The organism is Paenibacillus sp. FSL L8-0663, from assembly GCF_038008125.1.
GTDB lineage: Bacteria > Bacillota > Bacilli > Paenibacillales > Paenibacillaceae > Paenibacillus > Paenibacillus polymyxa_D.
In genome coordinates this window covers 3,645,285-3,702,955 of record NZ_JBBOYM010000001.1, presented here as the reverse complement: position 1 = coordinate 3,702,955, position 57,671 = coordinate 3,645,285, and the positions used below count along the sequence as shown (strand labels likewise).

Sequence of the window (57,671 nt, the reverse complement as noted above, 5' to 3'; positions counted from 1 at the left end):
TGAAGGTCTTGTTCGCATGGGCCCTGATGGTAAAGAAATTCCTGGCGTAGCTGAATCTTGGAAAATTTCCGATGACGGCAAAACCTATACGTTTAAGCTTCGCGATACTGCAAAATGGAGTAATGGCGACCCAGTCAAAGCAAGCGACTTCGTATTTGCTTGGCAACGGGTATTGGATCCTTCCACGGCTCCTGCACCTCCATATGCTTACCAATTGTACTATATCAAAAATGCTGAGGGTTACAACCTGAGCACTTCCAAATCTTTTAAAGGTACTAAAGTTACGGACTTCAAAGATGTAGGTGTCAAAGCAGTTGACGACCATACATTACAGGTAGAACTGGAACATGCAACACCTTACTTCCTGGGATTGACTTCTTTCTACACCTATTATCCGGTGCATCCGTCTGTTAAAGGTAATGATAAATGGGCGACTAAAAAAGAAAGCATGATCACTAACGGGCCTTTCACATTGTCGACTTGGGAGACAGGTCAAAAGATTGAGGTTTCCAAAAGCGAGAATTATTGGGGTAAGGACGAAATTAAACTGAAGAAAATTACAATGTCCCTTGTAAACAGCGGTGCAACAGAACTCGCTTCTTACAGAAGTGGACAACTTGATTATGCAGGTAAACCTAATGGTGAAATTCCTGCAGACCAAATGATGGCTGTGAAAAATGAAATGCCTAATGAATTCCAGGCTAAAGGTATAGCAAGCACCTATTACTATTTGTTTAACGTCACCGAAAAACCGTTCAATAATCTTAAAATTCGTAAAGCATTTGCAATGTCGATTCAACGTCAGCCGATTGTTGATAGAGTAACGATGGGTGGAGAGATTCCTGCTTACGGCTTTGTACCTCCGGGTATTAAAGGTTTATCTCAGGAATACCGTAATGAGCATAAAGATGATTATTTCAAAGAAGATGTAGCTGAAGCGAAGAAATTGCTTCAAGAAGGTATGAAGGAAGAAGGAGTAACTTCACTCCCTCCAATCACTCTACTCTACAATTCTACTGAAGGACACCAAAAAATTGCTTTGGCAGTTGCAGATATGTGGAAGAAAAGCCTGGGAATCGATGTGAAAACGCAAAACCAGGAGTGGGGCGTATTTATCCAAACACGTAACAAGTTGAATTTCCAAATTGCTCGTGGTGGATGGTCTGCTGACTTTAATGATCCGATGACATTCTTGGATATCTGGACAACTGGTAATGGCAACAATAATTCTGGATATTCTAATCCTGAATATGATGGTTTGATTAAAGCGGCTAAAACAGAAACTGATCCAGGAAAACGCATGGAAATATTTGCGAAAGCAGAGAAGCTTCTTGTTCAGGATGATATGGTTTTACTGCCGATTTATTACTACTCTAATACTTCTTTGACGAAACCAAATGTAAAAGGCGTTGCCTTGGATTTTAGTGGTGCAATTGATTTTACAAGAGCTTATATAACACAGTAAGTAGCTGATACTTGATTCTGAAGTTGAAGAGTTACTTCGGGATATATATGTGGGTACTGCCATATATATCCCGTTTTTTTTGTGTGTGAGGGTTCTTCTTAATATGATTAAATTAACCATGCATATAAGTAGATTGGACAACCCAACTCTATTTCTATAGAATCGAATGGTGTCGAAAAAATATGGGGGGTGTAAACGGGCGATGGCGCGTTATTTGATCAGTAAATTTATATTTATGCTTATTTCTTTGCTCATTCTGATCTCTGCGACGTTCTTTCTGATGAAGGCAATTCCAGGTAACCCTTTTATGAGCGAAAGAGCGACGTCTCCTGAGATTCAAGCCCGATTAATGGAACAGTATGGGTTGGATAAGCCTGTATATGTACAATATTTTAAATACTTAGGTGATATTGTTACGGGTGATTTTGGTATTTCTATGAAAAAATTGAATCAAGATGTGAGCGACATTATTGGACAGACCTTTATGGTATCATTAAAATTAGGTCTCGTAGCAATTATTGTCTCCATTATTGTCGGTATTTTACTAGGCATGCTGGCGGCTTTGTACCATCGTAGACTCATTGATACCGTAGCGATGATATTGGCAATTCTAGGTATTGCGGTTCCCAGCTTCGTTTTGGCATCATTAATCCAGTTCTTTTTTGCCCAAAAGTTGGAATTGTTTAATGTTATGGGTTTTGAGGGCCCAATGGACTACGTTCTGCCTGTTGCGGCTTTGTCCGCTCAACCAATTGCGTTTATTGCACGATTGACGCGTTCCAGTATGATAGAAGTACTGCATGCAGATTATATCAAAACGGCCAAAGCTAAAGGCTTGAAATCCATTACGATCATGTTCAAGCACGTTGTGCGGAATGCTATTTTGCCAGTTGTTACCTACGTAGGTCCAATGACAGCGAATATTATTACCGGATCTGTGGTTATTGAACGGATTTTCGGGATTGGCGGTATTGGTAAAGTGTTTGTGGAAAGTATCACAAGCCGTGATTACACTATGATTATGGGGATAACGATTTTTTACGGTGTTTTGCTTATGTTAGCGCGTTTTATTACAGATGTCGCGTATGGGTTTATTGATCCTCGGATTAAGCTGTCCGGCGGGAAGGAGGGGTAACTTTATGTCTGTGAAAGACAATGCTGTGAATTTGGATAAACTTCAGGTGAAACCGGAAGATTTCCAAAAAATAGGTGTCGATGAAAAGCAGTCTGAAGTTATTCAGCGAGAAAGCTTATCTGCTTGGCGCGATGCCTGGGAACGACTTCGTAAAAACAAGGTTGCAATGACTAGCTTGATTGTTTTAGTTCTGATTGTGCTTTTTTCTTTAATCGGCCCGATATTGTCACCCTATAATTATTACTCTAATGATTTACTCAGCACGAATCTGCCACCTTCCGCGGAGCATTGGTTCGGTACGGATGATCTTGGACGTGATATGTTTGTCCGTACATGGATGGGAGCACGGATTTCCTTGACGATAGGTCTGGCTGCAGCTTTGATTGATTTGCTGATTGGTGTTATTTATGGTGGAATTATGGGTTACTTTGGTGGCCGCGTTGATGAAATCATGAATAAATTTTCTGAAATCCTGTACTCCATTCCTTACTTGCTTGTTACGATCCTGTTGCTGGTTGTACTGGAGCCAAGTATCACTACAATCATTATTGCGCTTTGTGTGACCGGGTGGATTAACATGTCGTGGATTGTACGTGGTGAAATGATGCAACTCAAAAACAGAGAGTTTGTACTTGCTTCCCGTTCCATGGGTGCTGGAGCAGGTCGTTTGCTTTTCCGCCACCTCTTGCCTAATGCAGTAGGTCCGATCATCGTTACATTGACGTTGAGCGTTCCGACCGCTATTTTTTCCGAAGCTTTCCTGAGCTTCCTCGGGTTAGGGGTACCGAATCCGGAGGCATCGCTGGGTTCAATGATTGAATCAGCTCTGACCGGGTGGATGTATTACCCGTGGCGGATGCTTTTCCCGGCAGGTTTGATCAGTTTGATTATGCTTGCGTTCAACCTTTTTGGCGACGGCTTGCGTGATGCGCTTGATCCGAAGTTGAAGAAATAGGAGGTGAGATCATGGTGAGTAGCAACAATTTAATTGAGGTTGAAGGTCTTAAAAAGTATTTTAATGTTGGCAAAAACCGTGTGCTCAAAGCGGTGGACAACCTGAATTTCTATATTCGTGAGGGTGAAACGCTGGGTATGGTTGGCGAATCCGGCTGTGGTAAGTCTACAGCGGGTCGTACGATTTTGCGCTTGTATGAACCTACAGCAGGAAGCGTACGTTTTAACGGGACGGATATTTACAAATTATCACCGAGTAAAATGAAAGCCATGCGCCGTGATATGCAGATGATCTTTCAAGATCCGTATGCATCATTGAACCCGCGTTTTACTGTTTCTGATATTATTGGTGAGGCGCTGGATATTCACAATATGGCGGGTAGCCGTGCAGAACGTAAGAAACGGATTGAAGAGTTACTTGATCTGGTTGGTTTGAACCCTGACCATGCAACACGCTATCCGCATGAGTTTTCTGGTGGTCAACGTCAGCGGATCGGTATTGCACGCGCACTAGCGGTTAATCCTAAATTCATCATTTGTGATGAGCCGATTTCGGCTCTTGACGTATCTATCCAGGCTCAGGTTGTCAACCTGCTAAAAGAGCTTCAAGAACGTTTGGGTCTGACATATCTGTTCATTGCGCATGATCTGTCGATGGTTAAGCACATCAGTGATCGGGTAGCTGTAATGTATATGGGTAGAATGGTCGAGCTTGCAGAAAGCGCTGAGTTGTATGCAAATCCGATCCATCCTTATACGAAAATGCTTTTGTCGGCGATCCCACTTCCTGATCCAGAAGTAGAAGCTAACAAAAAACGGATTATTATGCCAGGCGACCAAGCAGGCCCGATTCATGATGCATCTGGCAATAAGACAGGGGCTTATAACCTGGAAAATGCCACGCTCATCGAAGTGTCCAAAGGACATTTTGTAGCTGAGCCTTACGCCTGATCTTGTTTTATGCAACAACCGCCGAGTTATTCGGCGGTTTTTTTTGTAGGAAGCTTTGACGTGGACATGGGCTTTCGGTACAATCAAGCAGTAAGGTTTTGGTGGAGACAGGAGGCAGACCCATGAAAATAATTCCGGAAACGCTTCGCGGAGGGTCGGCTTTGGCAGAAGATTATATACAGGGTACGGGACGCGCAAGCGATTTGTATGAGTATAATGTGCTGCACGCCGATGCTTATGCCCAACGGGCGAAGTGGCTGGATAAGACGGGGCATCTGCGATTAAACCGTAAGGATGTCGTAGCATGTCTTCGTATATACAATGAGAAATACAATTCGCATGAGGCGGTTCGTGCTTCATTGGACCGTCTGGATAGTCCAGATGCCTTAGTAGTAGCTGGCGGACAGCAAAGCGGACTGTTCACAGGTCCGATGCTGGTCATTTACAAAGCCGCTACAATTATTAAGGCAGCGAGAGAAGCTGAGGAACGGCTTGGACGTCCGGTTATCCCCGTCTTCTGGATTGCTGGCGAAGATCATGACTGGGACGAGGTCAATCATACATACGTAATGGCAAATGACCCACAAGTCGTCAAAATCAAGCTGAATAAGCAACCTGAACGCCGTTCTTCGGTTAGTGCGATTAAAGTTGATACTGTTGAGTGGAAGCAAGCGATAGCGGATATAGAGCAAAGCTTGCCAGATTCAGAACATAAGGCTGATATAATGCGCATGATTGAGAACGGATTAACGGACTCATATGGACTGAGTGAAGCCTTTGCCAAGTTGCTGGGCCTTTTGTTCGGCAGCTATGGATTAGTACTTTTGGATTCAGCAGATCCTTCGCTACGCAAGCTGGAAGCATCCGTTTTTAAGCGGCTGGTTCAGTACAATGATGAGTTGGAGCAGGCTTACCGGACGACTGCCACGCGGATCGTAGATTATGGCTATCATTTACAAGCGGATGTGCATGAAAGCGGCGCGAATCTCTTTTATATCCATGAAGATGAACGTTTGCTGCTTTTCAAAAAAGCTGGGCTATTCACAGATCGACACGGTCTGGTAGTGTTTACTGTGGATGAACTGCTTGAAGAGATAGATAGACATCCCGAACGTTTTAGTAATAATGTGCTAACTCGTCCTCTAATGCAGGATTCACTGTTTCCGGTGCTGGCATCTGTGCTGGGTCTAGGAGAGATTGCTTACTGGGCGATTACACGGGATGCTTTCGGGGTGTTGGAGATGCAGATGCCGATACTGCTGCCACGAATGTCTTTTACGTTGGTAGAGTCAGGTGTGGAGAAGCATATGCTTAAGTATGAATTAAGTTTTGGTCAAGTTCGAGACGGACTTGAGGAACGGAAAAAGCAATGGATTGCCACTCAAGATCAGCTTGGAATGCAGGATCAGTTTTCCGGGGCAAAGGAAGCTTTTGTCCGCATGTACGAACCGCTTGTGCAGCAGACAGGTTTGATTGAAAAAGGTTTGCTACGGCTTGGAGAAACCAACCGCGATAAGATTCTGTCACAGATCGCCTATCTGGAGGCAAAAGTTCAGGAAGCGTTGCTTCGACAAAATGAAACAGCACTTCGCCAGTGGGATCGTATTGAATGGTCGCTTTTCCCATTTGGACAGCCGCAGGAGCGGGCGTATACGATCTATCATTTTCTGAATCGTTATGGTCTCAGTCTGATGGATACGATTATGAATGTACCATTGGATTTGACGGGTACGCATCGTGTTATTTATGTATAATTTGTTGTTTTATATAGGATTTATCATGGAATAAAATTAACCAATTTGAAGGAGGAAACAAAGTATGACTTCCCATTCTCTGCAAAATAGCATAGTTCACGATCTTAAATTGGCTCCTGAAGGTCATTTGAAAATTGATTGGGTAGAAGCACATATGCCGGTATTGAACCGTATACGTCAACAATTCGAGCAAGAGCAGCCTTTTGCTGGTTTGAAGGTAACCATCTGTTTACATCTGGAGGCCAAAACGGCTTATTTGGCTAAAGTGGTACAAGCAGGTGGAGCGCAGGTAACTATTACGGGTAGTAATCCATTGTCCACACAAGATGATGTTTGCGCCGCATTAGTTGAAGATGGCGTTACAGTATTAGCTAAATACAATCCGGACCCAGAAGAATTCAAAAATTTGCAAATCAAGGCACTGGAAACAAAGCCGGATCTCATTATAGATGATGGTGGTGACTTGGTTACTCTGTTGCAATCCGAACGGCCTGATCTGATTTCTACGATCCGTGGGGGAGCAGAGGAGACAACTACTGGCATTATTCGTTTGAAGGCATTGGAAAAAGAAGGGCAACTTCACTTTCCGATGGTGGCTGTTAATGATGCTTACTGCAAATATTTGTTTGACAACCGCTATGGTACAGGACAGTCAGCTTTCGACGGCATTATTCGTACGACTAATCTGGTTGTAGCCGGAAGTACAGTGGTTGTGGTAGGTTATGGCTGGTGTGGCAAAGGGGTTGCAATGCGTGCGAAAGGGTTGGGAGCCAACGTTGTTGTAACCGAGGTTGATCCAATCAAGGCTGTAGAAGCCCATATGGATGGTTTCCATGTGTTACCAATGGTAGAGGCTGCCAAACTGGGTGATTTCTTTATTACAGTAACTGGTAACAAGGCTGTAATTACAGGGGAACACTTTGATGTGATGAAGGATGGGGCTGTGCTGTGTAACGCAGGGCATTTTGATGTGGAGGTTAGTAAGCCTGAGCTTGCTAAACGTTCCGAATCCATTCGTACGGTGCGTCGTAATATTGAGGAATATCGCTTTAAAGATGGACGTAAAATGTATTTGCTGGCAGAAGGACGCCTTGTGAATCTAGCTGCCGCCGATGGTCATCCAGCAGAAATTATGGATACGACATTTGCGCTTCAGGCGCTTGGCTTGAAATACGTGAATGATCGTTATAAAGAGCTTGGTAAGGCCGTTATCAATGTACCTTATGAAATTGATGAGCAGGTAGCTCGATTCAAGCTTGATAGTCTGGGAATTCAAATTGACACGTTAACTGAAGACCAAAAGATCTATTTGGACAGCTGGAACGCGTAAGCGGATTTTTCGTCACGATTTTCGCTGCAAAAGTGTTGTGTTTTTAATGCAAGTGTTTGTTTAGGTTGACATAATGGACAGAGAGTAAGCCCTTTATTCCGTGTGGTTTCGAAACCTGATGCATATTGTCGGGTGCCGGCTTCATGGGATAAGGGGCTTTTTTGTATCTTATGACGCAGGGCTACAATAACAGACATAATGCTATGGATCCAACTTCTATCACTTTTTGGTAATGAAAAAGAGGTCTTTGATTTTTTAAAGCGAATCTATTATGCTTAGGTGGTGGAAAGTGGGCCAAAGTGGGAGAATGGGGTAAGGGGTGACGAAACCAATGTTTATGGGGGAGTTCCAACATAGCATTGATGAGAAGGGGCGGCTTACTGTACCGGCCAAGTTTCGTGAACTTCTCGGTGCCTCGTTCGTGGTTACCCGCGGGCTGGACCAATGCCTCTTCGTGTATCCTATGGATGAGTGGGCTGTCATGGAGAAAAAACTTAAAGCACTGCCTCTGATGAAGGCCGATGCGCGGGCGTTTACCCGTTTTTTTTTCTCGGGGGCGACTGAATGCGAATTGGACAAACAGGGCAGGGTAAATTTACCGGGGAATTTGTGCGAATACGCCAAGCTTACTAAAGAGTGCGTCGTATTGGGAGTGTCCACCCGTGTAGAGATTTGGAGCAAGCACACTTGGGAGCAATATTTCAACCAATCAGAGGAAGCATTTAATGACATTGCTGAGAAATTGGTTGATTTCAACTTTGAATTGTAATTTAGGAGGTCAGCCGTTTGTTTCACCACATTACCGTACTCAAAGAAGAAGCAACACAGGCACTAAACATCAGGCAGGACGGGATTTATGTGGACTGCACGTTGGGAGGGGCAGGACACAGTTCCGTCATTGCATCACAGCTTGGCCCTGAGGGAAGGCTTATTGCCTTTGATCAGGACGACTGGGCATTGAACAATGCGCGAGAGAAGCTGTCAGCCTATGAAGGAAAAATTTCATTAGTGAAATCTAACTTCCGCCACTTGCAGGACAAGCTGACTGAATTGGGATTGCCCGAAAAAGACGGCGTCCCGCAGGTCCAGGGTATTTTGTTCGATCTGGGTGTGTCCTCGCCCCAGTTCGATGAGGGGGAACGGGGATTTAGTTACAATCATGATGCGCCGCTTGATATGCGGATGGATCAGAGTAGCTCGCTTACGGCTTACGAAATTGTCAATGAATGGTCGGAAGCAGAGATTGCGCGTATTTTGTTTCATTACGGAGAAGAGAAGTTTTCACGACGGATCGCAAAGATCATGATTGAACGTCGATTGAACAAGCCTATTCACACAACAGGGGAACTTGTCGATATTATCAAAGAAGGAATTCCAGCTGCGGCACGCAGAACCGGGGGACATCCGGCTAAACGCAGTTTCCAGGCTTTGCGGATTGCTGTAAATGATGAGTTGGGTGCACTGGAAGATACTTTGCATCAGGCAATAAGATGTCTGGCTCCAGGAGGCAGAATTTCGGTCATTACATTCCATTCTCTGGAGGATCGGATATGCAAGCATATTTTCAAGGAGTATTTGGCGAAAAGCATCTATCCATCTGATTTGCCTATTTTGGAGGACAAAATGATAGGCGATCTGAAGCTGGTGAACCGTAAGCCGATTGTAGCGTCAGAGCAGGAATTGGAGCTTAATCCACGGTCCCGGTCAGCGAAGCTGAGAGTTGCCGAAAAATTGTAAATTTAATGGAGAAGGAGAGGCGACATGGCTTATACACGCGGTAATTTGGCTGTAAAAGAAAGAGCCCGTCAGGAACAGGTTCAGCAACAACGGTATCGTGAGACCACCAAAGTCGTTACACGCCGCAGAGAGCTGCCGATTCGAGAAAAGCTGCTGTATCTATTGACACTTGTAGCGTGCATTGTCATTGCTGGTATGTTGATTGGCAGGTACGCTCACATTTATCAAATCAATTATTCGATTAATACGGCAAGCAAGGACATTTCCAAATTACAGACCAATATCGCCCAACTGAAGATTCAAAAGGAGCGTCTGGAAAATCAGATCGTGCCGACTGCAAAGGAACAGGGATATATCGAACCAACAAGAGAGCCCATTCGTGTGGAAAAGCAGGCTGCCAAATAGTTAAGGGCATAGCATCAAGCTATGCTCTGACGTACATTTTTTTTGCAGAGAGGTTTGAGCTATGGTCAAAAGAATAAAGCTTCGTACACTGCTGATAGGGGGATGTATTACCCTCTTTTTTCTTGTTCTGCTACTTAAGGTATTTTGGATTCAAGTTGTGAGCGGGGAGTACTGGCATAACCTGGTAGTTACTCAAGTGGAAAAAGATCAGGTGATTCAGCCCAAGCGTGGAACCATTACGGACCGTAAAGGAAACGTATTGGCTACGGATGCACCGGCTTATACGGTAGTTGTCAATCCTACCATCATTCAGGAGTATGATTTGGAGAATGAGGTTGTAGCTAAGCTACACCAATTACTCAAAACACCTGAGGATGAGCTGAGAAGGCATCTTTCTGCAAAGGATAAAGCGGGGAACTACTTAAAAAACCGCGAGATCCGCAATGGAGGCTGGAAGGTAGATCCTGAGGTCAAGGCACAAGTGGATACGTTCAAAGAGTATTTGAAGGATAAGTATCAAGTAATTGGAGCTGTGGACACTGTTCAAGGATCCAAACGCTATTATCCAGAAAATAAGCTGGCTTCCCATGTTCTTGGCTATCAAAGAAAAGATGGCACAGCAGGTATGGGGTTGGAAGCTTATTATAATAAAGAGCTCTCGGGGACGGCTGGAAAGCTTCTCTATCAGCGGGATCGGAAGGGAGTTCCTCTTCAAGGATCGGGAAGTGTCTATGAGCCGGCACAAAATGGTAAAAATTTAAAGCTGACGATTGACGATACGATTCAGTATTATATAGAGGATGCCATGCAGGAAGCTATAGCAAAATACAATCCGAAAACGATGACTGTGGTAGCGGCTGATCCCAAAACGATGGATGTTCTCGGTATGGCGACCTACCCGAATTTTAATCCCAATACATATGGGAGTACACCTTTGGAATATTTCCGTAATAATGCTACTCAGTCCATCTACGAGCCGGGCTCCACGTTTAAGATTGTCACTTTGGCTGCCGCGGTTCAAGAAAAGGTATTCAATCCGAATGAATCCTACCAATCTGGTATGATTCGGGTCGGAGGCTGGGATATTCGTGACGTAAGCCGTAACTGGGGAACGTTAACTTATCTTCAGGGAGTCAAGCGTTCAAGTAACGTCGGCTTTGTCCATCTGGGGCTGGATAAGTTGGGTGGCGAAAGGCTGAAGAAATATATTAATAACTTTGGTTTCGGGGTGAAAACGGGTATTGATCTTCCGAGTGAGTCTACCGGAGCTATCACATTCCATACCCAGTACAAATCCGAGGTCGCAACGGCTTCATATGGACACGGACGTGTCCAGGTGACGCCAATCCAGCAGGTAGCTGCCATCTCGGCAATTGCTAACGGGGGGAAGCTGATGCAGCCTCATCTGGTAAAGGAAATTATAAACCCAGATACAGGCGAAGTGCAGACGATTCAGCCAAAGGAAATCCGCCAAGTGATTACTCAGGAATCTGCAGCTCAGACAAGCAGCTATCTGGAGCAGGTTGTGTCTGACCAGGAAATTGGTACGGGACGCCTTGCTTATATCGACGGATATCGTGTAGCTGGTAAAACAGGTACAGCGACGAAAGTCGTTGGAAAAGTATATGACCATTCGAAGGATGTCGTGTCCTTTATAGGTTTTGCACCGGTAAATGATCCGAAAATGGCTGTTTTGGTTGTTATGGACGAACCTAACAAATCGGTAGGCGGCGGTACAGCAGCAGCGCCTGTATTTAAAAAAATCGTATCCCAATCGTTGCAATATATGGGTGTTCCAAAAACGGGAACTAAAACGAATAAATCAGGTGGTGCTGTTGTAAAAACAGTGAATTTGCCAACGGTACCACAATTAACGGGTCAGGTGAAGAAGGATGCGCAAAACGCATTGCTCAAACAGGGGATTGCCTATGAAACGGTAGGCAAAGGCTCCAAAATTGTTCGCCAGTATCCTGAAGCAGGCGTCAAAATGAAACCCGGACAACGCATTTACTTGCTGACTGAGGATAGTGCTAACATGACTATTCCTGATTTTACAGGTGTTTCGTTGCGTGACACACTTCAAGTCCTAACCCTTATGAGGGTTGGTGTGCAGGTAAGCGGCGAAGGTTATGTCGTCTCTCAAAAGGCGCAAATGGTAAATGGAAAGCGAATCGTCAGTGTGATGCTTCAGCCGGCCAAAGAAACGGTGACCGGAGTGAAACCGGAGGAAACACAGGACTCGACTAATGGAGTTGCAGCTAACCAGATTGGGAGCGCGACAAAAACGGAGGCCGATAATAAAAACGAATCCGGTACTACTGCCGAAGCTGGAACAGACGCGGGAGCTCCTAAGAGAGGAATATCGGCTGTTGCAGATGAGAAAAGTGCTGCTGAGATTAAAGGCGAGGATAACTGATAGCTTGTTCTAATGTTCGTTCTTTTGAATATTCATGAGGTAAGACATGTCATGAGTATTTGAGGAACGGAGGGAGCGCGTTTGAAAAAATCTAACGTGACCATGCGGCGAAGGCTGGTATGGGGGTTAATGGGATTATTTGTACTGTTTGCGGCCTTGTCGATCCGGCTCGCCTATGTTCAATTGGGTAAAGGAGGCGAGTTCTCGGCCAAGGCTGAGGATTCGTGGCGCCGCAATATTCCATTTGCCGCCAAGCGTGGCGAAATTTTGGATCGGCAGGGTACGGCGCTGACCTACAATGTCAGTTCGCCCACAGTCATGGCGATACCAGTACAGATTAAGAAGCCGGAAGAAACGGCACGCAGGCTGGCGCCCTTGCTGGATATGAGTGAGGATAAAGTGCTCAAGCTGATTACCAAACGAACAGCAAGCCAAAAACTTCAGCCCGGCGGACGAAAAATTACGATGGAGAAAGCGCAGCAAATTCGTGATTTGAAGCTGCCGGGTATCGTTGTTGCTGAAGACAACAAACGTTATTATCCTTATGGTGATCTAGCCGCTCATATTCTTGGGTTTACAGGAATTGATAATCAAGGGCTGACAGGCGTAGAGAAGCAGCAAAACAGTAAGCTTCGGGGAATTGACGGAAGTATTGCATATTTATCAGATGCAGGTGGTCGTCTGATGCCAGGTTCTTCCGAAAAATACATTGAACCGAAGGATGGACTGAATTTACAATTAACCATTGATAAGTCTGTGCAGTCCATTATGGAGCGGGAGCTTGACCAAGCCATGGTCAAATTTCAGGCGAAGTCCGCGTTGTCTATAGCTATGAACCCCAAGACGGGTGAAATATTAGGCATGGCTGGACGACCAAGCTATGAGCCAGCGCTATACAAGCAATATGCGCCTGAAATCTACAATCGAAATCTGCCTATCTGGATGACATATGAACCTGGGTCTACTTTTAAAATTATTACATTGGCGGCTGCCTTGGAAGAAAAGAAGGTCAATCTCAAAAATGACCGTTTTTTTGATCCGGGATATATTGAAGTCGGTGGAGCACGCCTGCGTTGCTGGAAGAAAGGCGGACATGGGAGCCAAACTTTCCTTCAAGTGGTGGAGAATTCTTGCAACCCTGGTTTTGTAACATTGGGGCAGCGGTTAGGCAAAGAAACACTGTTCAAGTACATTCGCAATTTCGGCTTCGGCAGCAAAACGGGGATCGACATGATTGGTGAGGGCAATGGCATTTTGTTCAAGCTACCTCAGGTAGGTCCTGTAGAACTGGCGACGACCGCTTTTGGTCAAGGGGTGTCTGTCACCCCGATCCAGCAGGTTACGGCTGTATCAGCGGCAATCAATGGCGGTAATCTTTACAAGCCTCACATTACAAAAGGTTGGGTTCAGCCGGGAACCGGAAAAGTGCTGGAAAAAGTAGAACCAGAACTGGTACGTAGGGTCATTTCAGAGGACACCTCCCGACAGGTAAGGGAAGCGCTGGAAAGTGTCGTTGCTAAAGGTACAGGTCGTCCTGCTTTTATTGAAGGCTACCGGGTGGGAGGTAAAACGGGGACAGCACAAAAGGTGATTAACGGGCGTTATTCTTCCTCGGAGCATATTGTATCCTTTATTGGTTTTGCACCGGCAGATGATCCGCAAATCGTCGTCTATACCGCTGTCGATAACCCGAAGGGCATTCAATTCGGCGGGGTTGTTGCTGCGCCAATCGTGCAAAATATTTTAAAGGACGCGCTGATTGCCTTAAAAATACCACCTCGCACCAATCAAATTGCCAAAGAGTACAAGTATGGAGAAAATCCGATCGAAACGGTACCTGATCTGGTAGGTGCTACTGCAGCTGATTTGTACGAAGATATGAATATGAACTTTATGCTCGTAAAATCCGGGTCAGGCAAGACGGTCGTGAGTCAGGCGCCGAAGCCGGGCTCCAGATTGGAGCGGGGATCAACGATCCGTATTTACATGGGGGATTGATAGGTTCATTTTATACCATACTATGAATAACGAGAGAGCAATGGAGGAATGAAAGATGCAGCTTCAACAATTGGCTTCACTGCTGGCCGTCTCCCGTGTCGTGGGTGACGGTACAGTGGATTGCCGAGGAATCGGGGCGGATTCACGTCGAGTGCAACCGGGAGATTTATTTCTGTGTCTGCCAGGTTTTACAGTGGACGGACATGACTATGCTGAGCAGGCAATTGCGTCCGGAGCGGCAGCTTTGGTCGTTGAACGGGAACTGGATGTACCTGTTCCGCAGCTTGTAGTTAAGGATGCACGACATGCCATGGCGGTTTTGGCGGATTATATGTTTGATTCACCGAGCCGACGCATGCGCATGATCGGCATAACCGGAACCAACGGTAAAACAACGATAACTTATCTGATTGAAAAGATCATGAAGGACGCCGGGGTGAACACCGGACTGATTGGTACGATTCAAATGCGTTACGGTGGTCAGTCTTATCCAATGTCTGGCACTACGCCCGAAGCGGTGGAACTTCAACGTTATCTGGGAAATATGGCAGAGCAGGGGGTTCAATGCTGTGTCATGGAAGTATCCTCACATGCGTTGGAGCAGGGTCGCGTCAAGGGAACTGATTTTCGCACAGCTATATTTACAAACCTGACGCAGGACCACCTGGACTACCACAACACAATGGAGGAGTACCGTGCTGCAAAAGGACTTTTGTTCTCTAGGTTGGGAAATGCTTTCTCGCGTGATGCATCAGATAGCAAATATGCTGTTCTGAATGCAGACGATCCGGCTTCTTCCTATTTGCAGGCTCAAACTGCGGCCCAAGTGATTACATACGGCGTGGAAAAGGAATCTGATGTGCAGGCATCTCGTATCACTATTGGTGCCAAGGGAACCTTCTTCCATGTGTCCACTTTTAAAGGAGATACCGATATTGAGCTTCGAATGGTGGGCAAGTTCAATGTGTACAACGCACTGGCGGCCATTACCGCAGCTCTGCTGGAGGGAATTTCGCTGGCGGATATCAAGAGGAGTCTAGAGTCTATCGCGGGCGTAGATGGGCGGGTAGAGCCTGTAGATGCGGGTCAGCCCTTTGCTGTTATTGTAGACTATGCCCATACACCGGACGGATTGGAAAATGTCCTTCGCACCGTAAAGGAATTTGCGGTCGGTAAAGTATGGTGTGTATTTGGATGCGGCGGTGACCGGGATCGTACGAAACGTCCGTTGATGGGGAAAATTGCTGCGCGTTACAGTGATCATTCGTTTATTACTTCCGACAATCCGCGAACAGAGGACCCGAAAGTGATTTTGAAAGACATCGAACAAGGGCTGATTGATGAAGGTATACCCGCAGAACGATACGAATTGATCGTGGATCGAAGAACTGCAATTCATAAAGCTGTTGAAATGGCAAGCCCTGACGATGTAGTATTGATTGCGGGAAAAGGTCATGAGACTTACCAGTTGATCGGAAAAACGGTGCATGAATTCGATGACCGCATCGTAGCCAAAGAAGCGATAAGGGGTTTATCCAAGTGATGAAAAGAACAATCGGTCAGATTGCATCTATGTGTGAAGGAACACTTCACGGAGAAGCGGACGCCGAACAGATAGTCGAAGGCGTTTTTACAGATTCTCGCAGGCCGCAGAGCCAAGGGTTGTTTGTTCCACTCGTGGGCGAACGATTTGATGGGCATAATTATGTGCAGCAGATCGTAAGTGAGGCAGGTGCAGCTGCATTTTTATGGCAAAAGGATCATGGCGTACCTCCGGCTGAGAACGCTATTGAGGTAGAGGATACGTTAGAAGCCCTTCAGCATCTAGCAGCTGCATACTTACGCGAAACTGGCGTTTCTGTCGTTGGGATCACGGGAAGCAACGGCAAGACGACAACGAAAGACATCGTAAACGCTCTGCTGGGCACGACTTTTAAAGTACACAAAACCGAAGGAAATTATAACAATCATATCGGTTTGCCTTTAACGGTACTGTCCATGCCGCAGGATACAGATATTCTCATTCTGGAGATGGGCATGAGTGGACGTGGAGAGATTCGTCTGCTGGCTAATATTGCCCAACCAGATGTAGCTATCATAACGAACATAGGCGAATCGCACTTGCTGCAGCTTGGTTCTCGTGCGGAAATCGCTCGTGCAAAGTTGGAAATCACAAGTGGCCTTAAGCCCGGTGGTTTGCTGATCTACAACGGGGATGAACCACTGCTTTCACAAGTGTTGGCGGAGTCTGAAACGGTCAAGCCTGAAGGTTTAAAATTATTTACGTTCGGGCTAGCTGCAGGCAACGATGACTATCCAACTGAAATCACTTCGGATGGAGAAGGTAGCTTATTCATAACAGCCCAATCTGGCAAAGAGGCTTTCCGACTTCCCTTGCTTGGACAGCACAATGTTGTAAATGGTTTGGCAGCACTGGCGGTAGCGCGTCATTTCAATGTCGATGCAGACCATATACGTAAAGGGTTGTCGTCTTTAAAACTGACGGGCATGCGTATTGAGGTCGTGAACTGTCCTAATGGACTTACTGTGCTAAACGACGCTTATAATGCCAGTCCGGCTTCTATGAAGGCTGCAATTCAGACGTTGTCTGCGTATAAAACGGATGGACGTAAAGTCGCCGTACTTGGTGACATGCTGGAGCTGGGACCTGAGGAAAAGCAATTCCATGAGGAAATTGGAATTTTCGCGGCAAAGCACGACGTAGAGGTACTGTTTACCTACGGTGCGTTAGGCACTTCGATTGCACAGGGCGCGCAAGGGTTGATGCCAGCTGTTAACGTGCACGCTTATACAGATAAGCAAGAGTTGATCCAGCATTTGCGGGTTCATCTCCACGCCAATGATATTGTGCTGGTTAAGGCATCCAGAGGGATGCGACTAGAAGAAATTGTGGATGCGCTGAAAAACGGTCCGCTACAGAACTGATGTTGACGAGAGGGAGACTCCCATGGATATTCAATTATTACTGCTGACGATCGTCGTATCGTTTATACTGGCGGTCATTGCCGCTCCACTGCTCATTCCGCTGCTGCGGCGAATGAAATTTGGCCAGCAGGTCCGGGATGACGGGCCACAAAGCCATCTTAAAAAGATAGGTACGCCTACAATGGGCGGTATCGTGATTCTGGTGGCTTTTACGCTGACCTTTCTTAAGTTTTCAGCTATCAAAAATACGGACTTTTACGTTCTGCTGGTTGCTACGCTCGGCTTTGGGCTGATCGGCTTTTTGGACGACTATATCAAAATTGTATTCAAACGCTCGTTAGGCCTGACGGCGCGTCAAAAGCTGTTTGGACAATTATTGTTTGGCGCGATCATGTGCTGGCTTCTGCTTAGCAATGATCATAGTACTGCGATCGGTATCCCTGGAACGTCATGGTCATTTGATTGGGGCGGCTGGTTCTATTATCCGTTCATCATTATCATGATGCTGGCAATTAGCAACGCTGTCAATTTCACGGATGGGCTGGACGGGCTGCTGTCCGGTACAAGTGCCATTGCCTTTGCTGCTTATGCCATTGTCGCGATTCAGGCAACCTCGCTTCCGGCAGCAGTATGCTCAGCAGCTATGATTGGCGCTGTACTAGGATTTCTCGTATATAATGCTCATCCTGCCAAGGTGTTTATGGGTGACACAGGCTCGCTGGGAATCGGCGGCGCCATAGGTGCCATTGCCATCGTTACGAAAAGCGAAATTTTGTTTCTCATTATCGGCGGTGTATTCGTAATTGAAATGCTGTCCGTGGTCTTGCAGGTAGCTTCCTTTAAAACACGTGGCAAGCGTATTTTCAAAATGAGCCCGATTCATCATCATTTCGAGCTGTCCGGCTGGTCCGAATGGCGCGTAGTTATTACATTCTGGGCTGTAGGACTGCTGTTGGCAGGACTCGGACTTTATCTCAACAAGGGGTTGTAGACCAATGAACCATCCAGACGCATACAGAGATCAGGAAGTCGTCATTATCGGTCTGGCCAAAAGCGGCGTGCAAGTTGCCAAGGTGCTGCACCAGGCCGGAGCGAAGCTGACAGTCAATGATAAAAAAGATAGGGAACAATGTCCCGAAGCTTCTGAATTAGAGGCTTTGGGAATTTCCGTTTTATGCGGGGGTCACCCAGAGGGGTTGATTCATCCTGGAGTGAAGCTGGTTGTCAAAAATCCAGGCATTCCTTATACGGCCCCTCCCGTACAGAAAGCTGTCGAGCTCGGCATTGAGGTTGTGACCGAGGTTGAGGTCGCCTACCATCTATGTAAAGCTCCGATCATCGGAATTACTGGCTCCAACGGAAAGACGACCACGACCACTTGGGTAGGCAAGCTGTTGGAGGCATCCGGCATGAATCCAATCGTGGCTGGTAATATCGGTACGCCCTTATGTGAGGCGGCTGTGGACGCCAAGTCGGATGAGTGGATGGTTGTGGAGCTGAGCAGCTTTCAGTTAAAAGGAACAAAGGATTTCAAGCCCGCTGTGGCCTGCCTGCTCAATGTAGCAGAGACCCATTTGGACTACCACGGAGGCATGGAGGACTACGTTGCATCCAAGGCGCGTCTATTTGCCAATCAAACGGCGGCGGATACTGCGGTGGTGAACTGGGACGACCCCGTCTGCCGGGAGCTGGTACCCTATATAAAAGCGAAGCTGCTTCCGTTCTCTACGACAGAACGTTTGCAGGAAGGGTTGTTTGCTGATCCGCCATACATACCGGATGTGACGGACGATATTGAACGTAGCATCGTATACCGCGATGGAAATGGTGTGCTGCATCCCATTATAGGCATAGCTGAGATTGGACTTCCGGGTCGTTTTAACGTAGAAAATGCTCTTGCTGCCTGCGCAATCGCCATTGCTGCAGGCGCAGAACCAGCAAATTTGGCGGAACCATTAAGTACTTTTCGCGGCGTAGAACATCGGCTTGAATATGTTTTAGAACACGCTGGTGTAGCTTATTACAATAATTCCAAAGCAACCAATTCGAAAGCAACGATGATGGCCTTATCTTCCTTTAAGCAGCCTATTGTACTCATTGCCGGAGGATTGGATCGTGGCTCTGATTATACAGAGCTCGTACCTTCTTTACAGGAAGGTGTGAAAGCCGTTGTGCTCCTGGGTGAGACACGGCATAAGCTGGCTGAGCGGGCCAAGCAGGCCGGAATAGAGCATGTCAAGGTCGTCGATAATGGGGAGGATGCCGCCGCTACGCTCGTGGAGGCTGTGAACAAGGCTTCTGAATTTGCTGAGACGGGAGATGTGGTATTACTCTCACCCGCCTGTGCAAGCTGGGATATGTTCCGATCCTATGAAGAGCGTGGACGTATTTTTAAAGAGGCGGCGCATAAATTGTAAGTAGGGGGGTTGGATAAGCCCCTACTTTTATGCAAGGGGTGGCCTCCTGATGAAGCAGTCTCGTCCAGCGCCGGATCTATGGCTTTTCGTTTGTATTGTAAGCTTATTAGCCATCGGCATGGTTATGGTATATAGTGCGGGCGCCGTCCTCGCTTTTCACGAGTACGGGGACTCCTACTATTTTGTTAAGCGACAATTGCTGTTTGCGGGGCTCGGCCTAGTAGCGATGTACTTTACTGCCAGAACGGACTACCGGGTCTGGCAGAAATATGCCAAGGTCGTATTGTTGATCTGTCTAGCGCTGCTGGTTGCCGTATTAATTCCCGGCATTGGTGTAGTAAGAGGCGGGGCACGAAGCTGGCTCGGTATTAGCTCTTTCGGCATTCAGCCTTCCGAGTTTATGAAGCTAGGTATGATTCTTTTTCTCGCTCGTTGGCTCAGTCGTCCTGATTATGATATTAGCTCTTTTACGCGCGGCCTGTTGCCGCCGCTTGGACTCATGGGACTGGCTTTTGGGCTTATTATGCTCCAGCCCGATTTGGGCACAGGTACGGTAATGATGGGAGCGTCCATGCTCATCGTATTTACGGCAGGCGCGCGTATGAAGCATCTCGGTCTGCTAGCTCTGTCGGGAGCAGCGGGGTTTGCTGCACTGATTGCAGCTGCGCCTTATCGACTCCAGCGCATCACAGCTTTTCTGGACCCTTGGTCCGATCCGCTTGGCGCAGGCTATCAAATTATTCAATCGCTATATGCGATTGGTCCTGGCGGGCTGGCGGGCTTGGGACTCGGCATGAGTCGACAAAAATATAGCTACGTTCCTGAGCCGCAAACTGATTTTATTTTTTCCATTTTGGCGGAGGAGCTTGGCTTTATCGGTGGAATGACGGTGCTGGGGCTCTTTTTGGTTCTCGTGTGGAGAGGAATGCGTGTCGCTATAACCATTCCGGATACCTATGGTAGTTTGCTTGCGGTGGGTATTGTCGCAATGGTTGCCGTACAGGTCGTCATTAATATTGGTGTCGTTATCGGTTTAATGCCGGTGACAGGAATAACACTGCCCTTAATCAGCTATGGAGGTTCTTCTCTGACCTTAATGCTAACTGCTCTGGGCATTTTACTAAATTTATCACGTTATGCGAGGTGAACGTTTATGCGCGTCGTGTTGAGCGGCGGCGGCACCGGAGGGCATATTTATCCGGCGTTGGCCGTAGCCAGACAGTGCGAAGAAATTGATCCAGACGCTGAATTTTTATACATTGGCGGTCAACGAGGACTCGAAAGTAAGTTGGTTCCTCAGGAAAAAATTCCATTTGAGGCTATTGATATCACAGGATTTCGTCGCAGCTTGTCTGTGGAAAATATAAAAACGATCATGCGTTTTTTCAATGGGGTTCGCAGATCCAAAGCATTATTAAAGAAATTTAAGCCAGATGTCGTTATTGGAACTGGGGGATATGTATGTGGCCCCGTCGTTTATGCAGCTTCCAAGTTGGGAATTCCCAGCATTATTCATGAGCAAAATGCAATTCCAGGGCTGACTAATACATTTCTGAGTCGCTATGTGGATACAGTGGCTGTTAGCTTTGAAGGCTCAGAAGGAGCTTTTCCCAAAGCTAAAAATGTACTGTACACCGGAAACCCGCGTGCTACAACAGTTCGTTTGGCTAACCGGGATCGGGGATTTGCTACGATTGGGGTTCCGATGGACAGCTCAGTTGTCCTTGTGGTCGGTGGCAGCAGGGGAGCGAAGGCCATTAATGACGCCATGATTGCAATGGCTCCGCAACTTTCGCAACTGAAAGACGTCCATTTTGTATATGTAACCGGAGAATCTTATTACGAGCAAACGCTGGATAGCATACGGAATCAGATCGGCTCATTGCCCAATCATCTACATGTGCTTCCCTATATTCACAATATGCCAGAGGTGCTGGCCTGTACTTCTTTAATTGTTAATCGTGCAGGTGCGTCCTTCTTGGCAGAGATTACATCGCTCGGCATTCCGTCCATTCTGATCCCATCACCTAATGTGACGAATAACCATCAGGAGGCTAATGCTCGTACCCTTGAAAAGGCAGGCGCATCCGTCATGATTGTAGAAAAGGAACTGAGTGGCCCGGCCCTGTTTCAATCTATAGCGGGAATTATGAAGGATAAGGCATGGCGGAGTCGCATGGCGGAGTCGGCGTCTGCGCTTGGCAAGCCTGACTCAGCGGATATTTTAGTAAAAGAAATGGAGCGTCTTGCCCGTAAAAGGTAGTTTGCAGCGTAGAATTGGGCGGTTGTCACACACCGGATGGTATTTACATAGGATACCCTATAGATTGTGACCATCACTCAGGCTGCCGGTTGTCAGGTGAGAGCCTTATAACCATGCGGGGCAAGCAACAAGGAGGTTTCAGTACAATGCAGCAATGGATGCCATTATTAGCGGAGCATGATATCGGAAAAGTGCTGGAGCATGAGCCGCTGTCCAAATATACGACATGGAAGATTGGAGGCCCTGCGGATGCACTTGTCATCCCGGATACCAAAGAGCAGCTGGCAAGAGTTTTGAAGCTGGCTAGCGAGCACGGAATTCCCTGGATGCAGTTGGGGCGGGGCTCCAACATGCTCGTCTCTGACAAAGGGATACGGGGACTTGTGATCAAGCTGGGACCAGGATTTGATTATGTTCATTTTGAAGATGAACAGATCGTTGCTGGAGGAGGCGTTTCACTGGTCAAACTGTGCGTTATGGCCAGCAAACAGGGCCTATCCGGTCTTGAATTTGCTGGTGGTATCCCAGGATCGGTCGGTGGGGCTGTCTACATGAACGCCGGTGCCCATGGGTCTGATGTGTCACAAATATTCCAGTCCGCTGAGATTGTGCTGGATACAGGGGAATTGGCTGTGTACGATGCCGAGAATATGCATTTCAGCTATCGTCACTCCGTGTTGCATGAGCAACGTGGAATGGTGACAGAGGCAGTGTTTCGGATGAAGCGGGGCGACCGCGAGGAAATTTCAGCAGCGCTTGCGGCTTTTAAAGACCGCCGTCGGCTGACTCAGCCGCTACAGTTAGCTTGTGCAGGAAGCGTGTTCCGCAATCCTCCAGGAGACTATGCTGCCCGTCTTATTGAGAGCGCAGGTCTCAAGGGCTTGAAGGCGGGAGGCGCAGAGGTATCTGTACAGCATGCCAATTTCATTGTAAATACCGGTCAAGCGACAGCAGAGGACGTGCTTACCCTAATGAAGCATATTCAAAGTACAATATCATCTCAAACCGGCATCAAGCTAGTTCCGGAGGTTTTCGTAGTGGGTGAGCGGTAAACTCGGAGGTGATACATTGGACAAATTGGTGATTGAGGGAGGCCGTCCCCTGTCAGGCACCATACGTATCCATGGGGCAAAAAATGCGGCACTACCTATTCTTGCAGCGAGCTTACTTGCACAAGGTAAGGTAGAAATTCGGAATGTGCCCCATCTTTTAGACATTAAGGTCATGCTGCACATCCTTGAAAGACTCGGCTGTACATGCCGACATGAAGAGGAAACGGTATACGTGGATACGTCGTCCGTCCGAACGTTCCAAATTCCGGAAGATTTGATGAAGCAAATGCGCTCATCTATCTTTCTGATGGGACCGCTGCTCGCCAGATATGGAGAAGTTTCTATTTACCAGCCCGGAGGCTGTGCCATAGGCGAGCGCAAAATTGATCTTCACCTAGAGGGCTTAAAAGCTCTTGGCGCAGAGATAGAGGAAAAAGACGAGCAAATTACGTTTCGAGCCCACAAGCTGATCGGCTCGGACATCCACATGGATTTCCCGAGTGTAGGTGCAACGGAAAATATTATGATGGCCGCTGCGTTGGCTGAAGGACGAACAACGATCACCAATGCAGCGAGGGAACCGGAGATTCAGGATTTACAAAACTTCTTGAATGCCATGGGAGCCCGCATTATCGGTGCTGGAACCGACACGATTACAATTACGGGGGTCAGTTGCCTCAATCCGTGTACGTATGAGGTCATTCCTGACCGCATAGTTGCTGGAACGGTTATGATCGCAGCTGCAGCTACACGAGGAAGTGTGTCGTTGACACACTGCAATCCATCCCACTTGTCTGCTCTGATTCATGTCCTCAGGCGGGCTGGTGTTCAAGTCGGCATCTTGAATGATATAATGACCGTAAGTTGTATGAGTCGTCCCAAAGCAGTGGAGAGGATCGTTACCTCCCCTTACCCGTCTTTTCCGACGGATTTGCAATCTCAGGTCATGGTTCTGCTTTCTTTGGCGGACGGATTCAGTGTCATGAAAGAGACCGTCTTCGAAAGCCGATTCAAACATGTGGATGAACTAAATGTAATGGGTGCTGATATTACGGTTGATGCAAATGCTGCCTTTATAAGAGGAGTTTCACGTCTGTACGGGGCTACGGTAGAGGCTACCGATCTGCGGGCAGGGGCTGCGCTGGTCATAGCGGGTCTAGCGGCTCAAGGACGTACCGTTGTCGAGCAGGTTCATCATATTGACAGAGGGTATGACCGGATCGAGCGTCTTTTTCAGGGACTGGGTGCCCGAATGAGCCGTCAGTCTCCGGTGCCGGAGCAACTGGATTTCGTAAATTAATGCCTGTAATGTCCCTCCATTAACGGGGGGACAAAAGGCTTTTGTGGAGAGAAGCTATGCCAAATGCTCAAATACCTGTTCTTAAAAAGAACAGAACGAAAAAAAGAACAAGCCGGAAGATTACTATTCTTCTCATTTTGTTGTTTATCGTATTGCTCGCTGTTCTCTTTTTCCGTTCTTCGTTGAGTCGGGTTTCTGAAATTCGTTTTGATGGTAATGTATTTTCGACCCGAGACCAGCTTCTTAACCGAAGCGGTCTGGCTGTTGGAGATCAGTATTTCGGAGTCAGTTCATCTGACATCTCTGAGAAGTTGCGAGAAATTCAATCGATACAGCAAGTCACAGTGGACAAGCAGTTTCCGGGTATTATTGCTATTCACATTAAAGAGTTTGCTACGGTCGCTTACGAGTTGCAGAGTGACGGGAGCCTTCGTGCTATTCTAGCGAATGGGACAAGCGTGGGCGTGGGGAGTAGCGGAATAGCCGTTGAGAAGCCTATTTTGACCAAATGGAAATCTGATGATCCGTACAAAGCGAAGCTGTGTGATGCTTTATCACGCATTCCGGGGGAATGGACTGCCGATATTTCGGAAATCATTCCTGCACCGATTCCTTCTTTTCCGGACCGCATCAAAATGTACACACGTTCCCAGTTTGAGGTTATAACAACCGTTTCTCTACTGAATTCTAAAATCAGCTATTTGAATCAGGTGCTAGAAACAGAAGATCCAGGTTTGATCACCATGTTGGAGGCGGATTCCTACGTTCCGTTCAAACCAGATACGAGTGAAGAGAGCCAAGAAAAAGATACTACTCAGTGATGTGAAAAAATGCTAGAATTGATTTTATGGGTAATAGACTTGCCTCCTTCTTTTTTCTTCAAATTTTTATGTGACTGCAACCATAAATTGGCTTCTAAAAAATTTGTAGAAAAAAGAGGGAAAGCATGGAGTTTGTTGAATATGTACAGAGTGTGTTTAAAGAACGAAATTCATTTTGGAGTCAGGAGGTGCCACAGACTTGAGCAACAATGACATCATTGTTAGTTTGGACATCGGTACATCCAAAGTTCGGGCTATTATTGGGGAAATGAATAATGGAACCTTTAATATTATTGGAGTTGGATCTGCCGACTCGGAAGGGATTCGCAAAGGTGCAATTGTAGACATTGATCAAACCGTGCAATCAATCCGTAACGCCGTGGATCACGCAGAACGCATGGTTGGTATTCAAATAACAGAAGTGTATGTGGGGATTTCAGGCAATCATATTGGCCTGCAAAATAGTCATGGCGTAGTAGCCGTGTCCAACGAGGACCGTGAAATCGGTGAGGAGGACATTGAGCGTGTACTGAAGGCAGCTGAAGTTATTGCCGTACCACCGGAGAGGGAAATTATTGACGTGGTAGCCAAGCAGTACGTCGTTGATGGCCTTGAAGGCATTCAGGACCCTCGCGGTATGATTGGAGTTCGTCTCGAAGTAGAGGCTACGATTGTTACTGGAGGCAAGACCCCGATACATAATCTGTTGCGCTGCGTTGAGAAAGCTGGCTTGAGGATTAAAGATCTGGTCTTGCTGCCTCTTGGAGCCGGACAATTGTCTCTTTCGAAGGATGAAAAGGTGATGGGTTCAGTTCTGGTGGATATTGGTGCAGGTTCTACGAATGTTGCCATTTTCCAGGAAGGAACGATTGTTGCCACATCAACACTTCCGATTGGTGGAGAGTTTGTAACCAATGATATTGCCTACGGACTGAGAACCCTTACCGATCAAGCCGAAAAAGTAAAGCTTAAATACGGCTGCGCATGGTATGATGATGCGGCAGTCGATGTCGTCTTTAAAGTGACACGTATCGGCAGTAATGTGGATAAGGAGTTTAACCAGCAGGATTTGGCTGCTATTATTGAGCCGAGAGTGCAGGAAATTTTTCAACTCATTCAGGCGGAAGTTAAGCGCTTGGGTTACACAGAGCTTCCGGGAGGTTATATACTTACCGGAGGCACCGTCTCCATGCCTGGTGTACTTCAGGTGGCACAAAGCGAACTGGCCGCTTCCGTAAGGATCGCCGTACCTGATTTTATCGGTGTAAGGGATCCGGGCTACACGAGCGGGGTTGGAATCTTGCATAATGCTATTCGTTACTATCGCGGAAGATCGACTAGCGTTAGCAACAGTGGCGGAAGTGCCAAGAAGCCGACTAACCGAACCAAAAGCAGTAGTCCCGTTGCGGAAGGTGAGCAAAAGCAGGGGTTGATTGAACGATTAAAAAATATGTTCAGTGAATTTATATAACGTTCATTGCTAATTATGCCAATCATGGACGGGCCATCCATGCACATTGAGGGGGAGATGGAATAGTATGTTGGAATTTGATTTTGAAATGGAGAGCTTGGCTCAAATTAAAGTGATCGGCGTCGGAGGCGGCGGCAGCAATGCGGTTAACCGAATGATCGAAAATGGTGTTCAGGGTGTGGAGTTCATTACAGTCAATACAGATGCCCAAGCACTTCATTTAGCGAAGTCTGAGCATAAGCTTCAAATTGGCGATAAGCTGACCCGCGGTCTGGGTGCCGGCGCTAACCCAGATGTGGGTAAAAAAGCGGCTGAAGAGTCGCGTGAGCTCATTATGAATACGCTCAAAGGTGCGGATATGGTATTCGTAACGGCGGGAATGGGTGGCGGTACAGGAACCGGAGCGGCTCCTGTCATTGCTGAAATTGCCAAGGAATGCGGCGCGCTGACTGTAGGCGTGGTAACCCGACCGTTCACGTTTGAAGGGCGTAAGCGCTCCAATCAAGCTGAACTTGGTATTGAGGGATTAAAAGAAAAAGTAGACACTTTGATTGTAATCCCGAATGACCGCTTGCTTGAAATTGTGGACAAGAAAACCCCGATGTTGGAAGCATTCCGTGAAGCGGACAATGTTCTGCGTCAGGCGGTACAAGGTATTTCAGATTTGATCGCTGTACCGGGTCTAATCAACCTTGACTTTGCTGACGTTAAGACGATCATGACGGAGCGTGGTTCCGCTTTGATGGGGATTGGCGAAGCAACTGGTGAAAATCGTGCGGCTGAAGCAGCACGCAAGGCGATCATGAGCCCGTTGTTGGAGACATCCATTGAAGGTGCTCGCGGTGTGATTATGAACATCACTGGCGGCAACAACCTGTCTCTGTATGAGGTTAATGAAGCAGCTGAAATTGTAACATCGGCTTCCGATCCGGAAGTAAACATGATTTTTGGTGCTATCATTGACGAAGAGTTGAAAGAAGAGATCAAGGTTACCGTCATTGCCACTGGCTTTGAAGGCAAGCCAAGTCAACCAGCACCGGGACGTAAACCGGCAGCTAACCCGGCTACTTCTGAATCGGCGGAAAAAGGCTCTCCTAACTTGCGTCCATTTGGTAACACTCAAAGCAGTGATCAATTAGACATTCCTACATTTTTACGTAACCGTTCGCGCAATAATAATAACGATAACTAGTTTCAATTCAGACTGCCCGCATTCTCCCTGGAGATGCGGGCTTCTTTCTGTTTTCCGTATCCTGCAGTTCAGGTGCTTCTCCTCTTTCCGACAAAATTAGTCGGTCACCGTCCCCACCGTTAGACAGACTTTGAACAGCATGACTACTATACTTAAGCCTATCCTGCAAACGCTGGGCGGGTGAAGCCTTGGTTGTTTATATCGACTTGATTTTTTTGGCCAATTTGTTCATTGATGCTGTGCTGCTGATGGTCACCGCTTGGATGAGAAAAATCCGTCCGGTGTGGTGGAGGTTGATGGCTTCAGCTGGAATCGGCGCAATGTACGTGGTCATGATGTTTGTGCCGGAACTGTCCTTTTTATTTACGTTCCTGATCAAACTGGCATTATCGGTCATAATGCTGCTGGTGGCTTTTGGATTTGGCAGCATGCAAAAGTATCTTCGTACAATGGGTGCCTTTTACATGATCAATTTTGTAGCTGCAGGTGGCATTTTGGGGATGCATTATTTTCTCCAAAATACGGGGGAATTGTTTAATGGCATCTGGTACACCGCTTCAGGAGGAATGTCTTTTGAACTGAAAATTGCATTCTGGTTTATTTTATGCGCATTTGGCGGAGTGATGCTTTTCTTTCGAATTGTGCAGTCCTCAAAGCAGCGCACAGAAAGGATGAGTGGGTTTCTGGGACAAGTGCAGGTGTGGATTGGGCAGGATCATATTGAGTGTACAGGCTTGTTGGATACAGGTAACCAGCTCCATGATCCTTTGACCCGAACCCCGGTGATGGTCATGGAGGCAGCATTGTGGGAGTCGTATTTGCCCGCTTCCTGGCTCCAAAAATGTTCTGAGGGTAATGCTGACCAACTGGTGATGGAACTGGGAGACGAATCGTTTAGCTGGCAGGATCGTGTTCGTCTCGTCCCCTATCGTGGAATTAACCGCAGTCATTCCTTTATGCTTGCCCTTAAACCAGACCGGGTAGAGGTGGTGATGAATGGGGTTCATTTTGTACATCATCGAGTGTTGATTGGCTTGGACGGGGGAACATTGTCGGCAGAGGGGAAGTATCGCGCCATCATCCACCCGGATGTGACGGCACAAGAAGGGGGCAGTGCTGATACCAACCAGAAACGAGATGCACATTTGAGTGAACATTTTACAGAATCAGGATGATGGAGCATAACACAAAATGATGTTTGAAGGCGACAAGAAATATCCAATGGTGAAATGCACGGAGCACAGCAGGAATTGCACTATTTTCAAAAGGGGGAGAATGATATGCGGGAACAGATGAAATTGAAGATGAAAATTAGGCTAGCGTTGCAACTGCAATATTATCGTATTTTATTTTTACTTGGGCTGAAAAGTGAAGAAATTTATTATATTGGCGGCAGCGAGGCGCTCCCCCCACCGCTGACGAGAGACGAAGAAGAATATTTGCTGGGAAAACTTTCTTCTGGAGATGCGGCAGTACGGTCGATGCTAATCGAAAGAAATTTGCGGTTAGTCGTATATATTGCCCGCAAATTTGAGAATACGGGCATCAACATTGAAGATCTCGTATCCATCGGTGCTATTGGACTAATCAAAGCGGTTAACACTTTTGATCCGGAGAAGAAAATCAAACTTGCCACCTATGCGTCCCGATGCATTGAGAATGAGATTTTGATGTATTTGCGTCGCAATAGTAAAACAAGAACGGAAGTTTCTTTTGATGAGCCTCTGAATATTGATTGGGACGGTAACGAGTTGTTGCTTTCCGATGTGATGGGGACGGAAAATGATACCATTTACCGTAATATTGAAGAGCAGGTAGACCGTAAATTATTGCATAAAGCACTGGATAAGTTGACGGATCGAGAGCGTTTGATTATGGAGCTGCGCTTCGGCTTACAAGACGGAGAAGAGAAGACACAGAAGGATGTTGCTGACCTGTTGGGTATCTCGCAATCGTATATTTCGCGTCTGGAAAAACGAATAATAAAGCGCTTACGAAAAGAATTTAATAAAATGGTATAATGCATGGGTATATCCGGAAGCGATGGAAACGGCGAATAAAAAAATGCCCTCAGGAGATAATGTACATTAATGTTGCTCCTTGGGAGGTAAGACACGATGACCCGAAACAAAGTGGAAATTTGCGGTGTGGATACCGCCAAACTGCCGGTATTAACCAATGCAGAAATGCGCGAGTTGTTCACATCACTTCAGCAAAATAATGAACGATCAGCCAGAGAAAAATTGGTCAACGGCAATCTCCGACTCGTCCTGAGTGTGATTCAACGATTTAACAATCGGGGAGAGTTTGTGGACGATTTGTTTCAGGTAGGATGTATCGGCCTAATGAAGGCGATTGATAATTTTGACCTTTCGCAAAACGTAAAGTTCTCCACTTACGCGGTGCCGATGATTATCGGAGAGATCCGCCGTTATTTGCGGGATAACAATCCGATCCGTGTATCCCGTTCGTTACGGGATATTGCATATAAGGCGCTTCAGGTGCGGGACAGTCTGACGAATCTGAACTCGCGGGAACCAACGATTTTTGAAATTTCAGAGGCACTGAATGTGCCTAAAGAAGATGTTGTGTTCGCGTTGGATGCAATTCAGGATCCGGTTTCGCTGTTCGAGCCGATATATCACGACGGGGGCGACCCAATCTATGTGATGGATCAGATCAGTGATGACAGAAATAAAGACGTCTCATGGATTGAGGAAATCGCTCTGCGGGAAGCGATGCATCGCCTGGGCCAGCGTGAAAAGATGATATTGTCTATGCGTTTTTATGAAGGAAAGACGCAAATGGAGGTTGCCGACGAAATCGGTATCTCTCAAGCCCAGGTTTCAAGATTAGAGAAGTCGGCTATACAGCAAATGCAAAAACATGTAAAGTCCTAATGAAATGAATGCTTGAATGATTCAGTGACAAAAACGATCCCGTGCGGATCGTTTTTGCGTTTACAGGACATTTTTTCGGCTCTTTCGCTCATATAGTGAATTAAAGGATGTGATGCGTGTGAGTGCACCGGAAACGTCAGTAAGAGCCATGAAAATTTCCGAGTTTCAAACCAAGGATGTCATTAACATTGTAGATGGGCGACGTCTTGGACAAATCAGTGATCTGGAGATTGACGTACGACAAGGGAAAATTGAAGCTATTGTGGTTCCGGGCAGCAGTCGATTCATGGGCTGGTTTGGAGGGGGAAGCGAATTGGTTATTCCGTGGCGCAACATTGTGAAAATTGGTTCGGATGTTGTGCTTGTTCGATTGGAGGGATTGCATGAGCCACCGGATGAAAGGGAGGAAAAGCCGTATATCGAACGTCAGGAGCGGAATGACCGACGGGTCTTTTGAACAAGAGGGACACGTAATTTAGTATGTTGTGAAGACACAGCGGCGGCTTTTTGGTACACTGGGCAGTAGAGGTGAGAACAAAATGGAACCGTTTATAGTGAATACCGAGGCTACGGGGACTATGCCAATGCAAGATGGCGGACGTCCCGTACCGGAGTTGTTATATATTCAATCTTGGGAGCGGCAGGTTCAGGGATTAACAGCGGGTTTTACAGGTCGTCATGGTGGTGTCAGTGAGGTGCCCTACGCTAGTCTAAACTGTGCGTTTCATGTAGGGGATGACCCCGAGAAAGTCATTCGTAACCGGCGGCTCATTGCAGAGCAACTTGGTTTCGCTGCTGAAGCGTGGACGTGCGGTGAACAGGTTCATGGTCATCATGTTGCTGTGGTCAAGGCTGCTGACCGCGGGCGGGGCTTTCTGGATCGTGCATCCGCTTTTCAGGACACAGATGGACTATTGACGAATGTACCTGGCATTTTGCTGACGTCTTTTTATGCAGACTGTGTACCCTTATATTTTTGTGATCCAGTGCGCCGTGTGATTGGGCTGGCGCATGCAGGCTGGAAGGGAACCGTTGCGGAAATTGCATTGAAAATGGTACAGACCATGCAAAACGAATATGGATCTCAGCCGTCAGATATACTAGCAGCTATTGGTCCTTCCATTGGTTCTGAATCCTATGAGGTGGATGAGCACGTGATGAACCGAATTCGGGTTTTGGAGCATGATTGCCCGGGTAATGATAAATGGGAAGGTTGTGTTTACTTCCCCTTAGCCGACGGTAAAACACTACTTGACTTGAAACAATGCAATCGACACATTATGATGAAAGCAGGAATATTGCCGAGCCATATCGAATGTACTACCTTATGCACGAGTAGCCGTAGCGATTTGTTTTTTTCATATCGCAAAGAAGGCGGCGTCACAGGAAGAATGGCGAGTTGGATTGGTCTGGAAGAGAGGTGAGTCCTCCCGTGTCTTTGGAGGAACGAATTAAAGAGGTGAATGCCCGTGTAGAAGCGGCATGTGCCCGAAGCGGACGTTCGCGTGATGAAGTAAATGTGATCGCTGTCACGAAATATGTTTCGGCGGCGACAATGACATCGGTATTGGATAGCGACTTAGAGCATGTGGGCGAAAATCGCTGGCAGGATGCTGCGGATAAATGGAGTAAGCTGGGTGACCGGGGAACGTGGCATTTTATTGGTCATCTCCAAACGAATAAGGTTAAAGATGTAATTGGAAAATTTAAATTTATACATTCGCTTGACCGCTTATCACTCGCTCAGGAATTGGATAAGAAGGCAGCTGCTCTGGGACTGCGAGTTAAAGCTTTTGTGCAAGTCAATATTTCTGGGGAAATGTCCAAATATGGCTTGTCCTCTGAGGCGGTTGTCCCCTTTTTGGAACAAATTCGCGAGCTGGAACATGTGGACGTGATTGGCTTGATGACAATGGCTCCTCATGAGGAAGACCCGGAAAAAACTCGGCCTGTATTTCGGGGATTGCGTGAATTACGGGATAGGTTAAATGGACAAGCCTTGACCAGGGAACCCATCGTTCACTTGTCTATGGGGATGTCCAATGATTTTGAAGTGGCGGTTGAAGAAGGAGCGACCTGGCTGCGGCTTGGTTCCGTACTGGTCGGACGAGAGGAGGATTTCCATTGGGCGTAATGAATAAGTTCATGAACTTTCTGGGGCTTCAGGAAGAAGAGGAAGTTATAGAGCGAGAGGTTATGAATACGCAGGAAGATCAAGAAATTGAAACCCCAAGCTTTGATAAACGTAAGAACCAGAAGGGCACTAATGTTGTCAGCATCCATTCACAGAAAAATGTGAAAGTTGTCCTGTATGAGCCGCGTTCTTATGATGAAGCACAGGAAATTGCCGACCATATCCGTTCCCATCGCACCGTCGTAGTCAATTTGCAACGAATTCGCAAGGATCAGGCGCTACGCATTATTGATTTTTTGAGTGGTACTGTGTATGCACTGGGTGGTGGTATTTCCAAGGTCGGGAACAATATTTTTCTGTGTACACCAGATACGGTTGAGATTCAAGGCTCTATTACGGAAATACTGGCTGACACTGAACAAGAACTTAACAGAATGAGGTGAACTTTTCTTGATCGAGGTAATTTACTGGCTATTTCAGATTTATTCGTACATGATCATTGCATATGTTCTGCTGTCATGGCTTCCTAATGCTAGAGAGAGTGTGATTGGTGATTTACTTGCCAAGTTTGTGGAGCCGTATTTGTCTCCTTTTCGCAGGTTTATACCGCCAATCTTCGGGATGATTGATATTTCTCCCATCGTTGCGCTGATTGCTCTGCGTTTTGCGTCGTACGGTTTGATTTCTTTAATTGGTAAGCTCGTCTAGGAGGAGTTATGCGAACTGAGATTTATGAGCATTTTCACCCGGATGAACGGGATTATGTGGATCGTGCTTCCGAATGGATCAGTCATGCGGGGGCTTATCATGAGCAGAAGCTGACTGATTTTTTGGACCCGCGCCAACAGTACATATTGGAGACACTTGCTTCGAAGGAAGACAAGGTCACGATTAGGGTAGATGGCGGATACATGGCTTCGGAACGAAAGCGGGCGCTGATTGCGCCCGATTATTCGTATTTGGACGGTGAGGAGATGGGGATTCAGGTCCTTTCCATCACGTCTGACGATCATAAAATAGGTACCCTTGAGCACGGTGATTATCTAGGTGCCCTACTGGGACTTGGAATCAAACGTGGGAAAATTGGAGATATTCATGTACTGGATGATGGGTGTCATGTATTGGTAGCTTCAGAGATCGGTGATTTTATGACGATGCATTTGCAGCAGGTACACCGTGTTCATGTATGGACAGAACTGTTGCCTGTAGCGAGTCTGCGAACGAAGGAAGTTGCATTAGAGACGCTAGACCTGACGGTCGCTTCTTTGCGTCTGGACGGTATTGCCAGCGATGTGTACAAGCTAAGCCGCAGTAAAATATTAACACCGATTCGGGCGGGACGGTGCAGGGTAAATTGGAAGGTGGAGGAGAATCCATCCACTCCACTTAAAGCTGGAGACGTTATTTCCATGCAGGGTTTTGGGCGTTTCAAAGTGCTTGAAACAGACGGGATGACAAAAAAGGGAAGATTCCGTGTCAAAATTGGTAAGTTTGTATAGCTGTAGGCAGGAATCACGAGCTTTCTGTCGAAAGAATTAAGCTATAGCGAAGAACTGGAACGATTTTGCTCTGTACAGTATTCACAAAACGGGGTATGATGACCGATAGATGATAGTGAGCGTCGTGACGCGGAAAATGTATTTTTTGTCAATCTTATAGGAGGTGGACGGCATGCCATTAACGCCATTGGATATACATAACAAGGAATTTGCCCGCCGGCTTCGCGGTTATGATGAGGATCAGGTTAATGAATTTTTGGATCAGGTGATCAAAGATTACGAGGGCGTTATTCGTGAAAATAAAGAACTGAGCACCGAGTTGTTGAACGTACAGGAGAAGCTCGATCATTTCGCGACCATTGAGGATACGCTGAGTAAGACGATTATCGTAGCGCAGGAAGCCGCAGATGAAGTTCGTAACAACGCCAAGAAAGAATCCCAATTGATCGTGAAGGAAGCGGAAAAAAATGCGGACCGTATTGTGAACGAAGCATTGTCCAAATCCCGCAAGATCGCGTTGGAGGTTGAAGAGCTGAAGAAGCAGGCATCGATTTACCGAGCACGGTTTCGTACACTGGTGGAAGCACAGCTTGACTTGTTAAGCCAAGACGGCTGGGAAGCTCTTGAAAACCGGGAACGCGAAGTACTGGAACGCGAGCGTGAGATGAAAGAAATTTACTAATTTCATTTCTGACAAGCTTTTATTAGACGTTGTTAGGGTTGACTTTTCACTTTAAACAGGCTATAACTGTAAATACTATACTGAATTCAATGATTATCCGTCCGTCGGCTGATGGTTGTTATTCAAGGTAACGATGTTGCTGTTTAATATTCGATGAATTTAACATGTTTAATTCGTTGATGGGAACGAGTACGTCATGATTTGTCCCTCAGAGAGTTGGCCTTCCGGTGCAAGCCAACGTTCAGAACATGACCGAAGATCCTCCCGGAGAAGTGAGCTGAAGCGCTTAAGATGTATGGCGTGTGTAAGCAATCACCGTTTGCCATGCGTTATAATGGCGCCCTGCTGTAGTTGAGTGGGGCTCAGAGAGCCGTGATGAGACTGTATTTTTAGAATGGTCTATTTTTACGGAATCAGGGTGGTAACGCGAGCACAGTCTCGTCCCTTTACAGGGATGGGGCTTTTTTTGTTGCTTTTTTTAGGAAATGCTAGGGAAATCAATGATGAGCAGAGAGGGAGTATGACAGTATGAACAGAGTGGATGTTAAAGAAAAAGCACGGTCCCGTGACCTGCGCATCCTGAGCAAATGGAAGCAGGAGGACACATTCCGTAAATCCATCACAAATCGTGAAGGAAAGCCAAATTTTGTGTTCTATGAGGGCCCACCAACAGCTAACGGTAAACCGCATATCGGTCACGTGCTGGGCCGTGTAATTAAGGATTTTGTGGGCCGATATCAGACAATGAAGGGATACCGCGTCGTACGTAAGGCAGGCTGGGACACGCATGGCTTGCCGGTAGAATTAGGTGTACAGAAGCAACTGGGGATCTCCCATAAACCTGAAATTGAAGAATACGGCGTTGAAAAGTTTATAAAAAAATGTAAGGCGAGCGTGTTTGAATACGAGCAACAATGGCGTGATCTAACCGAAGCGATCGGATACTGGACAGACCTCGATAACCCGTACATTACATTGGATAATAACTATATCGAGAGCGTATGGAACATTTTGGCGACCATTCATGAAAAAGATCTGCTGTATCGTGGTCATCGTGTGAGTCCGTATTGTCCGGATTGTCAGACAACGCTAAGTTCTCATGAAGTAGCGCAGGGCTACAAAGATGTAAAGGATCTGAGTGCCACGGCCAAATTCAAGCTGCATAGCAGTGGTGAATATGTACTGGCTTGGACGACAACACCTTGGACCTTGCCGAGTCACGTGGCGCTCGCCGTCAACCCTGAACTGGAATATGCACGTGTGAAGCAGGAAGACGGTGTATACATCGTTGCTAAAAATCTGGTTGAAGACGTCATTAAAGGCGAGCATGAAGTGATTGGCACGCTATCTGGTTCAGAACTGGTTGGCCAAACCTATACCCCGCCATTTACGTATTTTCAGGTTGAGAAGGGTAATCAGATTCTGGGTGCGAAGTTCGTAACAGATTCCAGCGGTACAGGTATCGTTCATATGGCTCCAGCGCATGGTGAGGATGATTACCGGGTATGTCGTGAAAATGGTGTTGAGTTCATTAACGTGGTGGATCTTCAAGGTAACTATGTAGAGGAAATCACTGATTTTGCAGGTCGTTTTGTGAAAGACTGTGATGTAGATATTGTAAAAATGCTGTCCGAAAAAGGCCTGCTGTACAGCAAGGAAAAATACGAGCATAGCTATCCGTTCTGCTGGCGTTGCGATACTCCATTATTGTACTATGCTATGGACAGTTGGTTTATCAAAACAACTGCGATCAAGGATCAACTGATTGCCAACAACAGCGAAGTCGAATGGTATCCGGGTCATGTACGTGAAGGACGTTTTGGCAAGTTTTTGGAGGAACTGGTGGATTGGAACATCAGTCGTGATCGCTATTGGGGTACACCGCTAAACATCTGGGTTTGTGAGGAAACTGGAGAACAGTTTGCTCCGCATAGTATTGCTGAATTGAGGGAACGTGCGATTGGCGACGTACCAGCGGACATCGAGCTGCACAAACCATATGTAGATGATATTAAGGTTCGTAGCCAATGCGGTAAATACGAAATGACTCGTACACCGGAAGTGATCGACGTATGGTTTGATAGCGGCTCCATGCCGTTTGCACAGCATCATTATCCTTTTGAAAATAATGAAACGTTCGAGCAACAATTTCCGGCAGACATGATCTGTGAAGGGATTGACCAGACTCGTGGCTGGTTCTATAGCTTGCTTGCGGTTTCGACTATGCTGACTGGCAAAGCTCCTTATAAAGCTGTCATGGCGACAGGCCATGTACTGGATGAGCAAGGGCAGAAAATGTCCAAATCAAAGGGTAATGTTATTGATCCGTGGGAAGTGATTGACGAGTACGGTACAGATGCTTTCCGCTGGGCATTGCTGTCCGATAGTGCACCATGGAATAGCAAACGTTTTTCCAAAGGAATCGTAGGTGAGGCTAAATCGAAGCTGGTAGATACGCTTGTGAATACACATGCTTTTCTGACCTTATATGCGGATATCGACGGATTTGATCCGGCACAGCACCCGTTCAAACCATCGGCTCATAAGTTGGATCGCTGGATTTTGTCCCGTCTGAACAGCCTGATTTTGGTAGTGGACAAAGCGCTGGCTGTAAATGACTTCCTGAACTCATCCAAAGCAATTGAGTCGTTTGTGGATGAGCTGAGCAACTGGTATATCCGTCGTTCACGCGACCGATTCTGGGGCAATGGTCTTACAGAAGATAAGCTGGATGCATACCGTACACTGACTGAAGTGCTGTTAACGACTGCCAAACTGCTTGCGCCGTTTACACCACTGCTTGCAGAGGATATTTACCTCAACCTGAGTAACGGGGAAAGTGTTCATCTGGATGATTATCCGACTGCCAATGAATCCTTGATCGATCTGGAATTGGAACGAGATATGGAAACGGCACGTCGTGTCGTTGAATTGGCGCGTAACGTCCGCAACGAAACGGGTTTGAAAACGCGTCAACCGTTGTCCGAGTTGATTCTATCCATGGATCAAGATTTTGAACTGAGTGGCTATGAGGAGATCATCAAAGATGAGATTAACGTGAAGCATATTCATGTTGAGACGGACGATAGCGGCTTTGTAGATTTTACACTGAAACTGAATTTGAAAGTAGCAGGCAAGAAATACGGCAAAAATGTCGGTTTCCTACAAAACTTTTTCAAAGGAATGTCTGCTGAGGATACCCGTACTGTTGTAGAACAGGGAATGTTAAATGTCGCTTCTCCAGAAGGTGAAGAGCTGCAAGTTACAGCTGAAGAATTGCTGGTAGAGAAAAAAGCGAAAGAAGGCTTCGCTTCTGCTTCCGGTTATGGCTTAACGGTAGCGTTGAACACGGACATTACACCGGAGCTGGAGCAAGAGGGCTGGGTACGTGAAGTGGTTCGTGCGGTACAGGATTACCGTAAAAAACTGGATCTGCCGATTGAAAAGTATGTGGCATTGACGTTGGATGTAGATAACGAGCTGCGCCAGGCCATCGCAAGCTTCGACACTGTGTTGCGTGAGAACGTATTGGTTACGACTGTGACATTTGGTCAAGCCGAACCGGCAGAACATGTGGAAGTGAACGGTAAAACCATCGGCGTTCATATTGGGGAATAATTACAAGCCCCCTGTCCCATAATACAATAACAGGCAGCATATAAAAACGAGCCTAAGCATCGGAAACGGGTTTTCTCCGTTACGTGCTTCGGCTCGTTTGCTGCGTTCAGGGCAGCCATGGGAAAAGGGGGATTGTGCACATGACGGCACGATCAAGGCGTAGACAGAAGAGGAGTCTCCGAGGGATGAACGGAGAAGGAGCTGCCATAGCCACAGATAAAAGCAAAATAGGTAATCAGACAGAGCGATTAAGTCGTGTTGAAAAGCTGATACGTGCTGTGTCAGAGCAGATGGAACGGACACGTATTGCAGATTACGCTTTGCTGTTGAATAAGCCTTGGCGATTGCTCTGGCTAAATCTAATATCAGGCGTTTCCCGGGGAATCGGCATTGCGCTAGGTTTTACTTTTTTTGCCGCTACCATTATTTATGTGCTGCAAGTGCTCGGAGCGTTGAATTTGCCGATTATCGGTGATTATATCGCTGATATTGTACGGATCGTACAACGACAATTGGAGCTTACTACCTATTAGGAAGCGATTTCCACCTTGAAGTTCACGATTCGTCTTCGTGCGTATCCGGCTCCAGTAGACCTTCGCCCTCGCCATCTTCGATATAACGCTGATAAATGGAACTGCGAATAACGGATACATTTTGTCCATAAATGTCAGTAGCAACAAAGCTTTCGTATGGTTCTACGAAGCCCATATTATCATCGCCTGCTTCAATTTCCATATCATCATAACTGTGGATTTCTCCGCTTTCGGCCATGGCTGGGGTGTTAGAGGTACCCCAATTTTCGACGATCTGCCAGGCATCTTCACCGTCAAAGCCGTTTTGATCATCACGCTCATCCAGACTCGTTCTGCCGAACGAGGGAGCGAGAAATTCTTCCTCCACTGGGCGGCGGTTAGACACTTCTGTTTCGGGACTGTACTCTTTGCAGTAAATGGTATAGGGAACAGCCAGTAGCCGTTCATAGGGAATAGGTTTACCGCTGGCGGCGCAAATGCCGTAGGTCCCCTTGTCCATTGCCATCAAGGCTGATTTGATACGTTCCAATTGAAACTCATCATGCTCCAATAAGGAAATATCTTTGGCTCGCTCGTAGGTTTCGGTAGCCAGATCGCCTGGATGGTTATCAATGGGAGAAAGCTCACCGGTTTGATCGCGCTGTGAATCACCGAGTCCGTAATGGTCGTTGTTTTGCAAGCGATGCTCAATTTCCTTTTTGCGTTCCAGCAGTTCGTTACGCAGACCCTGCAATTGTTGCTCCGTCAATGGGGACATGGAATCCTCTCCTTGTTCTAGGTTTCATGCGCATGCGTTGTGTCGAGTATGCTCCTTGTAGTTTGCACCGGGAAGACCTCTTTTACATAGGAAATTCTAATCAAATGCGAAGGAGTTCATTTTATGGATGGTCTGTGCTTGATAGCTTGCGGGTTTCGTGGACGATCTGAGAACGCTTATGCTACAATAAATGGGTTCAACAACGGATATAAGCGGATCGGAGTGACGAAGGACTGTGATTTATTTTGGTATTGCGCTAATAATTTTTTTGATTGATCAGGGAGTCAAATATTTGGTGGCTACACGAATGGAATTGTACGAACAAATACCAGTCATCGGCAATTTCTTTTTAATCACCTCCCATCGTAATCGTGGAGCTGCTTTTGGGATTTTGGAAGGTCAACGTTGGCTTTTTATCGTGATTACAATTGTAGTGGTGATTGGTATCGTCTGGTATCTGCGAAAAACAGTTAAGGCTGGACAAAAGCTACTTCCTGTTGCGCTAAGTTTAGTGCTGGGGGGAGCAGTCGGTAACTTTCTGGATCGGGCTATTTCAGGGGAAGTAGTTGATTTTGCACAATTTAATTTTGGAAGCTATACGTTCCCCATTTTTAATGTGGCAGATTCGGCAATTGTCATCGGTGTAGCATTGATTATTTTGGATACATTGCTGGAATCGCGTCGGGAAAAGGGAAATGGCAATGATAGCATCGAAGGGAAGTCATAGCATGAGCGAAGTGAATGAAAATGGCGAAGCCGCAGGTCTGTCTTATGAGGACGAACTGGAGGGTGAATCTCTGGAATGGACAGCGGCTTCCGGGGATGCCAAAACGCGTATTGACAAATATATCGCCGAAGAAATGAAGGAAGTGTCTCGTTCTCAGATACAGCTGTGGATCGGAAATGGTCGTGTGCTGGTGAACGGTACGACAATTAAGGCGAACTACAAGCTGGCTGAAGGAGACCGGATTGTATTATCAGTACCGGAAGCAGAAACTGTAGATATTGTTCCAGAGAATATTCCGTTGGATGTCGTTTACGAGGACTCGGACGTTATTGTTATTAACAAGCAACGTGGTCTGGTCGTGCATCCTGCACCGGGACACTCTTCGGGAACATTAGTTAACGCACTGATGTACCATTGTCACGATCTTTCGGGCATTAACGGGGAATTACGTCCTGGTATTGTTCACCGTATTGATAAGGATACATCAGGACTGCTAATGGCGGCTAAAAATGATCAGGCTCACGCATCACTTGCAGCACAGCTTAAGGATCATAGTGTGACTCGGAAATATATAGCCTTAGTTCACGGTCATTTGAGCCACGATCAGGGAACGGTAGATGCTCCGATTGGCCGCGATTCGGGTGATCGCAAATTGTTTACAGTGACGGAACGTAACAGCAAGCATGCCGTCACCCATTTTCTCGTCATTGAACGATTGGGGGATTATACCCTCCTTGAACTTCAATTGGAAACAGGACGAACACATCAAATTCGTGTTCACATGAAATTTATTGGACACCCATTGGTTGGTGACCCTATGTATGGGCGCAGCAAAGGGGTTCGTATGGATGGTCAGGCGCTGCATGCGGCGGTACTGGGCTTTAAGCACCCATCCACTGGAGAATACATGGAATTTAGCAGACCGATTCCTCCTGATATGGAGGATGTGTTAGCATCCTTGCGTAGTCGCTAAAACAATGGTGATTTGCATTCCTATTCACAAACCTGAATAAATTATTAAGTTAAACCGCCTAAATGGCGGTTTTTTTATTGTGAGACAAGGTATGGGTAAAACAACTATGGATAATTATACAATAACCTTGTATAATTATTAAAGTGCTTCCGGTGGTTCCGGTTGAACGGGTGTTGACACACGATTTTCAATCTGTCATACTTCTTGTAGTTGCGATGAACTTTGTCCAAGAGATGGCTAACCATCTCACACTATGAGAAGCAGGACAAAGGAAATCCTGAATAGCACCTTTAAATCAGTCCCGTGAGGCTGGCAAGGTAACGTGAATGGATCACTGATCAGTGCATCCGCTGCGGCGGTATGTCTTCAGTGTGTCCGAGAGATCGGAGAACAGTAGAAGACTGTTCACACGAGACTCCTTGCCAAACTTGGGCAAGGAGTCTTTTTTGTATCCGAACACGGGACCAGGTCTGAAGGGAACATCACCTGAGGAGGCTGGAAGCATGAGTAATGAAACACATGTACTGATGGATGAAATTGCGATTCGTCGGGCATTGACACGGATTGCACATGAAATTTTGGAGAAAAACAAAGGTATTGACGATTGTGTGCTAGTAGGTATTCGAACACGCGGAGTTCATCTGGCGCAACGCCTGGCTGAAAAAATTGCTGAGATTGAAGGCGCACCAATTCCATGGGGAGAGCTAGATGTTACAGCCTACCGGGATGACCGGAACAGCGTAGCCGAAGCTAAAGGAAATGGAAAAGAGCTTTTGATGAATCCTGCTGACGTATCGGTTCATGATAAGAAAGTCATTCTCTTTGACGATGTGCTGTACACAGGCCGCACTATCCGCGCGGCGATGGATGCATTGATGCACTGCGGACGACCGCAAATGATTCAGCTGGCAGTATTAGCGGATCGCGGACACCGTGAGCTTCCGATTCGTCCCGATTACATCGGCAAGAACATCCCGACCTCCAAATCTGAGGAAATCGTAGTAGCCCTTCAAGAGACGGACGGTAAGGACGAAGTGACAATCATTCAGAACCGGGGGGAACAGCTATGATCACCACAGCCAGTCAACTTAAAGAACGTAGCCTACTCGGGTTAAAGGAACTCAGCCGAAATGAAATCGAGTCCATTCTGGATCGCGCTCATTATTGGGAATCTCAACCAGAAAAACTGGTTCCAGTACTGCAATCACGCTTTGCGGCCAACATGTTTTTTGAAAACAGCACTCGTACCCGCTTTTCTTTTGAAATGGCAGAGAAGCGGCTGGGCGCTCAGGTTTTGAACTTTTCCGCTGCGGCTTCCAGTGTGGAAAAAGGGGAGTCCATTTACGATACAGTACGTACGCTCGAATTCATGGGCATTGATGCAGGAGTCATCCGGTTAAAGCCAGCCGGAGTGCTGCAAGAGCTCGCTGAGAAGGTCAGTGTCCCACTGGTTAATGCGGGGGACGGCAACAATGAGCATCCAACGCAGGCTCTGCTGGACCTGTACACCATGCGCAAAACTTTCGGTGAGCTTAAAGACTTGAGAGTGTCCATCATAGGAGATATTCTGCACAGCCGTGTCGCTCGCTCGAATCTGTGGGCCTTGCAAAAATTCGGAGCCAAGGTAAGCTTCTGCGCTCCTGATAATATGCAAGCACCTGATCTTGCGGCCTACGCGCCTTATGTTCCGATGCAAGAGGCACTACAAGCGGACGTGGTCATGATGCTTCGGGTACAGCTGGAACGGCATGCCGAAGGGATGTTGCGCTCAGCGGATGAATACCGAGAGCAGTACGGTTTGACAGAGAAAAGAGCAGCGAACCTGAAGCCCGGAACGATTATCATGCATCCAGCTCCAGTGAATCGGAATGTGGAAATTGATAGTGCAGTTGTGGAAAGCGAACAATCGCGAATTTTTCCTCAAATGGCAAACGGGGTTCCGATCCGCATGGCGGTTATGGAACGGGCAATGAAGCTGTAGAAGCTGTCAGTAGGATCGTAGGGAAAAGTTGCAAAAAACTGAGCGGAGGAATATTTCAGATGAAACAATTAATTATGAATGCAAGCGTATTGAACGAGCAGGGTGAGGCTGAATTGAAATCCATCCTAATCGCCGACGGAAAGATTTTGGCTATCGCAAGTGCGGATGCTGGAATCAGCCTACTTATGGAAGAAGGCGCATCTGGGCAGGAGCGCGAAGTCGAGAAAGTTGACGCCCAGGGGAAGCTGGTCATCCCCGGTTTAATCGACATGCATGTGCATCTGAGAGAACCCGGCTTTGAATATAAAGAAACGATTGAAACGGGTAGCCGCGCGGCGGTGAAAGGCGGATTTACGACGATTGCCTGCATGCCAAATACACGTCCAGTGACGGACAATGTGGACACAGTTCAGCTGGTATTGAAAAAGGGACAGGAAGCGGGGCTTGCCAAGGTTCTTCCTTACGCAGCCATCACGAAAAACGAACTGGGTCGTGAGCTGACAGATTTTGAAGCGCTCAAAGCAGCAGGTGCCATCGGCTTTACTGACGATGGTGTCGGGGTGCAAAGCGCGCAAATGATGAAGGACGCCATGGCGCGGGCCAAAGCACTGGATATGCCGGTTATTGCACACTGTGAGGATAACACACTTGTTGAAGGAGCGGCAGTGACGGACGGCGAATTTGCCAAGCGCCACGGGCTTAAAGGCATTCCGAACGAATCTGAAGCGATTCACGTCGGACGGGACATTTTACTATCCGAGGCAACCGGGGCACACTATCATGTATGCCATGTCAGCACGGAGCAGTCAGTGCGGTTAATCCGCCATGCGAAATCTTTTGGCATCAAGGTAACGGCTGAGGTATGCCCGCACCACTTGGTATTGTCAGATGAGGATATCCCTGGGCTGGATGCGAACTGGAAAATGAATCCTCCGCTACGCTCCCCGCGTGATGTGCAGGCATGCATCGAGGGACTGGAAGACGGTACGATTGACATCGTCGTAACCGACCATGCAGCGCACAGTGAGGAAGAGAAGGCAAGGGGGATGGAGCTGGCGCCATTCGGGATCGTTGGATTTGAGACGGCCTTCCCGCTGTTGTACACGAAATTCGTAGCTACCGGACAGTGGACGCTGGACTTTCTGGTGCGTCGTATGACTGCTGATCCAGCGCGTGTCTTCCGCCTTGATACGGGACGCCTGGAAGAAGGGGCTCCAGCTGACCTGACCATGATTGATCTGGAGCAGGAGCAGGCAGTTGATCCGCAAACGTTTGCCAGCAAAGGACGCAACACTCCTTTTACAGGCTGGAAGCTCAAAGGCTGGCCTGTGAAAACTTGGGTAGATGGCAAACTGGTATGGTCTGCTGACGAAGCAAAATAAATAGAAACCACTAAAAAAATAGAACCTTATAGCAGGAAACAATATAGAGGAGTGAGACGGGATGCAGGCAAGATTGTTACTTCAGGACGGCACGCTGTTTACAGGCACATCATTTGGTGCGGAAGGTGATAAAACAGGCGAGGTCGTTTTCAACACAGGGATTACAGGCTATCAAGAGGTGCTTACTGATCCCTCTTACTGCGGACAAATCGTAACGATGACTTACCCGCTGATTGGCAACTATGGAATTACTCGTGATGACTTTGAATCGGTACGGCCTTATGTCCATGGCTTTGCTGTTAGACATTACGAGCCAGCGCCAAGTAACTGGCGTGCTCAATACAGCGTGGGCGATTTGCTGAAGGAATATGGCATCATTGGCATTAGCGACATCGACACCCGCATGCTTACCCGGATTATTCGCCATCACGGCACGATGAAGGGCATTTTGACGACTGGTTCCCAGCCGCTGGAAGAACTGAAAGAAATGATGTCTGACTTGACCATTGAAGAACTGCGTAATCAGGTTCCTATGACTTCTACACCTCATCCGTACAGCAGTCCTGGCAACGGAGAGCGGATCGTATTGATTGACTACGGTGCAAAAAGCGGCATTTTGCGCGAACTGAATAAACGGGACTGCGATGTAGTTGTCGTTCCACATGATACGACGGCTGAGGAAATTCGTCGCTTGGACCCGGACGGTATTCAGCTGTCTAACGGCCCTGGAGATCCAAAAGACGTACCCCATGCCGTTCGTACGGTAGCAGAACTGTTAGGGGAATATCCGATTTTCGGAATTTGCTTGGGACACCAGTTGTTCGCTTTAGCTTCGGGAGCGGATACGGAAAAGCTGAAATTCGGACATCGCGGTGGTAACCATCCGGTGAAAGAACTGGAGAGCGGACGCTGCTTTATCACATCACAAAATCACGGCTACACGGTGAATGAGGATTCGATCCAAGGTACTGAGCTTGAAGTGACGCATATTAATAACAACGATAAAACGATTGAAGGTCTTAAACATACCAAGTATCCCGCGTTTTCGGTGCAATATCATCCAGAGGCTGCACCAGGACCTTACGATAATGGTTACCTGTTTGACCGCTTTCTGGACATGATCCGTGAGCACAAAAGAAATCATCCAAAGCAACCGCGTCAGGCTGCTATCGCCGCCGCAGTGAGAGGAGAGCGCTAATATGCCGAAAAATACAGAACTTAAAAAAATACTCGTGATCGGTTCCGGTCCTATCGTCATTGGTCAGGCAGCAGAATTTGATTATGCTGGTACACAAGCTTGTCAAGCGCTCAAAGAAGAAGGCGTCGAGGTAGTACTGATCAACAGTAATCCGGCAACCATCATGACAGACACCAACATGGCAGACAAAGTATACATCGAGCCGATTACACTTGACTTTGTAACACAGATTATCCGTCAAGAGCGTCCAGATGGTCTGCTTCCTACGCTGGGAGGACAGACAGGTCTGAACATGGCAGTGGAACTGGCTCGCGCCGGAGTGCTGGAGCGTGAAAACGTCAAGTTACTGGGAACTCAACTGAATTCGATAGAAAAAGCCGAAGATCGTGATCTGTTCCGTGATTTGATGCGCGAGTTGGAACAACCTGTACCAGAGAGTGTCATTGTAACAACCTTGGAAGAATCTTTAGAATTTGCTAACGAAATCGGTTATCCAATTATCGTTCGCCCGGCTTATACGCTAGGGGGAACAGGCGGTGGTATCTGCTCCACAGAAGAAGAACTGCGTGAAACCGTCAGCTCTGGCTTGAGATACAGTCCAATCGGACAATGTTTGGTGGAAAAGAGTATCGCAGGCATGAAGGAAGTCGAGTATGAGGTCATGCGTGATGGCAATGATAACTGCATCGTTGTCTGTAATATGGAGAACTTTGATCCAGTCGGCGTGCATACTGGCGACAGTATCGTCGTAGCTCCGAGTCAGACGCTGTCAGATCGCGAATACCAGATGCTGCGCTCTGCTTCTCTGAAAATTATCCGCGCCCTCAATATCGAAGGCGGTTGTAATGTACAGTTTGCGCTTGATCCGCACAGCTATCAATACTATGTCATTGAAGTAAACCCGCGCGTAAGCCGCTCCTCGGCGCTCGCTTCCAAGGCAACCGGATATCCGATTGCTAAAATGGCTGCCAAAATTGCACTGGGTTACACGTTGGATGAAATTGTGAATCCGGTAACGGGACAGACGTATGCTTGCTTTGAGCCAACATTGGATTACATCGTAAGCAAAATACCACGCTGGCCATTTGACAAATTCATTTCTGCCAACCGCAAGCTGGGCACGCAAATGAAAGCAACGGGTGAAGTCATGGCCATCGGACGCACATTCGAAGAGTCCATCCAGAAAGCGGTACGGTCTTTGGAAATCGGTGTACACCGTCTGCATCTTAAGGGAGCCGATCAGCTGTCTGATGACGTGCTCAAGGATCGTCTGATTAAAGCAGATGATGAGCGGTTGTTCTTGGTAGCTGAGGCGTTCCGTCGCGGCTGGCAGCAGCAGGAGATTCAAGATTTGACGAAAATTGACTGGTGGTTCCTCGATAAGGTAGAGGGAATCATCAAGTTTGAAGCCATCATCGCTGGAGAATCTGAGCTGACCTACGAAACACTCTATCAGGCCAAACGTAAAGGTTTTACCGACCGCTCGATCGCCGAGATTCGCAGTATGGGCCAAAACGACAGTATGACAACCGAGCGTGAGGTACGTGAATTCCGTCTAGCTCAAAACCTGCGTCCGGTCTACAAAATGGTAGATACGTGTGCAGCCGAGTTTGAAGCCACAACTCCGTACTACTACTCCTCTTACGAGGTGGAAAATGAAGTGATTCCATCTAGCAAAGAGAAAGTTATCGTACTCGGTTCCGGACCGATTCGGATCGGGCAAGGGATTGAATTTGATTACTCCACCGTACATGCGGTATGGGCTATTCAAAAAGCGGGCTACGAAGCAGTGATTATCAATAACAACCCGGAGACGGTATCTACGGACTTTAACACATCCGACCGCCTCTACTTTGAACCGCTCTTCTTCGAAGATGTAATGAATGTTATCGAGCAGGAAAAACCGATTGGGGTTATCGTCCAGTTCGGGGGTCAAACGGCCATTAATCTCGCAGCTCCACTGAGTGCGGCAGGCGTGAATATTTTGGGTACGAGTCTGGAAAGTATCGATGAAGCGGAAGACCGGAAGAAGTTTGAGCAACTTTTGTCTCGTCTGGCTATCGCACAGCCTAAAGGCAACACGGTCACATCAGTTGATGAAGCAGTAGGAACCGCACAGGCGCTGGGCTATCCAGTTCTGGTACGTCCATCCTACGTTCTGGGCGGACGCGCTATGGAAATCGTGTACTCAGATACGGAATTGCTGCGGTACATGGAAGAAGCGGTTAAAATCAATCCAGAGCATCCGGTGCTCATCGACCGTTATATGCTGGGTAAAGAAGTAGAGGTCGATGCCATCTGCGACGGCGAGACAGTATTGGTACCAGGCATTATGGAGCATGTGGAACGGGCCGGGGTTCACTCAGGTGACTCTATCGCGGTGTATCCACCACAGCACTTATCTGTCGAGCTGAAACAAAAAATTGTGGAGATTACAATCAGCATCGCTAAGGAATTGAAAACGATCGGTCTGGTAAATATCCAGTTTGTTATTCATCAAGACGAGGTGTACGTAATTGAGGTTAACCCTCGCTCCTCGCGGACGGTTCCTTTCTTGAGTAAAGTAACAAATATTCCGATGGCAAATCTGGCGACACAGGCTATTTTGGGCGGTAAGCTTAAAGATGCAGGTTATTCAGAAGGTCTATGGCCTGAAAGTAATTATGTCTCGGTTAAGGTTCCGGTATTCTCCTTTGCCAAACTGCGCCGTGTAGAGCCGACGCTGGGCCCGGAAATGAAATCGACAGGTGAAGTTATGGGACGCGATATTCAGTATGCCAAAGCACTGTACAAAGGACTTGTGGGAGCTGGTATGAAAATTCCATCCACTGGGGCGATCATCATTACAGTGGCAGATAAGGACAAAGAAGAAGCTGTCGAGTTGATGCAGGGCTTTTACAGACTGGGCTATAAAATTATTGCAACAGGTGGAACAGCGGCTGCTATGGAGCAAGCCAACATTCCAGTGAACACGATCAATAAGCTGAGCGAAGGGAACCCGAACATCCTGGATATGATCCGTACGGGTGAAGCCAACTTTGTCTTCAATACGTTGACCAAAGGCAAAACGCCAGAGCGTGATGGGTTCCGTATCCGCCGCGAAGCAGTTGAGAATGGCATTGTCTGCATGACCTCACTGGATACAGTACGCGCTTTGCTAAGAATGCTGGAAACGATCAATTTCACATCCGAATCCATGCCAGTCCTGAGCAAATAATGCGTTACGAATAGATGTGAGGAAATAAGTAGCACAGGGAAGGACATTCATCAGCTTCGGCTGACGGATGTCCTTTATCACGGGCAAATGCACCCGAATTGACGTAAAAAGGGGATGGAGAACGGTGAATGGAGCATTTCAGCAGATGGCAGGACGGCTGATGGTTGCGTTAGATTATCCCAATGCACAACAGGCTGAGCAGTTAATTCGGCAGCTAGAAGGGATTCCTTGTTATATAAAAGTAGGTATGCAACTGTTTTATAGTGCAGGGCCAGCTTTTGTAGAACAGCTAAAGTCCAGAGGATACTCCGTATTTCTAGATTTGAAAATGCATGATATCCCTAACACGGTGCGGGGAGGGGCAGAGAGCATTACCCGCTTAGGTGTAGATATGTTCAACGTACATGCTGCTGGGGGCGTTAATATGATGTCAGCCGCTAAAGCTGGTGCAGAAGCAGCTATTTCCGCAGACAGCTCGCTTTCCATGCCGCTCATTATTGCAGTCACACAGCTGACCAGCACGGATCAGACGACTATGAATAAGGAGTTGGGTATTCCTGGTACGGTGCAGGATGCAGTGGTTCGTTACGCACAACTGACCCGTGAGGCGGGACTGGATGGTGTGGTAGCTTCACCTTTGGAAGTGCCTGCTATTCGTGCTGTATGTGGATTAGACTTTAAGACGATAACTCCTGGCATACGCCCGGCAGGTAGTGCTACAGACGATCAGTCGCGTGTGCTTACACCTGGCCAAGCCATTGCACAAGGCAGCAGCTACATTGTCGTTGGACGTCCTATCACCGCAGCAGCAGACCCACGCGCCGCAGCGGAACACATTATTGAGGAGATGATACAAGTATGACCACATTCAATAGTATACCTGAGCAAATTGCATCCCATCTGTTACGTATTCAGGCGGTGGCATTGCGCCCACAACAGCCTTTTACATGGACATCTGGCATTAAATCGCCAATCTACTGTGATAATCGCCTGACCATGTCCTACCCGGAGGTGCGCGAGCTGATCGCAGACTCATTTGCTGCTCTTATTCGTGAGCAATACCCCGAAACTGAAGTCATTGCAGGGACAGCTACAGCAGGGATTCCTCATGCAGCCTGGGTGGCGCAAAAGCTAAATCTGCCAATGGCCTATGTAAGGGACAAAGCCAAAGGACATGGGAAAGAAAACCAAATCGAAGGCCGTATTAGCGCAGGTCAGAAGGTTATGGTTATCGAGGATCTTATTTCTACAGGAGGCAGCTCCATTAAAGCAGCACAGGCCGTAGCACAAGCAGGCGCTCAGCCATTAGCAGTACTGGCCATTTTCAGCTACCAGCTAGACAAAGCGACTCAAGCCTTTGAAGAAGCGGGTGTGGAGCTGCAAAGCTTGTCCAATTATACAGCCCTGATGAACGTTGCCTTGCGTGAAGGAACCATTCAGGAAGAAGAGATGGAACTGCTGCGTTCCTGGCGCCAGGACCCCGCTTCCTTTGGTAAATAAGATGAGCTATAGAGGCCAATAGGTCTAATGATTAGAGCGATTCGTACTCTTTGCTAACCATTGTAGATTGTTATGGCCCAGGCCGTGTAAATCGAATTCGATCCGGTTACACTAACTCCTACCATCATGTGAAAAGAGGGAGCTCGGATGTATTGGATTTACTATGGCAGACTGTACACGACTAAATTTCAGGCAGGATGTCTGGCAAAAAGGTTGGAGCACGACGGCTGGATGTATGGCTACAATGATCCCCGCGCAGTGGAGGTGTACCGCTCGCGCAAAGGTCGTTATGGTGTCCGATTTATTCCGTAAGTCCACGAAAATAATTTTTTAAAAGAAAATTTGCGAAAGACTATTGACGAAACGCAAGAAAATGTTGTATATTAATTAACGTTGCTGTTATGAATATGTGACGTGAATATACATGTTTTTTTGAGGGCCCTTAGCTCAGTTGGTTAGAGCGGTCGGCTCATAACCGATTGGTCGGGGGTTCGAGTCCCTCAGGGCCCATTTCCTCAAAAACCCTTGCTTAGCAAGGGTTTTTTGTTATTTATAGAGGGTGAAAAAATGGAGGGAAGTAGCATTTAAAAAGGGGCGATTATCATTTGCTAACGTGAATTTATTTTCGAGGTTTATCGCCCTTACTAATAAGCTACGTCATCAATGGTAAATCTGCAGGTAAGGAATTATATTGGAGCATTGTTTCTTTGTTGACCCAACGTAATTGATCATGATCTATTAATTGAATTTCACCCAGATACCCATGTTGCCCAAAATGCAAAATGTTTTATAGTAGTCTATCAGACATAGGAAGATTATTTTATCTGAAAACCTCTTGAACAGAACATGCATTTGAATCGTAATTTGTACATAAAATTTCAGGAGGCGGATTCAGTTGGGAAAGAAGCTTGAGGAAACGGAATATTCGAGAGTTCGCGGGTGATCATTCCAGAGAACAAGGAAGCTTATTTAAAGCTTATGAAAGATCGCCAGCGTCGCGGTAAGCCGGAGTTGGACGACCAAGAGGTGCAATTGATTGCGCAGGTTCTCATGGACTCTTACAATTCGTGTACGGCTGTCACAATGGAAATATTTAACCTATTTGATGATGCGGAGTCGATAGGTGTGGTTACATCAATATATACCAGTCGGAGGGAAGTGATGTTGTCCCAGGAGAAGATGATTTTAGTTGAGTGAAGCTAGAATAAATTATATCTGTCTGTACATAATCAATATTATTGGAGACCCTGGGATAATCTTAGGGTTTTTGTCATAAATACGTAGAATTTGGAAAACTAACGTGGTATATTTATCCTACAACTAAATGCCTATTTTTTATATAGAAGAATCAGTAAACATACGTTTCGTTTAATTTAGCAAGCTTTATTCTAACATTGATTAAAACACTAAGAAACTGTCAGTTCACAAATAGAAAGGAAGTTAGTAGTTTGGATAATGCTCAAGTCATAAAAGAGCCAATATTAAGTTTTGGTGAAAGCCAAATAATTTTTCATGAAAATGATGGGTATGTGCCACCAGAGCAAAGTGCGAATGTCTTATTTAATTTTATGAAAAATTTAGACTATTTGAAGCTTATTTTAACTGATAAAGCTATGGTACCCCGTTATTATGAAGAAACCTTAAATTATCTTAATATTGTAAATATAAAGAGTATAGCATTTCCGATGACATGTTTTTGTGATATACATTTAAATAAATTGGTTCCCCATATGAGTTTTTATGGTCATTTTGGAATTGGTCTCAATAAAGAATGGGGAATAAAGAAAGGAATTCAGCCCATTCATTATATAAATGTAGAATCACATCTTAAACATGATTTTAGTAGAATCTTTGAATATGCATTAAATCTCAGCGCAGAAGAAAAGAGCGGATTAAATAACGAGTACGATGATTTTCTGCTAACTAATTTATTATATATGAAGCCTCTCAATGGAAAAATGCTAAGAAATGAAAAGTACGAGGAACGTAATTTTCATGATGAGAGAGAGTGGAGGTACATTCCTAAGTTAAGTGAGTCAAGTACTGATCTTCCACTATTAGTCCCTCCAGAACAATTAAATCCAAAAGCTTATAATATATACTCTAATGGGCTACGTCGTTGTCAAGATTTGTGGCTGAAATTGGATTATAAAAATATAAAATATTTAATTGTAAAAGGAGAAGAAGATAGAAAAGAATTAATTTCTTTTATTGAGACTGAAATTAGTGCCGAAACTATAGAGAAACATATTTTAATATCTAAAATATTAGTTTTCGATGAGTTGAAGGAGGATTGGTAGTATGTTTTCTAGTTTTAAAAACGCTTTTCAAAAGCAGAATAAAGATTTTGCAATGCCTAAAGAGATAATTGAATATTTAAACGAACAACTTCCTTCTACTCTTAAATATAGGCATCTTGGAGAAGGTGCTGTAGCAATAGTTCCAAATGGTCCCGAATTTAACTTCAACATTCGAGTAAAAGTTCCAAATGATTTTAAACCCAACTCTCCTGAAGAGTTACTGGAGTTCTTTTATAGAACACAACAAAAAGTTTCTCTCGAAGGTGAAGTTATATCTATTAATGGCACGGAATTTCGTTTGGAGGAGCTAGTTAAATTTCCATTACATGAAAAGAGTTTATTAAATAGTACCTTAGTTCTCCAACCACATCCTTTCCAACCACCTTTTCCTCTGTTAATTGAGGGTGGGGGGATAAAAAAAGAACTGTTGTTTCAACGACAACCTTATGCAGATATGCATAAAAGTCTGTTTCAGAGTGTAAACGAAGGTCCGTTAATGGTTTCCTATATTCTTAATGAGGAATTAGGCAGTGTAAAGTTTACTTTTAACATGAATATTGAAAACTCTAAAACTGTGGAAGAGATTGTAGAAAGTTTAAAATTATTTAATGCTTGCCAGACTGGTACATTGAAAATACTAAATGAACAGATGCCGGAGACTGCTGATTTGAATAATGAGGGGATACTAGAAACAATTGATTTTTGGAATAGGATACTAGCATTAGAAACCAGATTAGGAATAGTATTTACTCCAGAGTTTCCAGTATCAAAAGAAGATGCATTATGGTTTGATCGATTATATAGATCATTTATTGAGAACAAGCCATACAAGCAATATATAAAAATTGATAAGTTCTCAACTACAAATTATGAAGGAATTGCTAAAGAAAAATTACAAAATATTGATGGAGTTAATCTTAATTTCATTCAAGAAAATGATCTGAGCATAATGGGAGTCACACTTAAATTATACGAATCTACAGGATTTTTTAATTTTAAAATTAATGATCTTATAGAAACAAACCCTCAGCAAAAAGCATATGATATTTTAATTGAACCTAGCAGTGAAGAAGGAGTTTACTGTTCAATAAGAAGTTTCGTTAATTTAGACGAGGCAAAAGAATACCTTAGTGAATTTGAAGAACTTCGAACTGCAGAGGTGTTGTAATAGACAATATTCTTCATTTATCTTAACAATGAATAATTTGTGAAGCCAGTTCAGCTTAGCTTAATTTAACGACATGTAATTAAGCTGCCACTAGTGATAAACTGCTAACGAACTCATTAAAACTTAGTGATATTAGAACTAGCAAAACCATTGATAAACACAGTTTTACGATCAAAATTAATTTCTAAATGATGTTTTAACTAGCTAAGTTGGTTAGAGCGGTCGGCTCATAACCGATTGGTCGGGGGTTCGAGTCCCTCAGGGCCCATTTCCTCAAAAACCCTTGCTTAGCAAGGGTTTTTTTGTTGTTTACATTCGCTGCTTTCTTCATCGAATTTGTTTTGGAGAGGTACATCGTTTATCCTAGTAAAAGGAAAATCAAGGAGTGAGGTAATGAAAACATTGGATGGTCTCTAGCTTCCCGTAAGGAGGTTAGAGACAAATTGAGTAGAAGTGTGAAAAGGTCACCTGTTAAGAAGGATCAAGCTACACGTTGGATAAAGAGACAAGCAAGTAAAGCAGTACGCAGATATACCCAAGGAGTATCATCAGGAAGTTGGTACAAAAAAATATATTGTTCTTGGAATATTTGCGATTTTAGAATTCTTGAAACATACCAGCAAGCAATGCATGATTGGGAAATCAATCATACTTTATGGAACAAGCAAATGAGTTATCAAGAGACTGCTAAAGAGTGGGCCAAATATCATAAGTGGAAATGAAAAAATCACTGGTCATGGGAAGCACCAGTGATTTTTTAAAGCTCAGAGAACAGAACATTGAGTAGCAAAGAGAGGGGTGGCCTTAGCCCGTCCTTTTTTAATAAGTCTCCGAGTCAATAAATTCGAAGCTTCTCATGATTACGTCGTAATAGCTAGTAGAAATATAGGTCCAATAAAGAAAGCACTGTCCCAATAAACGGACAGTGCTTTCTTTACCGCTTTTTACTTAGGATACCTTAACGGTATACACCATTCTCAATTTACCGTTACCGCTGTAAATCTCAACTCTTGCGCTCGTTGCAGTGGTGGTTGTTACCACGCCGGAAGAGGAGACTGTGACATTTCCGCTCGCCACTTTATAAGTATCGCCCGGGTAATTTGACAGCGCATAGGAATAATTTCGTGGCAATGTAGCCGTTCTGTAATATACTCCGTTAACTTCTACAACAGGCGTAATTACTGGCGAAGGACCTACTGCTGCGGACGCACTAGGGACGATGATACTACCAATTAGCCCCAAAGACATTGCTGTTGTTAATAAGATTTTCTTAGTATTCATAAAAAATTCCTCCTGATGTATGATATGAGCTCCTAAAATATACCATGTAAAATTATTGATTTCGCTTTATTCGACAAATGTTGTCAAAATAATACAAAAAACGATTCTAAAGTCCTATAAGATACAAAATAATTAAAATATGACAATTAAAGAAATTTATTTTATTGTACTGTATTTTTGAACTATTCTCTGTAGCCGGGCCATCTCTACCTAATCGGAATAAAAAAACGGACGTCAGAGTGATTAGCTCCAAGCCCGTTTTTCGTATTTGTATTCTTTCTAGTTCTTGATATCAGTTGACAAGTTGATGTGCAAGTCTCTCATCGCTGTCTAGATTCCTTTCTACCATACGCTGTTTTAATGCAGACAGTTCCGCACACTGACGAATGGCTTCCGCTATAAGCTGGGCGACCTGTTTGGCTCCTTTGTCAGAAAAATGGGTATTATCCGTTATACCAGCGGGGTAATTAGGGTGCGCTTTTTCAGGCAAATACATAAATAGCTGCTGGGACTCTTTTTCACCCATGGAACGATAAAGCTGCTGAGAAGCTTCAAAAATATCGAGCAGGGGTGTTTTGGTTTCCGCGGCTACTTGTCTCATGGCAGCGGGATAGGCTCCTACAGCCAGCGGATCAGGTTCACCGTTTGCGGTGAATCGGCGGCGGCTTACAGAGGTCAATAGCACTGGAATTCCACCACGCTCTCTAGCGGACTGAATGTAATGAATTAAGTTTTGACGATAATCTCCATCAGGATCGGTATAGCGAGTGGGATCTTCTTTTTTCTCATCGTTGTGTCCAAATTGAATAAACAGATAGTCTCCAGCTAGAATATCTTTTTCAATATCAGCTAATCGGCCTTCTGCTATAAAAGATTTGGTGCTTCGCCCATTGACAGCACGATTGTCCACATGAACAGACGGTGCCAAATAGCTTTGCAAGTGTTCACCCCAGCCTGTCATCGGTTTTTCGGTAGCCCCTTTTTGAGCTGCAGTGGAGTCCCCGGCGATAAACAGTCGAGTTGTGATCTGTTGTCTCGCCCGAGCATATCCATGTTTTTGAAGCCAAGTTTCCGCCAGATTGAGCCATTGATGGCATTCATGGTTGTCCTCTGACAGTCCCAAGCCGTGTCGTCCTTCCTCAAATACATGCAGTTCAAACGGAATACGTTCCCTGGATAATGAAAAAGCGAACAACAGACTATTTTCTACCGGTACAGCGCCATCATTGGCTGTAGTCCACATCAAAGTTGGAGGTGTCTTTGAAGTCACTTGCCGATCGGATGAAAAGGCTTGAAGCTGTTCCAGCGTCGGCTGTTCCCCTAAAAAATGCGTACGGCTTCCGATATGTGTATAAGGCTCATAAAATGAAATTACAGGGTATCCCAACAACAGAAGATCTGGCTTTACCGTCCCTATAGTGGAGACAATGGAGGCCAAGTGACCGCCTGCTGAAAAACCGATGAGCCCCACTTGGTCAGGGATGACCAGCCAGTCATGCGATGTTTGGCGAATCCATTGCAGAGCATGTTCTACATCCTCCAACAAGGAAGTAATCTCGAAATCACCGACTTGATACTCCAGCACACCCGCATGAATACCTAGATCGTTTAACCACCGAGCTATAGGCTCTCCTTCATGTGAGGCCAAATGCTCGTAACCACCGCCAGGTAATACCAATATAAAAGGACGAGCTTCACCAACTGCTACGGGATAGAGGGAGAGAAAGGAAGTTTCTGACGGAAATTCTTCTTTTACAATCGGTTCTTTAGGACTAACAACATGTAACATAAGTAATTCCTCCAAATTTCTTTTTAACTGCCGCCAACCAAACAAAATCGACTTAAATTGGAATGATACGGATGTAAAAAATAATGCACACGTGAAAAAAATGATTTAAACCTTGTTATGAAAGCGCTATAATTTTGATGTGATGCAAAGAGCCAGAGGGGGAGCGCAATGAAAAAAGGAAGAATGTTCTACACCATTTTTATTACGATTCTGGTTTTAGGAATAGGATTTGTGGCCAGTTTTGGCAGCTACATCTATTTTACAACAATTAGCTCCGTTGTGGAGAGGGTTTCCAATACCAAGCAAAGCTATATGGCACAGATCAGAAATAGCCTGGAGCAGAAAATTCAAACGATTGAATATGCTTTTAATACGTATAGCACGACCAGTTCCTTTAATGATGTTGTGAAAAATCCCATTACAGA

52 protein-coding genes, 2 tRNA genes and 1 other annotated feature (2 of these 55 cut by a window edge) are annotated in these 57,671 nt (G+C 46.1%); of the genes, 51 read left to right on the top strand and 3 right to left on the bottom strand.

Going from position 1 to position 57,671, the window contains the following annotated elements; genetic code table 11:
* From MKY75_RS16155 to MKY75_RS15990, 34 genes are all read left to right on the top strand, one after another.
* On the top strand, positions 1-1,465 hold the 3' portion of the coding sequence (locus MKY75_RS16155) for a peptide ABC transporter substrate-binding protein (protein WP_029517764.1). Its footprint begins 239 nt before the window's first position; the window shows 1,465 of its 1,704 coding nt (coding positions 240-1,704); its start codon lies beyond the left edge, outside the window; the stop codon is at positions 1,463-1,465.
* A 202-nt stretch (positions 1,466-1,667) separates the two neighbouring features.
* Positions 1,668-2,600 (top strand): ABC transporter permease, encoded by a 933-nt coding sequence (locus MKY75_RS16150; RefSeq protein ID WP_029517763.1) that lies wholly within the window; start codon positions 1,668-1,670, stop codon positions 2,598-2,600.
* A 4-nt stretch (positions 2,601-2,604) separates the two neighbouring features.
* Positions 2,605-3,555 (top strand): ABC transporter permease, encoded by a 951-nt coding sequence (locus MKY75_RS16145; protein ID WP_029517762.1) that lies wholly within the window; start codon positions 2,605-2,607, stop codon positions 3,553-3,555.
* A gap of 11 nt (positions 3,556-3,566) precedes the next feature.
* A complete protein-coding gene (locus MKY75_RS16140; protein ID WP_029517761.1) occupies positions 3,567-4,505 on the top strand; it encodes an ABC transporter ATP-binding protein in 939 nt (312 codons plus the stop codon).
* 122 nt (positions 4,506-4,627) lie between these two features.
* Positions 4,628-6,259 carry a bacillithiol biosynthesis cysteine-adding enzyme BshC gene (bshC, locus tag MKY75_RS16135; RefSeq protein ID WP_340885925.1) on the top strand — a complete coding sequence of 544 codons (1,632 nt, stop codon included), beginning with the start codon at positions 4,628-4,630 and terminating at the stop codon, positions 6,257-6,259.
* Positions 6,260-6,323: 64 nt separating this feature from the next.
* A complete protein-coding gene (locus MKY75_RS16130; protein WP_340885923.1) occupies positions 6,324-7,589 on the top strand; it encodes an adenosylhomocysteinase in 1,266 nt (421 codons plus the stop codon).
* 331 nt (positions 7,590-7,920) lie between these two features.
* Positions 7,921-8,358 carry a division/cell wall cluster transcriptional repressor MraZ gene (gene mraZ, locus MKY75_RS16125; protein WP_013311099.1) on the top strand — a complete coding sequence of 146 codons (438 nt, stop codon included), beginning with the start codon at positions 7,921-7,923 and terminating at the stop codon, positions 8,356-8,358.
* A gap of 17 nt (positions 8,359-8,375) precedes the next feature.
* Positions 8,376-9,326 (top strand): 16S rRNA (cytosine(1402)-N(4))-methyltransferase RsmH, encoded by a 951-nt coding sequence (gene rsmH, locus MKY75_RS16120; protein ID WP_023989455.1) that lies wholly within the window; start codon positions 8,376-8,378, stop codon positions 9,324-9,326.
* 24 nt (positions 9,327-9,350) lie between these two features.
* Positions 9,351-9,731, top strand: coding sequence for a hypothetical protein (locus tag MKY75_RS16115; protein WP_029517759.1), 381 nt, complete (start codon positions 9,351-9,353; stop codon positions 9,729-9,731).
* Between the two features lie 61 nt (positions 9,732-9,792).
* Positions 9,793-12,147 carry a penicillin-binding transpeptidase domain-containing protein gene (locus MKY75_RS16110; RefSeq protein ID WP_029517758.1) on the top strand — a complete coding sequence of 785 codons (2,355 nt, stop codon included), beginning with the start codon at positions 9,793-9,795 and terminating at the stop codon, positions 12,145-12,147.
* Between the two features lie 81 nt (positions 12,148-12,228).
* Positions 12,229-14,145, top strand: a complete 1,917-nt coding sequence (locus tag MKY75_RS16105) for a stage V sporulation protein D (RefSeq protein WP_340885920.1) — start codon at positions 12,229-12,231, stop codon at positions 14,143-14,145.
* A 55-nt stretch (positions 14,146-14,200) separates the two neighbouring features.
* The gene (locus tag MKY75_RS16100; protein WP_029517757.1) at positions 14,201-15,688 is read left to right on the top strand and encodes a UDP-N-acetylmuramoyl-L-alanyl-D-glutamate--2,6-diaminopimelate ligase; all 1,488 of its coding nucleotides are present in this window, start codon (positions 14,201-14,203) and stop codon (positions 15,686-15,688) included.
* Positions 15,688-17,091 carry a UDP-N-acetylmuramoyl-tripeptide--D-alanyl-D-alanine ligase gene (locus MKY75_RS16095; protein WP_069010280.1) on the top strand — a complete coding sequence of 468 codons (1,404 nt, stop codon included), beginning with the start codon at positions 15,688-15,690 and terminating at the stop codon, positions 17,089-17,091. The genes MKY75_RS16100 and MKY75_RS16095 overlap by 1 nt, the downstream gene beginning before the upstream one ends.
* 22 nt (positions 17,092-17,113) lie before the next feature.
* Positions 17,114-18,082 (top strand): phospho-N-acetylmuramoyl-pentapeptide-transferase, encoded by a 969-nt coding sequence (gene mraY, locus MKY75_RS16090; protein ID WP_013311092.1) that lies wholly within the window; start codon positions 17,114-17,116, stop codon positions 18,080-18,082.
* Between the two features lie 4 nt (positions 18,083-18,086).
* Positions 18,087-19,508, top strand: a complete 1,422-nt coding sequence (gene murD, locus MKY75_RS16085; protein ID WP_340885918.1) for a UDP-N-acetylmuramoyl-L-alanine--D-glutamate ligase — start codon at positions 18,087-18,089, stop codon at positions 19,506-19,508.
* Positions 19,509-19,557: 49 nt separating this feature from the next.
* Positions 19,558-20,655: a stage V sporulation protein E gene (gene spoVE / locus MKY75_RS16080; protein ID WP_029517754.1), complete on the top strand. Its 1,098-nt coding sequence runs from the start codon at positions 19,558-19,560 to the stop codon at positions 20,653-20,655.
* A gap of 6 nt (positions 20,656-20,661) precedes the next feature.
* On the top strand, positions 20,662-21,771 hold the full coding sequence (gene murG, locus MKY75_RS16075) for an undecaprenyldiphospho-muramoylpentapeptide beta-N-acetylglucosaminyltransferase (RefSeq protein ID WP_340885915.1): 1,110 nt from the start codon (positions 20,662-20,664) through the stop codon (positions 21,769-21,771).
* A gap of 146 nt (positions 21,772-21,917) precedes the next feature.
* The gene (gene murB / locus MKY75_RS16070; protein ID WP_029517752.1) at positions 21,918-22,823 is read left to right on the top strand and encodes a UDP-N-acetylmuramate dehydrogenase; all 906 of its coding nucleotides are present in this window, start codon (positions 21,918-21,920) and stop codon (positions 22,821-22,823) included.
* Positions 22,813-24,123, top strand: a complete 1,311-nt coding sequence (gene murA / locus MKY75_RS16065; RefSeq protein WP_176715673.1) for a UDP-N-acetylglucosamine 1-carboxyvinyltransferase — start codon at positions 22,813-22,815, stop codon at positions 24,121-24,123. Before murB ends, murA begins: the two co-directional genes overlap by 11 nt.
* A 56-nt stretch (positions 24,124-24,179) precedes the next feature.
* Positions 24,180-24,944, top strand: coding sequence for a cell division protein FtsQ/DivIB (locus MKY75_RS16060; protein WP_340885914.1), 765 nt, complete (start codon positions 24,180-24,182; stop codon positions 24,942-24,944).
* Positions 24,945-25,143: 199 nt separating this feature from the next.
* Positions 25,144-26,415 carry a cell division protein FtsA gene (ftsA, locus tag MKY75_RS16055; protein ID WP_039272246.1) on the top strand — a complete coding sequence of 424 codons (1,272 nt, stop codon included), beginning with the start codon at positions 25,144-25,146 and terminating at the stop codon, positions 26,413-26,415.
* A 67-nt stretch (positions 26,416-26,482) separates the two neighbouring features.
* Positions 26,483-27,607 carry a cell division protein FtsZ gene (gene ftsZ / locus MKY75_RS16050; RefSeq protein WP_013311084.1) on the top strand — a complete coding sequence of 375 codons (1,125 nt, stop codon included), beginning with the start codon at positions 26,483-26,485 and terminating at the stop codon, positions 27,605-27,607.
* 188 nt (positions 27,608-27,795) lie between these two features.
* Positions 27,796-28,782, top strand: a complete 987-nt coding sequence (gene spoIIGA, locus MKY75_RS16045) for a sigma-E processing peptidase SpoIIGA (RefSeq protein WP_029517748.1) — start codon at positions 27,796-27,798, stop codon at positions 28,780-28,782.
* 105 nt (positions 28,783-28,887) lie between these two features.
* Entirely contained in the window at positions 28,888-29,628 is a 741-nt protein-coding gene (gene sigE, locus MKY75_RS16040; RefSeq protein WP_176715674.1) for an RNA polymerase sporulation sigma factor SigE, read from the top strand.
* Positions 29,629-29,724: 96 nt separating this feature from the next.
* Positions 29,725-30,507, top strand: a complete 783-nt coding sequence (sigG, locus tag MKY75_RS16035; protein ID WP_007431182.1) for an RNA polymerase sporulation sigma factor SigG — start codon at positions 29,725-29,727, stop codon at positions 30,505-30,507.
* Between the two features lie 112 nt (positions 30,508-30,619).
* Positions 30,620-30,964, top strand: a complete 345-nt coding sequence (locus MKY75_RS16030) for a YlmC/YmxH family sporulation protein (RefSeq protein ID WP_185156367.1) — start codon at positions 30,620-30,622, stop codon at positions 30,962-30,964.
* An 82-nt stretch (positions 30,965-31,046) separates the two neighbouring features.
* Positions 31,047-31,931 (top strand): peptidoglycan editing factor PgeF, encoded by an 885-nt coding sequence (gene pgeF, locus MKY75_RS16025; protein WP_318627903.1) that lies wholly within the window; start codon positions 31,047-31,049, stop codon positions 31,929-31,931.
* Positions 31,932-31,939: 8 nt separating this feature from the next.
* Positions 31,940-32,641 (top strand): YggS family pyridoxal phosphate-dependent enzyme, encoded by a 702-nt coding sequence (locus MKY75_RS16020; protein ID WP_029517744.1) that lies wholly within the window; start codon positions 31,940-31,942, stop codon positions 32,639-32,641.
* Positions 32,632-33,084: a cell division protein SepF gene (locus MKY75_RS16015; RefSeq protein WP_069010286.1), complete on the top strand. Its 453-nt coding sequence runs from the start codon at positions 32,632-32,634 to the stop codon at positions 33,082-33,084. The genes MKY75_RS16020 and MKY75_RS16015 overlap by 10 nt, the downstream gene beginning before the upstream one ends.
* A 7-nt stretch (positions 33,085-33,091) precedes the next feature.
* Positions 33,092-33,349 (top strand): YggT family protein, encoded by a 258-nt coding sequence (locus tag MKY75_RS16010; RefSeq protein ID WP_029517743.1) that lies wholly within the window; start codon positions 33,092-33,094, stop codon positions 33,347-33,349.
* 8 nt (positions 33,350-33,357) lie between these two features.
* Positions 33,358-34,140, top strand: coding sequence for a YlmH family RNA-binding protein (locus MKY75_RS16005; RefSeq protein WP_039272241.1), 783 nt, complete (start codon positions 33,358-33,360; stop codon positions 34,138-34,140).
* Positions 34,141-34,312: 172 nt separating this feature from the next.
* Entirely contained in the window at positions 34,313-34,822 is a 510-nt protein-coding gene (locus MKY75_RS16000; RefSeq protein WP_023989434.1) for a DivIVA domain-containing protein, read from the top strand.
* A 167-nt stretch (positions 34,823-34,989) separates the two neighbouring features.
* Positions 34,990-35,271, top strand: a binding site (T-box leader).
* A 79-nt stretch (positions 35,272-35,350) separates the two neighbouring features.
* Positions 35,351-38,440 carry an isoleucine--tRNA ligase gene (gene ileS, locus MKY75_RS15995; protein ID WP_165149107.1) on the top strand — a complete coding sequence of 1,030 codons (3,090 nt, stop codon included), beginning with the start codon at positions 35,351-35,353 and terminating at the stop codon, positions 38,438-38,440.
* 185 nt (positions 38,441-38,625) lie between these two features.
* Complete coding sequence (locus MKY75_RS15990) at positions 38,626-38,973, top strand: DUF5665 domain-containing protein (protein WP_029517740.1); 348 nt, start codon at positions 38,626-38,628, stop codon at positions 38,971-38,973.
* A 22-nt stretch (positions 38,974-38,995) separates the two neighbouring features.
* On the opposite strand, the gene MKY75_RS15985 is transcribed toward MKY75_RS15990, so the two are convergent.
* The gene (locus MKY75_RS15985) at positions 38,996-39,730 is read right to left on the bottom strand and encodes a TraR/DksA C4-type zinc finger protein (RefSeq protein WP_069010288.1); all 735 of its coding nucleotides are present in this window, start codon (positions 39,728-39,730) and stop codon (positions 38,996-38,998) included.
* Positions 39,731-39,965: 235 nt separating this feature from the next.
* Here MKY75_RS15985 and lspA point away from each other — a divergent pair, with 235 nt between their 5' ends.
* The 16 genes from lspA (at position 39,966) to MKY75_RS15905 (ending at position 54,898) form a co-directional block, all read left to right on the top strand.
* Positions 39,966-40,457 carry a signal peptidase II gene (gene lspA, locus MKY75_RS15980; RefSeq protein ID WP_023989430.1) on the top strand — a complete coding sequence of 164 codons (492 nt, stop codon included), beginning with the start codon at positions 39,966-39,968 and terminating at the stop codon, positions 40,455-40,457.
* A 1-nt stretch (position 40,458) separates the two neighbouring features.
* A complete protein-coding gene (locus MKY75_RS15975; protein WP_165149110.1) occupies positions 40,459-41,430 on the top strand; it encodes an RluA family pseudouridine synthase in 972 nt (323 codons plus the stop codon).
* A gap of 503 nt (positions 41,431-41,933) precedes the next feature.
* Positions 41,934-42,500 carry a bifunctional pyr operon transcriptional regulator/uracil phosphoribosyltransferase PyrR gene (gene pyrR / locus MKY75_RS15970; RefSeq protein ID WP_029517736.1) on the top strand — a complete coding sequence of 189 codons (567 nt, stop codon included), beginning with the start codon at positions 41,934-41,936 and terminating at the stop codon, positions 42,498-42,500.
* Positions 42,497-43,411 carry an aspartate carbamoyltransferase catalytic subunit gene (locus MKY75_RS15965; RefSeq protein ID WP_340885912.1) on the top strand — a complete coding sequence of 305 codons (915 nt, stop codon included), beginning with the start codon at positions 42,497-42,499 and terminating at the stop codon, positions 43,409-43,411. The genes pyrR and MKY75_RS15965 overlap by 4 nt, the downstream gene beginning before the upstream one ends.
* A gap of 59 nt (positions 43,412-43,470) precedes the next feature.
* Positions 43,471-44,793: a dihydroorotase gene (locus MKY75_RS15960; RefSeq protein WP_165149116.1), complete on the top strand. Its 1,323-nt coding sequence runs from the start codon at positions 43,471-43,473 to the stop codon at positions 44,791-44,793.
* A gap of 61 nt (positions 44,794-44,854) precedes the next feature.
* A complete protein-coding gene (carA, locus tag MKY75_RS15955; RefSeq protein WP_025718621.1) occupies positions 44,855-45,991 on the top strand; it encodes a glutamine-hydrolyzing carbamoyl-phosphate synthase small subunit in 1,137 nt (378 codons plus the stop codon).
* Position 45,992: 1 nt separating this feature from the next.
* Positions 45,993-49,208 (top strand): carbamoyl-phosphate synthase large subunit, encoded by a 3,216-nt coding sequence (gene carB, locus MKY75_RS15950; protein WP_340885910.1) that lies wholly within the window; start codon positions 45,993-45,995, stop codon positions 49,206-49,208.
* Positions 49,209-49,275: 67 nt separating this feature from the next.
* A complete protein-coding gene (gene pyrF, locus MKY75_RS15945; protein ID WP_340885908.1) occupies positions 49,276-50,070 on the top strand; it encodes an orotidine-5'-phosphate decarboxylase in 795 nt (264 codons plus the stop codon).
* Positions 50,067-50,708, top strand: a complete 642-nt coding sequence (pyrE, locus tag MKY75_RS15940) for an orotate phosphoribosyltransferase (protein ID WP_013311063.1) — start codon at positions 50,067-50,069, stop codon at positions 50,706-50,708. The genes pyrF and pyrE overlap by 4 nt, the downstream gene beginning before the upstream one ends.
* A gap of 147 nt (positions 50,709-50,855) precedes the next feature.
* Complete coding sequence (locus tag MKY75_RS15935) at positions 50,856-51,020, top strand: hypothetical protein (RefSeq protein ID WP_014282411.1); 165 nt, start codon at positions 50,856-50,858, stop codon at positions 51,018-51,020.
* 124 nt (positions 51,021-51,144) lie between these two features.
* Positions 51,145-51,218, top strand: a tRNA-Ile gene (locus tag MKY75_RS15930).
* A 429-nt stretch (positions 51,219-51,647) separates the two neighbouring features.
* Positions 51,648-51,905: a YolD-like family protein gene (locus MKY75_RS15925; protein WP_340885906.1), complete on the top strand. Its 258-nt coding sequence runs from the start codon at positions 51,648-51,650 to the stop codon at positions 51,903-51,905.
* Between the two features lie 251 nt (positions 51,906-52,156).
* Positions 52,157-53,008 carry an abortive infection system antitoxin AbiGi family protein gene (locus MKY75_RS15920; protein WP_340885904.1) on the top strand — a complete coding sequence of 284 codons (852 nt, stop codon included), beginning with the start codon at positions 52,157-52,159 and terminating at the stop codon, positions 53,006-53,008.
* 1 nt (position 53,009) lies between these two features.
* Positions 53,010-54,176: an abortive infection system toxin AbiGii family protein gene (locus tag MKY75_RS15915; protein WP_340885902.1), complete on the top strand. Its 1,167-nt coding sequence runs from the start codon at positions 53,010-53,012 to the stop codon at positions 54,174-54,176.
* 202 nt (positions 54,177-54,378) lie between these two features.
* Positions 54,379-54,444: transfer RNA gene (locus MKY75_RS15910), tRNA-Met, on the top strand.
* Positions 54,445-54,619: 175 nt separating this feature from the next.
* The gene (locus tag MKY75_RS15905) at positions 54,620-54,898 is read left to right on the top strand and encodes a hypothetical protein (RefSeq protein WP_340885900.1); all 279 of its coding nucleotides are present in this window, start codon (positions 54,620-54,622) and stop codon (positions 54,896-54,898) included.
* A 226-nt stretch (positions 54,899-55,124) separates the two neighbouring features.
* On the opposite strand, the gene MKY75_RS15900 is transcribed toward MKY75_RS15905, so the two are convergent.
* A complete protein-coding gene (locus tag MKY75_RS15900; RefSeq protein WP_340885898.1) occupies positions 55,125-55,457 on the bottom strand; it encodes a hypothetical protein in 333 nt (110 codons plus the stop codon).
* A 292-nt stretch (positions 55,458-55,749) separates the two neighbouring features.
* Complete coding sequence (locus MKY75_RS15895; protein WP_340885896.1) at positions 55,750-57,246, bottom strand: GDSL-type esterase/lipase family protein; 1,497 nt, start codon at positions 57,244-57,246, stop codon at positions 55,750-55,752.
* A gap of 168 nt (positions 57,247-57,414) precedes the next feature.
* On the opposite strand from MKY75_RS15895, the gene MKY75_RS15890 reads away from it, so the two are divergent.
* Positions 57,415-57,671, top strand: the 5' end (the start) of a protein-coding gene (locus MKY75_RS15890) for a helix-turn-helix domain-containing protein (RefSeq protein WP_340885893.1). The gene runs 2,005 nt beyond the window's last position; only the first 257 of its 2,262 coding nucleotides appear in the window; the start codon lies at positions 57,415-57,417; the stop codon falls past the right edge of the window.

What these genes read in the sequence shown, in the direction of transcription:
- MKY75_RS16150 (WP_029517763.1), top strand. Translation starts at nt 1,668, where the DNA reads ATGGCGCGTTATTTGATCAGTAAATTTATATTTATGCTTATTTCTTTG.
- MKY75_RS16145 (WP_029517762.1), top strand. Translation starts at nt 2,605, where the DNA reads ATGTCTGTGAAAGACAATGCTGTGAATTTGGATAAACTTCAGGTGAAA.
- MKY75_RS16140 (WP_029517761.1), top strand. Translation starts at nt 3,567, where the DNA reads ATGGTGAGTAGCAACAATTTAATTGAGGTTGAAGGTCTTAAAAAGTAT.
- bshC (WP_340885925.1), top strand. Translation starts at nt 4,628, where the DNA reads ATGAAAATAATTCCGGAAACGCTTCGCGGAGGGTCGGCTTTGGCAGAA.
- MKY75_RS16130 (WP_340885923.1), top strand. Translation starts at nt 6,324, where the DNA reads ATGACTTCCCATTCTCTGCAAAATAGCATAGTTCACGATCTTAAATTG.
- mraZ (WP_013311099.1), top strand. Translation starts at nt 7,921, where the DNA reads ATGTTTATGGGGGAGTTCCAACATAGCATTGATGAGAAGGGGCGGCTT.
- MKY75_RS16115 (WP_029517759.1), top strand. Translation starts at nt 9,351, where the DNA reads ATGGCTTATACACGCGGTAATTTGGCTGTAAAAGAAAGAGCCCGTCAG.
- MKY75_RS16110 (WP_029517758.1), top strand. Translation starts at nt 9,793, where the DNA reads ATGGTCAAAAGAATAAAGCTTCGTACACTGCTGATAGGGGGATGTATT.
- MKY75_RS16100 (WP_029517757.1), top strand. Translation starts at nt 14,201, where the DNA reads ATGCAGCTTCAACAATTGGCTTCACTGCTGGCCGTCTCCCGTGTCGTG.
- MKY75_RS16095 (WP_069010280.1), top strand. Translation starts at nt 15,688, where the DNA reads ATGAAAAGAACAATCGGTCAGATTGCATCTATGTGTGAAGGAACACTT.
- mraY (WP_013311092.1), top strand. Translation starts at nt 17,114, where the DNA reads ATGGATATTCAATTATTACTGCTGACGATCGTCGTATCGTTTATACTG.
- murD (WP_340885918.1), top strand. Translation starts at nt 18,087, where the DNA reads ATGAACCATCCAGACGCATACAGAGATCAGGAAGTCGTCATTATCGGT.
- spoVE (WP_029517754.1), top strand. Translation starts at nt 19,558, where the DNA reads ATGAAGCAGTCTCGTCCAGCGCCGGATCTATGGCTTTTCGTTTGTATT.
- murG (WP_340885915.1), top strand. Translation starts at nt 20,662, where the DNA reads ATGCGCGTCGTGTTGAGCGGCGGCGGCACCGGAGGGCATATTTATCCG.
- murB (WP_029517752.1), top strand. Translation starts at nt 21,918, where the DNA reads ATGCAGCAATGGATGCCATTATTAGCGGAGCATGATATCGGAAAAGTG.
- MKY75_RS16060 (WP_340885914.1), top strand. Translation starts at nt 24,180, where the DNA reads ATGCCAAATGCTCAAATACCTGTTCTTAAAAAGAACAGAACGAAAAAA.
- ftsZ (WP_013311084.1), top strand. Translation starts at nt 26,483, where the DNA reads ATGTTGGAATTTGATTTTGAAATGGAGAGCTTGGCTCAAATTAAAGTG.
- sigE (WP_176715674.1), top strand. Translation starts at nt 28,888, where the DNA reads ATGCGGGAACAGATGAAATTGAAGATGAAAATTAGGCTAGCGTTGCAA.
- sigG (WP_007431182.1), top strand. Translation starts at nt 29,725, where the DNA reads ATGACCCGAAACAAAGTGGAAATTTGCGGTGTGGATACCGCCAAACTG.
- MKY75_RS16030 (WP_185156367.1), top strand. Translation starts at nt 30,620, where the DNA reads ATGCGTGTGAGTGCACCGGAAACGTCAGTAAGAGCCATGAAAATTTCC.
- pgeF (WP_318627903.1), top strand. Translation starts at nt 31,047, where the DNA reads ATGGAACCGTTTATAGTGAATACCGAGGCTACGGGGACTATGCCAATG.
- MKY75_RS16005 (WP_039272241.1), top strand. Translation starts at nt 33,358, where the DNA reads ATGCGAACTGAGATTTATGAGCATTTTCACCCGGATGAACGGGATTAT.
- MKY75_RS16000 (WP_023989434.1), top strand. Translation starts at nt 34,313, where the DNA reads ATGCCATTAACGCCATTGGATATACATAACAAGGAATTTGCCCGCCGG.
- ileS (WP_165149107.1), top strand. Translation starts at nt 35,351, where the DNA reads ATGAACAGAGTGGATGTTAAAGAAAAAGCACGGTCCCGTGACCTGCGC.
- MKY75_RS15990 (WP_029517740.1), top strand. Translation starts at nt 38,626, where the DNA reads ATGAACGGAGAAGGAGCTGCCATAGCCACAGATAAAAGCAAAATAGGT.
- MKY75_RS15985 (WP_069010288.1), bottom strand. Translation starts at nt 39,730, where the DNA reads ATGTCCCCATTGACGGAGCAACAATTGCAGGGTCTGCGTAACGAACTG.
- MKY75_RS15975 (WP_165149110.1), top strand. Translation starts at nt 40,459, where the DNA reads ATGAGCGAAGTGAATGAAAATGGCGAAGCCGCAGGTCTGTCTTATGAG.
- pyrR (WP_029517736.1), top strand. Translation starts at nt 41,934, where the DNA reads ATGAGTAATGAAACACATGTACTGATGGATGAAATTGCGATTCGTCGG.
- MKY75_RS15965 (WP_340885912.1), top strand. Translation starts at nt 42,497, where the DNA reads ATGATCACCACAGCCAGTCAACTTAAAGAACGTAGCCTACTCGGGTTA.
- MKY75_RS15960 (WP_165149116.1), top strand. Translation starts at nt 43,471, where the DNA reads ATGAAACAATTAATTATGAATGCAAGCGTATTGAACGAGCAGGGTGAG.
- carA (WP_025718621.1), top strand. Translation starts at nt 44,855, where the DNA reads ATGCAGGCAAGATTGTTACTTCAGGACGGCACGCTGTTTACAGGCACA.
- carB (WP_340885910.1), top strand. Translation starts at nt 45,993, where the DNA reads ATGCCGAAAAATACAGAACTTAAAAAAATACTCGTGATCGGTTCCGGT.
- pyrF (WP_340885908.1), top strand. Translation starts at nt 49,276, where the DNA reads ATGTCCTTTATCACGGGCAAATGCACCCGAATTGACGTAAAAAGGGGA.
- pyrE (WP_013311063.1), top strand. Translation starts at nt 50,067, where the DNA reads ATGACCACATTCAATAGTATACCTGAGCAAATTGCATCCCATCTGTTA.
- MKY75_RS15935 (WP_014282411.1), top strand. Translation starts at nt 50,856, where the DNA reads ATGTATTGGATTTACTATGGCAGACTGTACACGACTAAATTTCAGGCA.
- MKY75_RS15915 (WP_340885902.1), top strand. Translation starts at nt 53,010, where the DNA reads ATGTTTTCTAGTTTTAAAAACGCTTTTCAAAAGCAGAATAAAGATTTT.
- MKY75_RS15900 (WP_340885898.1), bottom strand. Translation starts at nt 55,457, where the DNA reads ATGAATACTAAGAAAATCTTATTAACAACAGCAATGTCTTTGGGGCTA.
- MKY75_RS15895 (WP_340885896.1), bottom strand. Translation starts at nt 57,246, where the DNA reads ATGTTACATGTTGTTAGTCCTAAAGAACCGATTGTAAAAGAAGAATTT.